This is a genomic window from Pseudoalteromonas sp. ND6B (genome assembly GCF_000764215.1).
GTDB classification, from domain to species: domain Bacteria; phylum Pseudomonadota; class Gammaproteobacteria; order Enterobacterales; family Alteromonadaceae; genus Pseudoalteromonas; species Pseudoalteromonas tetraodonis.
Map to the genome: position 1 here is coordinate 1 of NZ_JQFL01000009.1, position 57671 is coordinate 57671.

The 57671-nt window shown below is 40.3% G+C and carries 51 protein-coding genes, 1 pseudogene and 1 other annotated feature (1 of these 53 running past the window's edge); of the genes and pseudogenes, 24 read left to right on the top strand and 28 right to left on the bottom strand.

Annotated elements, in window-relative coordinates:
* The first annotated feature begins 50 nt into the window (after window positions 1-50).
* Window positions 51-1270, top strand: a protein-coding gene (locus ND6B_RS16505) for an IS3 family transposase (protein WP_089368775.1) whose coding sequence is annotated in 2 segments (ribosomal slippage) — window positions 51-330 and window positions 330-1270 — 1221 coding nt in all. Because the reading frame shifts where the segments join, the coding sequence is not laid out codon by codon here.
* Window positions 329-445 (top strand) — a sequence feature (AL1L pseudoknot). (Overlaps the previous gene by 117 nt.)
* Window position 1271: 1 nt before the next feature.
* On the opposite strand, the gene ND6B_RS16500 is transcribed toward ND6B_RS16505, so the two are convergent.
* From ND6B_RS16500 to ccoN, 14 genes and pseudogenes are all read right to left on the bottom strand, one after another.
* Window positions 1272-1703 (bottom strand): hypothetical protein, encoded by a 432-nt coding sequence (locus ND6B_RS16500; protein WP_033102683.1) that lies wholly within the window; start codon window positions 1701-1703, stop codon window positions 1272-1274.
* Window positions 1700-3361 carry a hypothetical protein gene (locus tag ND6B_RS16495; protein WP_033102684.1) on the bottom strand — a complete coding sequence of 554 codons (1662 nt, stop codon included), beginning with the start codon at window positions 3359-3361 and terminating at the stop codon, window positions 1700-1702. The genes ND6B_RS16500 and ND6B_RS16495 overlap by 4 nt, the downstream gene beginning before the upstream one ends.
* Window positions 3345-4601, bottom strand: coding sequence for a site-specific integrase (locus ND6B_RS16490; RefSeq protein ID WP_033102685.1), 1257 nt, complete (start codon window positions 4599-4601; stop codon window positions 3345-3347). The genes ND6B_RS16495 and ND6B_RS16490 overlap by 17 nt, the downstream gene beginning before the upstream one ends.
* Before the next feature lie 174 nt (window positions 4602-4775).
* Window positions 4776-4919: pseudogene (locus tag ND6B_RS20095) on the bottom strand (tRNA 2-thiocytidine(32) synthetase TtcA); the annotation flags it as partial.
* Window positions 4920-5012: 93 nt separating this feature from the next.
* Entirely contained in the window at window positions 5013-5939 is a 927-nt protein-coding gene (uspE, locus tag ND6B_RS16485) for a universal stress protein UspE (protein ID WP_033102686.1), read from the bottom strand.
* Window positions 5940-6045: 106 nt separating this feature from the next.
* Complete coding sequence (locus ND6B_RS16480) at window positions 6046-6783, bottom strand: FNR family transcription factor (protein ID WP_013464664.1); 738 nt, start codon at window positions 6781-6783, stop codon at window positions 6046-6048.
* Between the two features lie 42 nt (window positions 6784-6825).
* A complete protein-coding gene (locus ND6B_RS16475) occupies window positions 6826-7497 on the bottom strand; it encodes a sulfite exporter TauE/SafE family protein (protein WP_024601376.1) in 672 nt (223 codons plus the stop codon).
* Window positions 7490-7657 (bottom strand): cbb3-type cytochrome oxidase assembly protein CcoS, encoded by a 168-nt coding sequence (ccoS, locus tag ND6B_RS16470; RefSeq protein WP_008109812.1) that lies wholly within the window; start codon window positions 7655-7657, stop codon window positions 7490-7492. Before ccoS ends, ND6B_RS16475 begins: the two co-directional genes overlap by 8 nt.
* Window positions 7654-10026 carry a heavy metal translocating P-type ATPase gene (locus tag ND6B_RS16465; RefSeq protein WP_033102687.1) on the bottom strand — a complete coding sequence of 791 codons (2373 nt, stop codon included), beginning with the start codon at window positions 10024-10026 and terminating at the stop codon, window positions 7654-7656. The genes ccoS and ND6B_RS16465 overlap by 4 nt, the downstream gene beginning before the upstream one ends.
* 8 nt (window positions 10027-10034) lie before the next feature.
* Entirely contained in the window at window positions 10035-10526 is a 492-nt protein-coding gene (locus ND6B_RS16460) for a FixH family protein (protein ID WP_033102688.1), read from the bottom strand.
* A gap of 149 nt (window positions 10527-10675) precedes the next feature.
* Window positions 10676-11710 carry a cytochrome-c oxidase, cbb3-type subunit III gene (gene ccoP, locus ND6B_RS16455; RefSeq protein ID WP_033102689.1) on the bottom strand — a complete coding sequence of 345 codons (1035 nt, stop codon included), beginning with the start codon at window positions 11708-11710 and terminating at the stop codon, window positions 10676-10678.
* On the bottom strand, window positions 11707-11892 hold the full coding sequence (locus ND6B_RS16450) for a cbb3-type cytochrome oxidase subunit 3 (protein ID WP_010389598.1): 186 nt from the start codon (window positions 11890-11892) through the stop codon (window positions 11707-11709). Before ND6B_RS16450 ends, ccoP begins: the two co-directional genes overlap by 4 nt.
* Before the next feature lie 6 nt (window positions 11893-11898).
* The gene (gene ccoO / locus ND6B_RS16445) at window positions 11899-12573 is read right to left on the bottom strand and encodes a cytochrome-c oxidase, cbb3-type subunit II (protein WP_033102690.1); all 675 of its coding nucleotides are present in this window, start codon (window positions 12571-12573) and stop codon (window positions 11899-11901) included.
* A gap of 12 nt (window positions 12574-12585) precedes the next feature.
* On the bottom strand, window positions 12586-14019 hold the full coding sequence (gene ccoN, locus ND6B_RS16440; protein WP_033102691.1) for a cytochrome-c oxidase, cbb3-type subunit I: 1434 nt from the start codon (window positions 14017-14019) through the stop codon (window positions 12586-12588).
* Between the two features lie 337 nt (window positions 14020-14356).
* Between ccoN and ND6B_RS16435 the strand changes: the two genes are divergently transcribed.
* The 3 genes from ND6B_RS16435 to ND6B_RS16425 all read left to right on the top strand — a co-directional run bounded on the left by ND6B_RS16435 (window position 14357) and on the right by ND6B_RS16425 (window position 19463).
* Complete coding sequence (locus ND6B_RS16435) at window positions 14357-14785, top strand: hypothetical protein (protein ID WP_013464671.1); 429 nt, start codon at window positions 14357-14359, stop codon at window positions 14783-14785.
* Between the two features lie 755 nt (window positions 14786-15540).
* The gene (locus ND6B_RS16430; protein WP_033102692.1) at window positions 15541-17988 is read left to right on the top strand and encodes a TonB-dependent receptor plug domain-containing protein; all 2448 of its coding nucleotides are present in this window, start codon (window positions 15541-15543) and stop codon (window positions 17986-17988) included.
* Between the two features lie 107 nt (window positions 17989-18095).
* Window positions 18096-19463, top strand: coding sequence for a hypothetical protein (locus ND6B_RS16425; RefSeq protein ID WP_033102693.1), 1368 nt, complete (start codon window positions 18096-18098; stop codon window positions 19461-19463).
* 23 nt (window positions 19464-19486) lie between these two features.
* Here ND6B_RS16425 and ND6B_RS16420 read toward each other — a convergent pair whose 3' ends face one another.
* The 6 genes from ND6B_RS16420 to ND6B_RS16395 all read right to left on the bottom strand — a co-directional run bounded on the left by ND6B_RS16420 (window position 19487) and on the right by ND6B_RS16395 (window position 26786).
* Window positions 19487-19741, bottom strand: coding sequence for a hypothetical protein (locus ND6B_RS16420; protein ID WP_013464674.1), 255 nt, complete (start codon window positions 19739-19741; stop codon window positions 19487-19489).
* A 16-nt stretch (window positions 19742-19757) separates the two neighbouring features.
* On the bottom strand, window positions 19758-20594 hold the full coding sequence (locus tag ND6B_RS16415; RefSeq protein ID WP_033102694.1) for a peptidoglycan binding protein CsiV: 837 nt from the start codon (window positions 20592-20594) through the stop codon (window positions 19758-19760).
* The gene (gene mfd / locus ND6B_RS16410; protein ID WP_033102695.1) at window positions 20594-24067 is read right to left on the bottom strand and encodes a transcription-repair coupling factor; all 3474 of its coding nucleotides are present in this window, start codon (window positions 24065-24067) and stop codon (window positions 20594-20596) included. Before mfd ends, ND6B_RS16415 begins: the two co-directional genes overlap by 1 nt.
* 50 nt (window positions 24068-24117) lie before the next feature.
* Window positions 24118-25011: a carbon-nitrogen hydrolase gene (locus ND6B_RS16405; protein ID WP_033102696.1), complete on the bottom strand. Its 894-nt coding sequence runs from the start codon at window positions 25009-25011 to the stop codon at window positions 24118-24120.
* On the bottom strand, window positions 25008-26063 hold the full coding sequence (locus ND6B_RS16400) for an agmatine deiminase family protein (RefSeq protein ID WP_033102697.1): 1056 nt from the start codon (window positions 26061-26063) through the stop codon (window positions 25008-25010). Before ND6B_RS16400 ends, ND6B_RS16405 begins: the two co-directional genes overlap by 4 nt.
* Window positions 26064-26177: 114 nt before the next feature.
* Window positions 26178-26786, bottom strand: a complete 609-nt coding sequence (locus ND6B_RS16395; RefSeq protein WP_024601385.1) for a PilZ domain-containing protein — start codon at window positions 26784-26786, stop codon at window positions 26178-26180.
* Between the two features lie 300 nt (window positions 26787-27086).
* Here ND6B_RS16395 and ND6B_RS16390 point away from each other — a divergent pair, with 300 nt between their 5' ends.
* The 3 genes from ND6B_RS16390 to ND6B_RS16380 are packed head-to-tail and all read left to right on the top strand — an operon-like array spanning window position 27087 to window position 31759.
* Complete coding sequence (locus ND6B_RS16390; protein WP_013464680.1) at window positions 27087-27644, top strand: RNA polymerase sigma factor; 558 nt, start codon at window positions 27087-27089, stop codon at window positions 27642-27644.
* On the top strand, window positions 27641-28717 hold the full coding sequence (locus tag ND6B_RS16385; protein ID WP_024601386.1) for a FecR family protein: 1077 nt from the start codon (window positions 27641-27643) through the stop codon (window positions 28715-28717). The genes ND6B_RS16390 and ND6B_RS16385 overlap by 4 nt, the downstream gene beginning before the upstream one ends.
* A gap of 9 nt (window positions 28718-28726) precedes the next feature.
* The gene (locus ND6B_RS16380; RefSeq protein ID WP_033102698.1) at window positions 28727-31759 is read left to right on the top strand and encodes a TonB-dependent receptor plug domain-containing protein; all 3033 of its coding nucleotides are present in this window, start codon (window positions 28727-28729) and stop codon (window positions 31757-31759) included.
* 65 nt (window positions 31760-31824) lie between these two features.
* Here ND6B_RS16380 and ND6B_RS16375 read toward each other — a convergent pair whose 3' ends face one another.
* The 6 genes from ND6B_RS16375 to ND6B_RS16350 all read right to left on the bottom strand — a co-directional run bounded on the left by ND6B_RS16375 (window position 31825) and on the right by ND6B_RS16350 (window position 37812).
* Entirely contained in the window at window positions 31825-32268 is a 444-nt protein-coding gene (locus ND6B_RS16375) for a ferritin-like domain-containing protein (RefSeq protein WP_024601388.1), read from the bottom strand.
* Between the two features lie 172 nt (window positions 32269-32440).
* Entirely contained in the window at window positions 32441-33379 is a 939-nt protein-coding gene (locus ND6B_RS16370) for a LysR family transcriptional regulator (protein ID WP_028835763.1), read from the bottom strand.
* Between the two features lie 16 nt (window positions 33380-33395).
* Entirely contained in the window at window positions 33396-35114 is a 1719-nt protein-coding gene (gene aceK / locus ND6B_RS16365; protein WP_013464685.1) for a bifunctional isocitrate dehydrogenase kinase/phosphatase, read from the bottom strand.
* 355 nt (window positions 35115-35469) lie between these two features.
* Window positions 35470-35952: a DUF4124 domain-containing protein gene (locus tag ND6B_RS16360; protein WP_013464686.1), complete on the bottom strand. Its 483-nt coding sequence runs from the start codon at window positions 35950-35952 to the stop codon at window positions 35470-35472.
* A gap of 145 nt (window positions 35953-36097) precedes the next feature.
* Complete coding sequence (locus ND6B_RS16355; protein WP_033102699.1) at window positions 36098-37594, bottom strand: DUF3413 domain-containing protein; 1497 nt, start codon at window positions 37592-37594, stop codon at window positions 36098-36100.
* 5 nt (window positions 37595-37599) lie between these two features.
* Window positions 37600-37812: a DUF1414 domain-containing protein gene (locus ND6B_RS16350; protein ID WP_008109847.1), complete on the bottom strand. Its 213-nt coding sequence runs from the start codon at window positions 37810-37812 to the stop codon at window positions 37600-37602.
* A 63-nt stretch (window positions 37813-37875) separates the two neighbouring features.
* Between ND6B_RS16350 and yejK the strand changes: the two genes are divergently transcribed.
* Window positions 37876-38892 (top strand): nucleoid-associated protein YejK, encoded by a 1017-nt coding sequence (yejK, locus tag ND6B_RS16345; protein ID WP_033102700.1) that lies wholly within the window; start codon window positions 37876-37878, stop codon window positions 38890-38892.
* A 663-nt stretch (window positions 38893-39555) separates the two neighbouring features.
* On the opposite strand, the gene rne is transcribed toward yejK, so the two are convergent.
* Entirely contained in the window at window positions 39556-42735 is a 3180-nt protein-coding gene (rne, locus tag ND6B_RS16340; protein WP_033102701.1) for a ribonuclease E, read from the bottom strand.
* A 769-nt stretch (window positions 42736-43504) separates the two neighbouring features.
* Between rne and rluC the strand changes: the two genes are divergently transcribed.
* Both rluC and ND6B_RS16330 read left to right on the top strand, forming a co-directional pair.
* Entirely contained in the window at window positions 43505-44464 is a 960-nt protein-coding gene (rluC, locus tag ND6B_RS16335) for a 23S rRNA pseudouridine(955/2504/2580) synthase RluC (RefSeq protein ID WP_033102702.1), read from the top strand.
* A gap of 11 nt (window positions 44465-44475) precedes the next feature.
* A complete protein-coding gene (locus ND6B_RS16330; protein WP_033102703.1) occupies window positions 44476-45120 on the top strand; it encodes an HAD-IA family hydrolase in 645 nt (214 codons plus the stop codon).
* On the opposite strand, the gene ND6B_RS16325 is transcribed toward ND6B_RS16330, so the two are convergent.
* Window positions 45113-45709 (bottom strand): Maf family protein, encoded by a 597-nt coding sequence (locus ND6B_RS16325; protein ID WP_033102704.1) that lies wholly within the window; start codon window positions 45707-45709, stop codon window positions 45113-45115. The genes ND6B_RS16330 and ND6B_RS16325 overlap by 8 nt on opposite strands.
* Before the next feature lie 131 nt (window positions 45710-45840).
* Between ND6B_RS16325 and yceD the strand changes: the two genes are divergently transcribed.
* The 14 genes from yceD to ND6B_RS16255 form a co-directional block, all read left to right on the top strand.
* Window positions 45841-46365 carry a 23S rRNA accumulation protein YceD gene (gene yceD / locus ND6B_RS16320; protein ID WP_013464694.1) on the top strand — a complete coding sequence of 175 codons (525 nt, stop codon included), beginning with the start codon at window positions 45841-45843 and terminating at the stop codon, window positions 46363-46365.
* Window positions 46366-46374: 9 nt separating this feature from the next.
* The gene (gene rpmF, locus ND6B_RS16315; RefSeq protein WP_008109865.1) at window positions 46375-46545 is read left to right on the top strand and encodes a 50S ribosomal protein L32; all 171 of its coding nucleotides are present in this window, start codon (window positions 46375-46377) and stop codon (window positions 46543-46545) included.
* Between the two features lie 12 nt (window positions 46546-46557).
* Complete coding sequence (plsX, locus tag ND6B_RS16310) at window positions 46558-47598, top strand: phosphate acyltransferase PlsX (protein WP_013464695.1); 1041 nt, start codon at window positions 46558-46560, stop codon at window positions 47596-47598.
* A 53-nt stretch (window positions 47599-47651) separates the two neighbouring features.
* Entirely contained in the window at window positions 47652-48578 is a 927-nt protein-coding gene (gene fabD, locus ND6B_RS16305) for an ACP S-malonyltransferase (RefSeq protein ID WP_033102705.1), read from the top strand.
* Window positions 48579-48589: 11 nt separating this feature from the next.
* On the top strand, window positions 48590-49336 hold the full coding sequence (gene fabG / locus ND6B_RS16300) for a 3-oxoacyl-ACP reductase FabG (RefSeq protein WP_013464697.1): 747 nt from the start codon (window positions 48590-48592) through the stop codon (window positions 49334-49336).
* A 250-nt stretch (window positions 49337-49586) separates the two neighbouring features.
* Window positions 49587-49823 (top strand): acyl carrier protein, encoded by a 237-nt coding sequence (gene acpP / locus ND6B_RS16295; RefSeq protein WP_008109873.1) that lies wholly within the window; start codon window positions 49587-49589, stop codon window positions 49821-49823.
* Window positions 49824-50092: 269 nt separating this feature from the next.
* A complete protein-coding gene (gene fabF / locus ND6B_RS16290) occupies window positions 50093-51331 on the top strand; it encodes a beta-ketoacyl-ACP synthase II (RefSeq protein WP_008109876.1) in 1239 nt (412 codons plus the stop codon).
* A 68-nt stretch (window positions 51332-51399) separates the two neighbouring features.
* Complete coding sequence (pabC, locus tag ND6B_RS16285) at window positions 51400-52191, top strand: aminodeoxychorismate lyase (protein WP_033102706.1); 792 nt, start codon at window positions 51400-51402, stop codon at window positions 52189-52191.
* Window positions 52191-53177 carry an endolytic transglycosylase MltG gene (gene mltG, locus ND6B_RS16280; RefSeq protein ID WP_033102707.1) on the top strand — a complete coding sequence of 329 codons (987 nt, stop codon included), beginning with the start codon at window positions 52191-52193 and terminating at the stop codon, window positions 53175-53177. Before pabC ends, mltG begins: the two co-directional genes overlap by 1 nt.
* A 5-nt stretch (window positions 53178-53182) precedes the next feature.
* A complete protein-coding gene (tmk, locus tag ND6B_RS16275) occupies window positions 53183-53809 on the top strand; it encodes a dTMP kinase (RefSeq protein WP_013464700.1) in 627 nt (208 codons plus the stop codon).
* A gap of 1 nt (window position 53810) precedes the next feature.
* Window positions 53811-54725: a DNA polymerase III subunit gene (locus ND6B_RS16270; protein WP_033102708.1), complete on the top strand. Its 915-nt coding sequence runs from the start codon at window positions 53811-53813 to the stop codon at window positions 54723-54725.
* Between the two features lie 12 nt (window positions 54726-54737).
* Window positions 54738-55064 (top strand): PilZ domain-containing protein, encoded by a 327-nt coding sequence (locus tag ND6B_RS16265; protein ID WP_008109887.1) that lies wholly within the window; start codon window positions 54738-54740, stop codon window positions 55062-55064.
* Between the two features lie 17 nt (window positions 55065-55081).
* A complete protein-coding gene (locus tag ND6B_RS16260; protein WP_013464702.1) occupies window positions 55082-55861 on the top strand; it encodes a TatD family hydrolase in 780 nt (259 codons plus the stop codon).
* 4 nt (window positions 55862-55865) lie between these two features.
* Window positions 55866-57671: the 5' portion of an alkaline phosphatase D family protein gene (locus ND6B_RS16255; RefSeq protein WP_033102709.1), read on the top strand. Its footprint extends 54 nt past the window's final position; only the first 1806 of its 1860 coding nucleotides appear in the window; it begins with the start codon at window positions 55866-55868; its stop codon lies off the right edge, out of view.

Consider the following 57671-nt stretch of genomic DNA (forward strand, 5'->3'; position numbering starts at 1 on the left):
TGAATCGCCCCGTGTTTGCCAGAGACTCAATAACTTGAGAAACTGGAACTATGAAAAAATCAAATCGCTATACATCAGAATTTCGTGAACGTGCAATTAGGCTTGTTACCACACAACAGCATGAATACCCTTCTCTTTGGGCTGCGCTAGTATCGATTTCAGATAAACTGGGATGTACCCCAGAAACACTTAGAGCATGGGTCAAGAAATCTCAAGCTCAACCGTCTAAACCCTCTTCTAATACGCAATCAACTGAAGAACGCCTTGCCGTCTTAGAGCGCGAGAATAAAGAGCTCAAGCGAACGAATGATATCCTGAGGCAAGCTGCCGCTTTTTTCGCCCAAGCGGAGCTCGACCGCAAACAGAAGTAATAGTGGATTTTATTGATGCTTGCAGAGAGCATTACGGTGTCGAGTCAATTTGCAAGGAATTGCCGATTGCACCATCAACGTATTATTCTCATAAACAGATACAAAGAGAGCCTGAGCGACTGTCTAACCGCAAAAAGCGTGATGCTGAGCTGATAATACTCATTCGCGAAGTGTGGGAGGATAATATGTCAGTTTATGGTGCAAGAAAAATATGGAAGCAGCTACAGCTTGACGACCATCAAGTCGCCCGCTGTACAGTCGAACGATTGATGCGAGTTATGGGAATTCAAGGTGTTCGTCGGGGTAAAGCACATAAGACAACGATACCTGACGAGCAACAAGATAAGCCACTTGATTTAGTTAATCGTCAATTTACTGCTGAGCAGCCAAATCAACTTTGGGTAGCTGACATCACCTATGTTGCCACATGGAGTGGGTTTGTTTATGTCGCTTTCGTGATAGATGTTTTTTCACGATACATTGTAGGTTGGCGTGTATCAACGACAATGCACACAGAGCTTATTCTTGATGCGTTAGAGCAAGCTATTTGGCATCGTGGCAACCCCGAAGGGTTAATTCACCACAGCGACAGAGGCAGCCAATATTTGTCTATACGATACACTGAGCGACTTGCTGAAGCTGGAATTCAAGCGTCTGTAGGCAGTGTGGGTGACTCTTATGACAATGCATTGGCTGAAACAATAAATGGATTATTTAAAACAGAGATTATTCGCAGAAATGGCCCGTGGAAGAATGTTGATGCTGTTGAATACGCAACGTTAGAGTGGGTCAATTGGTTTAATAATCAACGCTTATTATCTTCAATTGGGTATATTTCACCAGCTCAATATGAAACAGACTACTATGATAATTTAAACGAGTCAGGTAAAGTGGCCTGACTTAAACAAACTGGTCTCCGATGAACTCGGGGCGATTCAGTAAGTCATTTAGATTTCGATATTTTTCACTTTCTGTTAAAATCTGTGACGCTACAGTAATTCTTAATTGCTTGCTATTATTAACGACCTTTTGCTGTTGTACATCCAGCGCATAAACCTTTAGGAGCAATCCGTAATTTTTTGTAAGTAAGTCTGACTGGTAATTTTTTAATTTTCTAAAGTATGAATCATTCTTAGAGCGCCTTCGTCCTTTAATTGCTTTAGTAAATAAGTAACGATGACGAACTCCTGTATCAACATCTAGAATATACCAAACAGGATCACCCCATGTTGGTTTTGAATTATCTATAGAAGAAATATTTTTAGGTATTTCATTAGAGTATGATTGGAGTAAATCTTGAAGGGCGAGGTGGTATTTATTGAATATATTCATTTGTTCAACTTTGCATTATGAAGTTTCATTTCAATACAAAATGCTATTGTTAGTTTTATATTGGCTATAATCTTATCTAACTTCTCTGTCGAACCAGAATTGGTGTAATTACTACTAAATGTTTTTATAAATTCACGTTTTGCAATCGCTTGTTCTAAAATTGCATCATGATTTGCGTCTAATAGGGGTCTAAAGTTAGGGCACCCATAACATGGTAATGGTCTTGTTAAGTTAGACTTATGCTCGCATGCATTGCAGTTAGAAGGTTCCTTCTCTACTCCAAATATATCAATTTCATTTTCTACTGTTATATCTTCATCAGTTATTGATACCTTTGGGTTAAAAGCATCTCGCAGTAACTGATTAGCGGCGTAGTTAGTATCAATATACTGTCTCTCTTTTAAACTTAATTGCAAATAAGCTCTTGCGCCAGGTTCAGTTACATTAGTTATTTTACAAATTTCAGAGATAGGGTAACCATTTAGAGCTGCATTACAGAGCCAAGTGTGCCTAAGCCTGTTATTTGTTCCAACGACTCTCCCAGTGCGTTCAGATAAACCTTTGCCATAACTATTCTCTGCATTTTTAAAAATACTCTCTGATGCATGAAACAATTGTGATCTTTCGTATAAAATTGAATCAATAAGTTCACTATCAGAGAAATCAGCTGTAAAAATTTTAATATCTGGAATTATTGGGCAATGATTTATTAAAGTTTCATATTGAGCAGTACTTAATTGTGCCCCACACTCATTAATAGCTAAGCTTAGGCCTTTACAATAAATCTCCCTGTACTTTAATAATAACGCCGAGAATGACTCCGTTAGAGGTATTGACCATTTTTCAGGGAAAAGACGAAAGTTAAAATCTTGATTGCTTTGTTTGATTTTATAACATCTAACATGAAGTGTTTTAACCCCCGTATTTATTGGCTCACCATTCAAATTTTTATCATTGAATGATATTCCAACAGGTAAAATATCTGACCACTTTAGCATAACTATTTGTCTTGGGCGTCTTGCTAACTGTATAAGTAAACGATAAGCAACCATACTTTTCAGGTTTATGAAATTATTGTTCTTTTCACTTACTTTAGTGTAGTAATGAAGGTCTTCTGGAGGCTGATTTGGAATACTTCTGCACTTTATCCTAAGGTTCTCAAGTATAGAGTCATATTCGTAATCTGTTAGTCTACCTTTTGTCGGATGTAAACCATTAAAGCTTTGTTTATAACTATATTTACAAGCTAGCCTATAGTGCTTATCAAGTAACGTGTGATTCAATTTTAATGATGAGTTTAAAAAACCACTTATAGTTTTTTTTGTCGAGCCTCTTAGTACATGCCATATATTCTCAAATTCAGATATGTCACTACAATCGTTTGGAAAAGCCTGTCTCAAAGAAGCAGTAATCGTAGTGACAGTTGCAGCAGATTTTGTTTCTGCGTAGTAAATCAGAGTATCGAGTAAAATATATTTTAGCTTTGAAGTCCTAGGAAAAGATTGAAGCCATGCAATATTAGTTTTACGTCCTTTACCTAAATGTGTTAACTCCCAAGTATTACTAAATGTTTCAACTTTAATACCCGCTTGCGAAATAAACTTCTCTGGTAATTCAGGGATATTAGCCGGTAGCTTGGGTTCACTTTTTGGTTCCATCTATTTTTTCCTGATGTTCTTTCATTAGCTCAATTGCCGACAGTTGCTCATGTTTATCATTATAAACCCGGCCCATCTTCGAGTCAGGTTGCCACCCCATAGCACTTCTTCGCATATCCTCTATGAATTCTGAATCAAGACCTTTATTCATTCCTTTTATACTTAGTTTCTCATTCCACTTATGCCTTAAAGTGTGTGGGTGAATTTTATATCCAAGTTTAGAAGAAACTTTGCACAAAATATAATTAACCATTTCCCTAGTAATTGGAAGCCCCGCCGTTTTGTGAGTATTCTTTTCTGATACAAATAGAAAATCATGTAGAGTAGCTTTTTCAAATTTTATTCTTACATGGTGAATATAAAAATGAATTTCTTTCATTAACGTTACACTAATCCCAGCGAAATGTGCTCTCCCACACTTTTTATCAGGTTTATTTAATCTAGTATCAGTAGGATCATCTGGGCTTGAATAAATCTTTATCTTGTTATAATCACCATAAAATTGGCAATCAGAAATTTTTAACTTACAGACTTCACTTCTTCTAATACCAGTTTGTCTCAATATTGATAGAATTAAATAATTGCGTAACTTACATTTTTTAAAAGGATTATCTTTTGAACTAGGTAAAACTATTTCTTTAAATGAATGATAAATTTCATCAGGTATTACAGTTTCAACTAACTCTACACTTGAAACTTTGTTAGTTTCTTGAGTATAGCTTTCTCGTAATTTTAACTTTGAAATAACCCTATTATATGAATCCTTTAAATTGGGCGGTGCTTGTCGATCACCATGATAGTGTTCATGGATATATACTAAATATTTTCTAAGAGTTCTTATTCTACCTGTTGTTGTTTCTGTTGATACTTTATTTTTATTAAATGATGATGCAGAAATTGCATTCCTGATATATTTACTTTCACTATTATCAGGTACTGAAAATAGATTTTTTTGTGAAAACGAATCTTTTTTTAGGCGCATCTCCCCATAGAAATGACTTAATTCATTCGGACTTATATACAAACCAGAACTAACTCTAAGCTCTAGATCAATTGCTTCTGCGTCAAAATAATTAAGTACGGTTTTGAGTTCATACGCTACACGGAGTTTGGTTGAATATGATGTGTTTAAAAATACATCATATAGAAACGCATTTGCTAGAGGTAAAATAGGAATATCATTTAAGCCAATAAAGGCAATAAAGCGCTTAGATCCAACTTTATATTGACTAACATTCATACTTTACAAAACTAATCATTACTATAAGTGGATTTGTAAAATATAGCGTACTTTACAAAAAGAGCAAAAAATATCTAAATATTATTGAGTGACTTTAATTTTTTCTGGAAGAATAATAGGTTGGAGGAAACAAAAAATAAATATTAATAATTACAAAAAAGATATTTAATATAATTTGCCACCCGATAAGCACACCATAATACGGTCACCTTCTTCAATCATGTTAAAGTCCATGACAGCTTGACCTGTGAGGCGGCGTAAACGCTTTTGAAGCTTATTTAAGTTGTGTTGAGCTTTGGCTTGAGCAGAATGAGACACTATGCCCCCTTATAAAATAGTACGGCAAAATTAATTGCTAAAAATAAAGGGGCGTATTATATGCCATATGCAATATCACAGCTACAGCAAACGTTAACTTTCTGCGAGTGGACTTACATAGCCGTCAGGTTTCAATGCAAGTACATCACAATCGAGGCTGTCAATAACATGCTCAGCGGTGTTACCCACTAATGCAGCACTTAAGCCGGTACGTCCCACAGTGCCAATAACCACTAACTCACTATTTAAACGATTTGCAACATCCGGTATCACATCTTCTGGCAATCCCTCTTCAATAAAGCATTGATCAGAGGTTAGGTTAAACTCGTTAGCTAGTTCATTGGTTGATTCAATATGATGTTTTTTAACTGATTCATTGTAAAGCCCAGGGTTAAATTCTGGGATTTCTATCGCAATATTTACTGGTGTAGCAGGGTAGGCATTGACTAAGTTAAGTTTAGCATTAGCCAGTTCACATAAAAATTGTGCATCTTTAATTATGCGTTTATTAAGTGATAAGTGCTGCTCATTTTCACTGACTGCATTTACTGCAGCTAAAATATTCCCCTGTGCTGGCCATTGCATGTCTTTGACAAATAAAACGGGCGTTGGGCATTTTCTTACTAAATGCCAGTCTGTAGGAGTAAAAATGACCGCTTTAAGCGTACCGTGTTGATGAGTACCTTTGATAACCAAGTCGTATTTATCATTGATAACGGTATTAATTATTGCCTCGTATGGGCGATTATGCCAAATAACTTGAGTATCAATATTAATATTTTGATAAGGAGAGATTAGATCTTTAAGCCATAGCTCGCGATCTTTGAGGACGGCTTGACGCATTGCTTCACGTTCATCGCCTGATAACATAGTGGTCATTTCGTAAGAAAAATCGTAAACCGTCATAAAGGCGGTAATGCTCGCACCCGATTTTTTGGCTAAATCTATTGAACGCGCGAGGGCATTTTGATCGTCTTTAGTTGGGTCAATAACCGCGATAATACGTTTAATCGTTTCCATTGTGCTACTCCATTCACTTAACAGTTATACCTTGAGTGTAACGCAAATACACAACAGTTAAAGGGGTAGCACTAATATTCTTGTTCTATATCAATTTATTGATTTATTAACGTGGCTTTACAATCGCAGCTGTTTTCGCAAGCGCGTCATTATCTAAAATAGTAATAAATTTACCTTCTACTTTAATTAAGTCGGCTTTTTGAAAACGGCTTAATAAACGGCTGATAGTTTCTACTGTTAAACCAAGGTAGTTGCCAATTTCGCCGCGAGTCATGGTAAATCTAAATTCTTTACGTGAAAAACCACGCTCACCAAAACGCTCTGATAAGTTATAAATAAAGCTAGCAAGACGTTCTTCTGCTGATTTTTTATTAAGTAATAACAGCATTTCCTGATCGTAGGTTATTTCACTGCTCATTAAACGCATTATTTGTTGGCGCAATTTAGGCAGTTTACCGGCTAGTTCGTCAAGAGTTTCAAAGGGAATTTCACATACCATTGAGGTTTCTAGTGCTTGAGAAAAACTTTGATGTTGCATTTTATTGATGGCGTCAAAGCCAACAAGGTCACCCGCTAAATGAAAGCCTGTAATTTGCTCATCGCCTTGCTCAGACAAAGTATACGATTTAAACGACCCCGAACGAACTGCATAAATTGCATTTAAAGGTGCGCCCGATTCAAATAAGTAGTCACCCTTGTGTAATGGTTTTTTTCGCTCAATGATCTCATCAAGTTTATCCATTTCTTGGCCATTTAAAGAAAATGGTAAACATAGCTGGCTAATACTGCAGTTATTACAGCTAATGGCACAATTACCTTTAGCACGACTTTGAGAAAAATCCATAAGTTCAATCCGTTAAATTTCTATGCACAACATTTACCAATGTTAATGCACTAGCTTGTCTGTTGCAATGATCAGAAGGTAGATACCATACCAAATGATAACACTGCCTAATATTATTCGCGTCCAAGGGTGATTAAAAAGCGTATTGAGCTTTTGTGCAGCCACACCTAAGGTGATCATGGCAGGGAACGTCCCTAGGGCAAATGCCAGCATAACCAAAGCACCATTTATGGCAGTGCCACTGGTCATCGCCCATGTGAGCGCAGAATATACTAAGCCGCACGGTAACCAGCCCCATAGTGCGCCATAACCAAGCGCTTTTAATGGGGAATCAATGGGCATTAAATATTTATTAAGTTTAATTAAGTGCTGCCAAATGAGGGTTTTACCGAGTTTTTCGAGCCATTGTAATGTCGCGGCTAAGCGCATGATATAAACGCCGACCAGTAACATAAACACGCCCGCTAAAAATGATAAAAACAGCGCAAAGGCCGAGTTTTGTGTGGCAAATTGACTACTAATACCGGCGACTAGGGCACCAGCAAGCATATAACTTAGCGCTCTGCCGCTGTTATAAGCTAGAGAATACAACCAAGTTTGGCGCTTGTTACTGGCTAATTGTAATGAGCTGGCAATGCCGCCGCACATAGCAATGCAATGGCCACTGCCAATCAACCCCATTAAAAAAGCGCTAACAAAAATTGGATCAATCATTACTTTTATTATGTTGCTCTTTATCGTCTTCAAACAAAATACTGTGGCCTTGCTTGTTTAAATCAGAGAATTGCTCGCCTTTTACTGCCCAAAAAAACACGCCAATGGCAATTAGTACAAACAAGATAGCGATAGGAACTAAAATATAAATTATGCTCATAACTTTAATAGCCTTAGTGAATTACATATCACAATAATAGAGCTGGCAGACATACCAATTACCGCCATCCAAGGCGCAACTAAACCCATAGCAGCAAGCGGTAATATAGAGCCATTATATAATAAAGAAAGCACTAGGTTTTGCTTAATTATACGCCGTGTTTGCTTAGCAATCGTCAACAAATGATCAATAGAGGCTAAATCACTGTTAAGCAGCACAACATCGGCACTGTTTTTAGAGATATCAGCTCCTGTTTCCATGGCGATTGATAAGTGGGCGCTGGCAAAGACTGGGCTGTCGTTTACGCCATCGCCAACCATAGCAACAACTTCACCTTGAGTTGACCAATGATCAACGGCGTCTTGTTTATCTTTTGGACTACAACTGGCTTGTACTGAATCAAGCTTTAATTTTTTTGCCACCTTGGCACCGGCATCTGAGGCGTCACCTGTTAGCATATGACAACTTAGATTGGCAGCCTTTAACGAGTTAATGAGTTTATCGGCATCTGTTTTTACTTTATCAACAAAGTAAAAGCGTGCAACGGGTTGCTTGTTTATGTAAAGGGTAGCTTGCGCATTGGTTTTTTTGGTATCAAACCAGCCACTTTTACCAATGGCGTAGTGCGTATTATCGTATTGAGCGCTGATCCCAACCCCTGGATGGAGCTGTACATCGTCAAATTTACGCTGACCTTTAAACTCTTTAAAGGCACTAGCAATAGGGTGCTCAGAATAGCTCTCAAGCTGTGCTGCAATATCAAGAATTTGCTCTTTGCTGTAGTTATCATCAAGTATGTCAACAACGTCGAGGCTAAATTTACCTTGCGTAAGCGTACCGGTTTTATCAAAAGCAACTAAAGTAAGCTTTGAGAGTGTTTCGAGCACATGTGCTTGCTTAATTAATATTCCTTTACGAGTTAAAGTAGCCACAGCACACGTTAACGCGGTTGGAATAGCTAAACTCAATGCGCACGGGCAAGTGGCCACTAACACCGATATAGTGATCCAAAAAGCGACATCAGGGTCAATTTGATACCAGCCAATGGCGGTTAGAGAGGCAAATACCAGTAACACGGCAACAAACCACTGCGCTACTTTGTCGGTAATTTCTACTAACCGTGGGCGTTTTGTTAGGGCATTATGTTGCAGGCGAATAATTTGATTAAGCAGGGTATTTTGGCCCAGCTTATTGATTTTTATTTCAATAATACCATCATGATTAACCGTGCCCGCATACACGTTATGATCAATATACTTTCGTACTGGCTGATGTTCACCAGTCATCATAGACTCATCAACACTGGTGCTGCCTTTGACTAAGATGCCATCGGCAGGGATAGTTTCGCCTGCTTTTATTAAAACGATATCGTTAAGCTTGAGCTTTTTAGCGGCAATTATGTGCTCTTTGCCGTTTTCATCGAGTGTACGGGCAGTCAGTGGCAGTAGCTTTTGTAAGTTGGCTGTAAATTCACTGGCCTTTAAGCGCGCTCTAAATTCTAAGTATTTACCTAATAAGAGTAAAAAGGTAAACATACAAATAGATTCAAAGTAAACTTCACCGACTTCCATTACGGTGGCGTAACAGCTTGCGCCATAGGCACCAAAAATCGCCAATGATACCGGTAAATCCATATTCAGTTGTTTTGCTTTTAAGCCGTTAATTGCATTACTTAAAAAGGGCAGGGCGCTGTATAAAATAACGGGCGTTGCAAGGATCAAGCTGATCCATCTAAAGTACTGTTCAAAATTACTGTCCATCCCAGAGAACATGCCAAAGTACATAGCAAAGGCAAACATCATCACTTGCATGGTCATTAAGCCTGCCACGCCGAGGCGGCGAATATAGGCTTTAGCTGTTTGTTGTTTTTGCTGGGCTTCTACATCTGATTGGAATGGATAGGCTTTGTAACCTATTTGAGCCAGTGAGGTGATTAGCTCACTTAAAGAGGTTGCGCTTTTATCCCATTGGATCATAGCGCGATTAGTTGAGGTGTTTACATCAACGCGCTTTACCGATTTAAGGTTAAGTAATTGCTTTTCAATAAGCCAGGCACAGGCGGCGCAGGTAATGCCCTCAACACTGAGAAGCACCTCAGAGTTGTCGTTATGCGTACTGATAAACTCATCTTGAATATCTTCATTGTCATAGCTTTTAATAAAAGCGAGTTGTTCAGGGATGAGTTGCTCTACTTTACCGGCACTAACAGTGCGATATTTGTAGTAGTCGGTCATCCCTTGGTCAATGATATTTTGTGCAACAGCTTGGCAGCCAATGCAACACATTGGCTCAGCGGTATTGTCTATAACAACATGTGCGCTAAATCCAGCAGGCACACTTTCAAGACAATGAAAGCAATTTTTAGACATACTAAATACTACTTATAGTTAGGAGTCACTAAAACGGTGGCGGTGGTTGGTAAACTAACGTTTTCTTTCATTTTCCAACTGTTATCAACGGGTTCAATAAACACCGAATATGCGCCTGGTATATAGCTTTCTAATAATGCAGTGAACTCTTGATTAGCATTTGGGGTGAGAGTGGCCTCAAAATCGTGCGCTTTTATGGTACGGTGAAAAAACGATAATTTTAGCGCGTGGATATTACTGGTATCGCCTTTGGTAAATTTAAAGCTGACACGCTCATCTGATACATTTAGGTCGCCATGTAAATACAACGCTTTTGCTTTATCAAACTTAACGAGTTCTAAGTTGATTGCTTTGCCTTTTTTATAGTAATCATCTACAACCATATCTGGGCCGTTACCAATGGCTGTAATAAATAAACTAATGCAGCCAATAATTGCAGCTAAAGGAAAGAAGATTAAAAACCAAGGCCAAAAATTTTTATACCACGGAGTCGGTTGCATAGTCGCTCTAAAATTAATTAATGTGCGGCTATATTATAATAAATAGAATGAAAAGACTAAAAAAAAGCCTCCGAGTGGAGGCTTTTTTGATCTGAATTAATCTACTGAAATAAAAAGATTAAAACTGAAACGTTTTGTTAACTTTATCGTTATTTATCTTGCGATAAGCTGTAAACGTAAGCAGTTAATAGGTGAATTTTATCTTCGCCTAAAATCTCTTTCCAAGCAGGCATTACACCAGCGCGGCCATGGTTAAGTGTTTCTTCAACTGCACGTTGAGAACCACCGTACAACCAAATGTTATCAGTTAGATTTGGTGCACCAAACGGTAAGTTGTGTGCAACTGAACCTTTACCATCTGCACCATGACATGCTGCACACATAGCAAATTTTGCTTTGCCTGCATCGGCATCTTTTTGGTTAACAGTACGACCAGATAGGCTAAGTACGTAAGCCGTCATTTCTTTAACGCCTTGCTCACCTAATGCATCACCCCAAGGTGGCATTGCTGCAACACGGCCTAAAAGTAATGTTTCTCTGATTTTGTCAGGTGTACCACCGTACAACCAATCGTTGTCAGTGAGGTTAGGGAAGCCAGTACCACCACGAGCATCAGAGCCATGACATTGTGCACAGTTTTGTGAGAACAAACGTTGACCAATTTCAACCGCTAGTTGACCTTGAGTTTGCTCATGTTTAGTGCCGTTTTCTAGCGCAACTTGCTGTGCTGCATCACCAGCAAATTTAGACTCTACTAGATCTAGAACAGGTATTTGAGCCAATTCATTAAAAATTGGGCCAAAACGCTCTTCAGCAGCGCGGTATTCAGCATCTAGCTTTACAAAACGGCCATCTTCTTTCGCTTCAAGGACTGCTTCTTTCGATTCAGTTAAAGAGGTAATACCTTGGTTTGAGCTTGTCCATTTTGCTAAACCTTCCCAATTACCTAAACCTGGGTAGGCTGCTAAGTAATAAACAGACCACACAAACGTTGCGAAGAACATGTAAGTCCACCATTTTGGTAGTGGATTGTTTAATTCTTCAATGCCGTCAAACTCATGTCCACAGCTTTCACCTTCTTTTACGCCTACATAGTTTTTTAAGTTCCAAACTAGTAGACCAAAGATAATGATTAAGCATGCAAGGGTTAATACAATAACCCATATACTCCAAAAGCTAGTCATTTCTCAGACCCCTTTTCCTCGTTAGAGAGTGTATTGTTGTGTTTTTTTTCATCTTCAAATATGACATTAGCAGCGTCTTTAAAACGACTTTTACTACGCTTGCTATATGCCCATCCAACAATCACAATAAATAATACTAAAATTACCAGAGTCAAAATGCCTCTGTATGTCCCGTAGTCCATAATAATCTACTTCAAATGTGTGCCAAGTTGTTGCAAATAAGCGATAAGGGCTTGCATTTCTGTTGCACCTTTACCGTCATTCATTGCGTCAACTTTAGCAATGTCAGCGATTAATTCCTCGTCACTGCCATAACCTAGACCCGGGTGTTTTGGGTTTTCTGGATTGATAGCAAACGTGTCACGGAAAATTTGTAGTTTTTTCAGAGTTAAGCTTGTATCAAGCGTGTTCTCTGCTAACCAAGGGAAACTTGGCATATTAGACTCAGGAACCACGGCACGTGGATCCATTAAGTGCGCATAATGCCAATCATCTGAGTAACGTTTACCTACTCGTGCTAAGTCAGGGCCAGTTCGTTTAGAACCCCAAAGGAAAGGGTGATCCCATACTGACTCGCCTGCTACAGAGTAGTGACCGTAACGCTCAACTTCATCACGAAATGGACGGATCATTTGAGAATGACAGTTAGCACAACCTTCACGTACATAAATGTCGCGACCTTCAAACTCTAGTGCGTTTAACGGGCGTAACCCATCCACTGGCTTGGTTGTATCGTCTTGGAACATTAGCGGCGTAATTTCCACGAGTGCACCAAAGCTGATTGCAAAAACAGTCAAGATGGCCATAAGGCCGATGTTTTTCTCGATTATTTCGTGTTTATTTTGCGAATTTTTATTGCTCATTATCTGACTCCGTTATGCTAACTGCGCTTGTTCATCAAGTTCTAGCGAATTATTTTTCGCTGAAACTGTACGATAAACGTTATAAGCCATAATCAGCATACCTGCGACGATGAAAACACCACCTAAGAAACGCATAACGTAGAAAGGATGAGAGGCTTCTAACGACTGAACAAAGCTGTACATTAATGTACCGTCAGAGTTAACTGCACGCCACATTAGACCTTGCATTACACCTGAAATCCACATTGCAACAATGTATAAAACAACACCCACTGTGTGTAACCAGAAGTGTGTATTGATTAATTTAATGCTGTACATACGACCTTGTGAGAATAACGCCGGAATAAGGTGGTAGATAGCACCGATAGAAATCATTGCAACCCAACCTAATGCGCCTGAGTGTACGTGACCTACAGTCCAATCTGTGTAGTGCGATAACGCATTAACAGATTTAATTGCCATCATCGGGCCTTCAAATGTCGACATACCGTAGAAAGACAATGAAACCACTAAGAAACGTAAAACTGGGTCAGTACGTAGCTTATGCCATGCACCTGAGAGCGTCATAATACCGTTGATCATACCCCCCCAAGACGGTACGAATAAGATAATAGACATCACCATACCTAAGCTTTGCGTCCAATCAGGAAGCGCAGTGTAGTGAAGGTGGTGAGGACCTGCCCAAATGTAAAGCGAGATAAGAGCCCAAAAGTGAACAACCGATAAACGGTATGAGTAAACTGGACGACCCGCTTGCTTTGGTACAAAGTAATACATCATACCTAGGAAGCCCGCAGTTAGAAGGAAACCTACTGCATTGTGTCCGTACCACCACTGAACCATTGCATCAACCGCACCGGCGTAAATTGAGTATGATTTAGTTAGTGAGACAGGAACAGCCATGCTGTTAACAATATGAAGTACTGCAACAGTAATAATGAAACCAGCATAGAACCAGTTAGCTACATAAATATGCGCTACTTTGCGTTTTGCAATAGTGCCCATAAATACAATAGCGTAAGTTACCCAAACAACAGCAATTAAGATATCGATTGGCCACTCAAGTTCTGCATACTCTTTAGAACTTGAAATACCCATAGGTAGAGTAATTGCTGCTAGAACAATAACTAACTGCCAACCCCAAAAGGTAAAGGCGGCTAATTTGTCTGAAAGAAGGCGCGTTTGACATGTACGTTGTACGACGTAATAAGACGTCGCAAAAAGTGCACTTGTACCAAATGCGAAAATTACTGCGTTCGTGTGTAACGGACGAAGTCGAGAGTAAGTTAACCATGGTGTGTCAAAGTTAAGAGCTGGCCAAGCTAATTGGGCAGCTATCAGAACCCCAATACCCATGCCAACGATGCCCCAAATCACTGTCATAATAGCGAATTGGCGTACAACTTTATAATTGTACTCAGTTTGTGATGCTACTGTTTGGCTCATTTTCTGGCTTCCGCTGCAATAAATGCGTTTAGAAATGAATTACCTACTTGTAAAAGTAGGACCTACTATTATTCCAAAGTATACTATCTAAAACCCACAATATGTGGTTGTTAAAGATAATAATCTCAAGAAATACTTGTTTTTTTTGCGGTTGAAATGATAAATTTTTTGGCCTTAAAAAGATAGGTCAATTGCGTAATAATATGACATCAATCAAACTTTATTAACTTGCTGTCTATTTTTTGAGGTGATTTGTACCTTACTTGCCCATTAAAGCCGATAATCAACCAACGTGTCCAAATGTTGGACTAATACATTAGATACTTTGAGAACCTGCATGTATATATATAGAGTATGTTTACTTTCTTTTCTACTATTCTTACTAGGTTGTGACTTTTCTGGATCAACATCAACACCAAAAGTAAATCAATCACAAACAGAGTGTAAAAATAACAACCCGTGTATTTTTCCAAATCAAGTTAAAGTTTGGCTAAGCGAAGAAACCCTATCACCAGAGACACCGTTTTCAATTTACACTCAGTTACCGACTGGTGTAACAATAACTGCAGCTAAATTAGAAGGCGTTAGCATGTATATGGGTTACATTCCCGTACAATTTAAAAATCAGGGCAGCGTTTGGGTTGCTAATACTATGGTAGGGATTTGCTCAGAAAAAAACATGGTGTGGAAGCTGATTCTTACTACTGTCGATACAAACACTGGCATAAGTGAAAATGTTGAATATTTTTTTAACGTTACCTATTAAAGGCTTTCTACTCAGGCGTGGGTTTTAACTGCGCCATTCCCGTAAAATTATAGCGGCAAAGCCAAATGCCTCACATTTAATAGTTATCTGCAATTAAAGTCTATCTGATAAAATAACCATTCTTAATATAGCTTTTACATATCCATTTACCTTCCAAGTTTATAACTTAAGCTCTGCTTGGCTTACTTATTCAATTGTGCTCATACGTGCAATAAAGCACCCATGTCATTAATATGTAGATTTATCTAATGGATCCACTTTGATAGCCGTTTTTAGTTTAATTGGCAGCCCGTCTTAAACCTTCAATACACATAAAATTTGCATGATTAAAACTTATAACAAAAAAATTCAGACTAAATAAACAATCTACTTGCATAAATATGGTTAGTAATTAACACCTAGTTTTACCGTTTTAATAACGAGCTGTGATTAACATGTTAATTTTCCTGTTTAGGGCACATTATTGTAATAATTACATTTGATTACAAACTCTACTTATTTGATTTCAGCTGTGTTTTTTATGTGATTGCTTGGTCTTTAGTTTATGATTTTTAACTGTTTTTATTAATTAACAATGAAACATACTGTAACCTTTGTTCCTTTCGTGGGACGTCTTAATTTTCATTGATTGCATAGTGATCGCTCGTTAAGTTTTCATTCAGTTAAAGGCGCCTAAGTTGCTCTCGCTCACTCAAAATTCTCATAAAAGTGAGCATTACCAATTTAGGTAAATTTTCAACAAGTAGGGTTCATCCATGAAAAAATCAACTCTTGGTTTAGCTGTAATTGCAGCGATCCCAATGTTCTCAAGTGTTCAGGTTTTAGCTGCAGACGAAGCAGCAAAGTCAATTGAAAAAATTCAAGTAACGGGTTCTCGTATTAACCGTACCGATATGGAAACGGCTAGCCCAATCACAGTAATTGGTGATGATTTTATTGCTAAGAGCGGCTACACCTCAGTTGCAGATGTACTTTCAAACCAACCGTCAGCGGCAGGTATGAGCTTAGGTGGGACTAGTAACAATGGTTCTGGTGGTTCTGCTACAGTTAACCTTCGTGGTATGGGCGCACAGCGTACCCTAGTTCTATTAAACGGCCGTCGTATGGTTTCATCAGGCACTGGCGCTGATTCTTCTGTTGATTTAAACACTATTCCTGTTGCCATGATTAAATCAATCGAAATCTTAAAAGATGGCGCATCAGCTGTTTATGGTTCAGATGCTATCGCTGGCGTTGTAAATATCATCACGAAAAAAGATTTTGAAGGTTCTGAAGTCAATGTTGAAGGTAGCCAAACTACCAAAGGTGACGGCACAAACTATGGTGTTAGTTTACTTCATGGTATGCAAGTGGCTGACGGTAACCTAGTATTAGGTGCTCAGTACACAAGCCGTGGCGATATTATTCAGTCAGACCGTAAATTTGTTGAGCCAGGTTGTTCGTCTTACATCCCAGAAGGGACTTTAGGTGGTAAAGCGCCAAATGGTCAAGGTGGATTCAAAGACCGTGATACATGTTATGACTACACACCGTCAAGCTATGCACAAACACCAAGTGACTTATACAGCGTCTTTACTAGCTTTAATAAAGAACTTGATTCAGACACAACATTTAATGTTGATTTAATGTACACACGTCGTGATTCAAGCCAACAGTTAGCACCACAACCTGCAAGCATTGATTTAGACACTTCAAAGCTAAGTAATGCATACACTAATGCATTTATCGATGAAGATGGTGTATTAGCCGATTCATTAGAGTACCGTCGTAGAATGGTTGATGCGGGTCCACGTATCTATGAGCAAAAAACAGATACATACAGAGCGTCTATTGCATTGCAAGGTCTTTTAGATAACGATGCAAGCTGGGACATTAGCGCAACTTACGGTCGTAATGACTCAGAAGATAAGGTTCAAAACTCAATCCATGCGGGTAACATGGAGCAAAGCATTTATGGTGACCAAGCGCTTTGGTTTAGTGGCGATGCAATTAATCGTGACCTATTAGTATCGAGCAACTCTCTTTACACAGAGTCAAACGAAGGTGGTAATGAGCAATTCATCCTATCTGCGGGTTACAGTGCTGTTACAGAGAGTGATATTGGTTACGCAATTGGTGTTGAGAATAGATTCGAAAGTGGTTTTTATACACCAGATTTAATTACTCAAAGAGGCGAAAGCACAGCTTCACAACAAGACCCAACAGACGGTGATTACTCTGTTCAATCTGTATACTTTGAAGCATCTATGCCAGTGCTTGAGTCAGTTACTCTAGAAGGTGCTGCACGTTACGATAACTACTCAACATTTGGTGGTGAAACAACGTGGAAACTTGGTGCTACTTGGAATATAACAGATAGCTTTATGGTTCGCTCTGTACTTGCTACTGGTTTTAGAGCTCCAAATGTTGCTGAATTATTTGGTGGTAATACAGGTTCATTCGATTACCTAGAAGATCCATGGGGTAACGAGCAAGATGCACAAATCGAAGTTAACTACACAAGCGATGATAATCTTCAAGCAGAAGAGAGCAGATCATTCACATTCGGTTTAGTGTGGGAAGTTGCTGACGGTTTATCAACTACATTAGATTACTGGAAGTTTGATATTACTAATGCAATTACGCGTTTAGACGTACAAAACGAAATGCGCAACTGTTTTGCTGGAAATACGCAATCATGTGCAGCAGTAAACATTACAGCTGATGGTGATTTATCTGAATTAAGCTCAGCATTAACAAATGTAGGCGCACAAGATACATCAGGTATTGACTGGAATATCTCTTATACAGCTGATAACTACCGTATCAACCTAGATACGACTTACTTAATTGAATTTGAGCAAGACGAAATTGATTACACAGGCACTATTGATGGAAACATTGGTGGTTACTCTGAAATTAAGTCAAACCTTTCAGTTAACTACGATATTAATGATGATATCAACGTGCTTTACAACGCTCGTTATATCAAAGGTATGGACGGTGAGTACTATGGTGAATTCTTTAGCACAGACGACACTGTTTACCATGATATCTCTATGAGCTATAACTTAAACGACGATGTTCGTTTAACTGGTGGTATGAATAATATCTTTGATAAAGAGCCTGAGTCAGTGCTAGGTGGTAATGATATGGGTACTGTCCCAGAGCTTTACGACGTAATTGGTTCTCGTATCTTTGCAAGCGTAAACGTTAAGTTCTAATTTTAATTCATTAGAACTACTAAAAGGCCTAGTTTTTACTAGGCCTTTTTTGTTGAACAAAATTAAAGAGGCACGTAAACTCAGGTAGATAACCGAAGGAGGCATCATTGTTAAAGCAAGACGAAAATTTATCGTTTGTTATTGAACCGCAACTATCACCGCGTGCAGAGCAACGTCTCGATCTTTATTTTTCTATCCCAAACGAAATGGGTATTAACGCGCAAACACTCAGCGAAGAGTCTTACTTTAATAACCAATTTAAATCTTTTGTAGCCTATAACGCGAATAACATTCATCTTCCATTGGTACGAAGCCGTTTTGTTAGTAAGAACAAAGGTGAGCAGCAAGATTACCGACAAAATTTAAATCTATATTGTTATCAAGTGCGTCTGGCAATTGATGCCGATATTAAAGATGCGTTAAAAATTCAAGAAAGCGATGAGTTTTATCAACGAGCCATGAAGCTCTGTGAACAAAGCCAAAGCCTACTTAGAAAACTCAGACGTTACACCCCAGATAACGAAAAGCTGATCCCGTTTTATACTAATGCTGATAACTACCTAAGCTGGCAAATTGAACAAACTTTTTTAAAGCTACTTGATGAAGGCCCGCGTAGTAGCGATCACGCTAAAGAACGAAATGACTTATTAAACTTTTGTAAGTCAGAGAGTGAGTATCGAGCAGAGCAGCAATATAATTCTGACTCAACGCTTAAAGACGCCAACAGAATTACTAATAAGATGCGTTTACTCCAGCGTTTAATAGAGCATGGAGTGATTTTACAGCGCCAAACACGCTATCTTAATAGCTATTTAAAGCGGTTGGTAAAAGGCTCTGTAACGGCTGTTATAATGGCTTTTGTGATGGTGGTAATACTCAATGCGCGTTCTACCTTTACTGAAATAACCGCTTCATTAATTCTAATTTTAGGGGTTATTTACGGGCTAAGAGAAATATTTAAAGAAGATATTACCCGTATTATTTGGCGTGCTATTGTGCGAGGGCGGCCAAAATGGCGCTTTATTTTTAAAAACAGTATCACAAAAGATAAAGTGGCGAGTCAGTTTATTTGGTTAGAGTACACCCGGTTTAAAAAAATCCCCAAAGAAGTGAGGAAAATTTTTTCTAAGCGTCGTCAGCAAAACAAACAGGCGGCGCAATGGCTGCATTTTGCTAGTGAAACCCGGGTAAGTGCTAAAGAATTTTTGCCAGGCTACGATAGCTTGCAGCAAACGCTGCAATTTAATCTCGCACCGTTTGCACGTTATTTAAAAAAAGGGGAAGGGAAGCTCTATCATTTAGAAAACAATAAAATTTCTAAACAGGGAGTAGAAAGGCGCTATCAGTTAAACATGGTATTGGTTCTAACCGAACCGGATAAAACGCTCTATCAGCGTTACAAAATCACTTTAAACCGCAGTAAAATAGTCAATATAGAGCTTATTTACACCAGCGATGCAAAAAAAGAGGAATAACATACGTTATTCCTTTGTTGTCCTTATTTATCTGTTAGCCCTTTTTTGCTGTAAAGCGTTACTTTGTCTGATACCAGGGTAATTTCGATGTTTTTAGCGTCATCACCCCAAGTACAGCTAGTATGTAATGTTTTTTCTACACAGTTATCAGCACTGCCTAAAAGTGCTTCAACTTCTGTTTTGTCCATACCAATTTTAATTTTTTCGTAATTTTCCATGCTTACTTTTGAACAAGCAGCAAGACTCAGTGCTGCAGCAATTATTAGGAGCTTCTTCATAATTATTTTCCTACTGTTAATGGTTAAATTTTCGAATTTGTACAATCATACCCATACGAGGATGATCAAAGTAATGAATATCTTCGCTGAAAACGCGTCTAAATTGTGAAAAACGGGCTGATTCTAGCTCACCATTATCTTGCTTTTCACTAATATCGAAATCCGCATTAATGTATAAATAATGGCGTAAATGTATTTTCAATAAGCCATCTAACTCCCATTTCATGGTCGGAGACTGTGCTTCATTAAACAATGGCTCAGGAGTATCAAGTAAGCTAATAAAGTCGGAATTGGCGTAACTAAAACCGGTGTTCATATTGTTTTTTAATTGGTTGCCTGCAAATAAGTGCATACTAGGGGAGCGTGATTTACTTGCGCCTTCAAACCGCCAGCCGGTATGTAATATAGGGGTGAGTCCTTTGCGGTCTAAAGCTTGGCGTTGTTGTTCAAACTGCAGTTGTTCAGGAGCGAGCAGGTAAGTTTGCTCCATCGTATCTTGTACTGGTGCTTGAGGGGTTACTGGCAGCACATCGTAACTTTTTACATAATCAATGCTGTCATTACACGCTGCAGACTGTGGGTTTGAATTAACCAAAGTGTCAGCAAATGTACGTGTTTGAAAGCGTGGGTCACCGTTTATACACGCGTCCATTGCTTGGTTTTTATAAGCAGAGGCCAATAAATCTAAGGTGTTTTTATCTTCAATGGCGTCATGCTTTAAGCTAAAGTCTTCTTGTAAGTAAGGAGCAGGGTGCTGTTTAAATATTAACACCTCTACTTCAAACCAGCGCTCTGCAAATGCAGTACTGCTAAATAAGCAGCATAAAATAACCAGCGATTTTTTCAGCAACATTAATGGCTAACCTTTTTTTCGAAATCTGCAATCATAGCAGTGATCATTTTTAAGCGTTCACGGGCATTCGCCTCGCTAATGGCAAAGCGTAATTTATTTGCGCCATCCATTTTATAAATGTGTGGCGCACTTTGTATCAAACCAATAATGAAGCTAGGATTAACCTTGGTATTTTGACTAAACTCAAAGTAGCCTCCTTTCGGGTTAGCTTCTATTTTGGTTATGCCCAAATTGCTCGCCTGCATTTTTAGTTGTTGTAAACTAAATAGGTTTTTAGCTGCATCAGGTAATAAACCAAAGCGGTCTATCAATTCTACTTGCAGTTCATCAATATCAGCAAGGTTAGCACAACTTGCTACACGCTTGTACATACCTAAACGCGCGTTAACATCATGAATATAATCATCAGGTAACAAGGCAGGTAGCTTTAAATCAACTTCGGTTTGTTTTTGTAATAGATTTTCAAGGGTTGGCTCTTGACCATTTTTAAGCGCGTTAACAGCCTGTTCAAGCATTTCCATGTATAAATTAAAGCCAATGGTTTGCATTTGTCCAGATTGATCGTCTCCTAATAGCTCACCGGCACCACGAATTTCTAAATCGTGGGTTGCTAAGGCAAAGCCTGCGCCTAAATCTTCTAATGAGGCAATGGCATCTAAACGCTTTTTCGCATCTTTAGAGAGCGCTTTAGGGTTACCTGTGAGTAAATAAGCATAGGCTTGGTGATGACTTCTACCAACACGTCCGCGTAATTGATGCAGCTGAGCAAGACCGAGTTTATCGGCTCTGTCCATAATAATGGTATTTGCTGTGGGTACATCAATGCCGGTTTCAATAATCGTAGTACATACCAGTACATTGTATTTTTGGTGATAAAAATCGGTCATGATCTGCTCAAGCTCTTGCTCTCGCATTTGCCCGTGGGCTGAGGTAACTGTTGCCTCAGGCACCCATTCGCTAATTTCTTGAGCAACACGCTCAATGGTTTCTACATTGTTGTGTAAAAAGTACACCTGGCCGCCGCGTTTAATTTCACGCAGTACCGCTTCGCGAATAAGCTCTTCGTCGCGTTGGCGCACAAAAGTTTTAACGGCTAAGCGTTTAGCCGGTGGGGTAGCAATAATAGATAAATCGCGCATACCACTCATGGCCATGTTTAAAGTACGGGGGATAGGGGTTGCGGTCAGGGTGAGTATGTCAACATCAGCTCTCAGGGCTTTAATTTTTTCTTTTTGGCGCACCCCAAATCGGTGTTCTTCATCAACAATTAACAGGCCTAAGTCTTTAAAATTGATGTCTTGTTGAATTAGTTTGTGCGTGCCAATAACCACATCAAGCTTGCCATTACTCATTTTTTCAAGGGTTTCTTTTTGCTCTTTAGTTGAGTTAAACCGAGACAATACACCCACTTCAATTGGAAAATCAGCAAAGCGGTCTTTAAAGTTATCGTAGTGTTGTTGAGCAAGTAGGGTGGTAGGGACTAAAATAGCCACCTGCTTATTATCGTTAACCGCAACAAACGCTGCACGCATTGCTACTTCGGTTTTACCAAAGCCTACATCACCACAGACTAAGCGATCCATGGCTTGTTTTGATTGCATATCACCCAGTACAGCTTCAATAGCGTTACGTTGATCATCCGTTTCTTCAAACGGGAAGCTATCACTAAATTGACGATAAGCTTGGCCATCCAGCGTAAATTTATTACCCGGCTTTGCTTGGCGCTGAGCGTAGATATCGAGCAATTCAGCAGCGACATCGCGTACTTTTTCAGCGGCGCGTTTTTTTGCCTTATCCCACGCATCAGAGCCGAGCTTATGCAGTGGGGCACTGGCTTCTTCACCGCCAGAGTAACGGCTAAGCATATGAAGCGCTGATACCGGCACATAGAGCTTTGCTTCACCGGCATAAATAATGGTTACAAATTCAGTAACCACACCGGCAGCATCAATTGTTTGCAGTCCTTGATAACGGCCAACACCATGGTCAAGGTGCACAACCGGTTGGCCTTCTTTTAACTCTGCTAAGTTACGAATTAGCGCATCTTGGCTTGCTTCATACCTGTGCTTACGGCGTCTGCGTTGTGATACTTTAATTCCAAGCAATTCTTGCTCAGTAATAATGCTCAGGCTAGGTTTTGTGCTAAGCACGACACTTTGTTCAAGTGGGCTTACAATTAAACCAACGTCACTACTGCTGTTGGTAAATTGCTCAAAAGTATCAAACTCTTTGAATTTTAAGCCGCTGGGTTTTAATATACTCAGTAATGATTCACGTCGACCATCCGACTCAACACTAATGACAACTCGGCCTTTTTTCTTTTTTTGCTCTGCCACATAGTTAATGAATGCGTTGTAAGGTTCATGTTGTTTATGATCAATGCGGACATTGGGTAATTCATTAACGGCAAGGTTTTTATTGCCCGCTTTAGTACCTAATTTTGCTTGTGATAAACGAATACGGCCATAATTGCCCAGGTTTGAAAATAGCTCATTGATAGGCTGATACAATTCATCCGGCGGTAAAAGTGGGCGCAAGGGGTCCACACGGCGGTTTTCATAGCGTACATTAACATCGTGCCAAAAGTTATCCGCCGCATGTTCTAAATCGCCTAATTGCATCACGGTCGTTGATTCTGGCAAATAGTCAAAAATAGTCGCCAAGCCATCAAAAAATAATGGCATGTAGTATTCAATACCTCCAGGCCAATTACCTTTACTTACTTGCATATAAACAGAGTCTTGCTCTGCGCTTGCGCCAAACTTTTCACGATAGTTTATTCTAAAGCGTTCAATATCCGTGTCGTTAGTGGGGAATTCATGGGCAGGAAGTAACTCAATTTTTTCAACTTTTTCATCTGAGCGTTGTGTTTCCACATCAAATAAGCGAATGGTATCAAGCTCGTCATCAAAAAAATCGAGCCTAAATGGGTGTTTACTGCCCATCGGATATAAATCAACAATAGAGCCACGTATTGCATATTCGCCATGCTCCATAACTTGTTGCACGTGCATGTAACCCGCTTGCTCTAAGTTTTCACGCAAAGCGTGGGTGTCTAATCTATCGCCCACTTTAAAATTAAGCGTTGAACCGTATATAAACGAAGCTGGGGCCGTGCGCAGCATCAGCGTTGATACAGGCATAATGAGCACGCTTTGTTGCTCGTTTTTCAGGGTATTAAGCGTTGCTAAGCGCGCTGAAATAATATCTTGATGGGGAGAGAAATGATCATAAGGCAATGTCTCCCAATCCGGAAATATCATTACCGGATTATCAGGAAGCAAATACTCTAATTCGGTTTCAAGGCGCAAAGCACTTGGTGTATCTGGCGTAACTATTAACACTAAGTTATCTTGTTGTTTTACACCTTGTGCAATGGCAATGCTCAAGCCACTGCCTAAAAGCTCGCCCCATTGAATTTTATCTTTTTGAGATTTTACCCAAGGCAAGGCTGCCCATTGCTCAAACGCCATTAATTACTCCATTAAATTAGGCTCTTAGCTGCTAAGAGCCATACTATTATTTAGTCGCGATAGATTTTTGTTAAATCTTGATAATGATCAATTCTGCGGTCGCGTAAATACGGCCAGATACGTCTTACGTTCTCGCTGCGTTTTTGATCAAGTTCAACCATTAATATTTGTTCACTTTGATTATCGGCCTCTGCCAATATTTCGCCTTGGGGACCTGCAATAAACGAGTTACCCCAAAATTGAATGCCGTCACTTTGTCCACTCGGGTCGCGCTCAAGACCAACACGATTACAGCTAATCACCGGAACGCCATTGGCTACCGCATGGGCTCGTTGGCTAATAACCCAAGCATCTTTTTGACGGGTTTGCTCGTCTTTATCATCGCGTGGATCCCAGCCAATGGCTGTTGGATAAATTAAAAGCTCTGCACCTGCCATCGCCATTAAACGCGCCGCTTCAGGAAACCACTGATCCCAACACACCAGTACGCCAAGTTTGCCCACTGAGGTTTGAATAGGCTCAAAGCCTAAGTCGCCTGGGGTAAAGTAAAACTTTTCATAAAAGCCAGGGTCATCCGGTATATGCATTTTACGGTATTTACCGGCAATACTGCCGTCTTTTTCGAGCACCACTGCGGTATTGTGGTAAAGGCCTGTAGCGCGCTTTTCAAATAAAGACGCCACAATCACAATACCAAGCTCTTTAGCAAGTTCACCTAACGTATTACTACTCGGCCCAGGTATTGTTTCGGCTAAGTCAAAGACGTCGACATCTTCGGTTTGGCAAAAGTATAAACTACGGTGTAACTCTTGTAGCACAACAAGTTGTGCACCTTGACTGGCTGCATCGCGAATGCCAGCAATTGATTTTTCAATATTGTGTTCAACGTTGTCACTGTTGCTTTGTTGCACTAAGGCAACTGATAAATTTGCAGGGCTTGTCATTGTGCTGCTCCAGCTAAAAATCCACGAGGTAATTGCATTGTAATGCAGTGAAGACTGCCAAATTGCTCAATAATAGGTAAACAATTTACCCCAATAATTGTGTGATCTGGGTATGCTTTTTGAACCTGTGCTAAGGCGCGTTGGTCGTTTACATCGTTATAAGTAGGCACTAATACCGCATTGTTAATAATTAAGTAATTTGCATAGGTTGCGGGTAAGCGCGTGTTTTCATCATCGTACACGGCTTTTGGCCATGGCAACTCAATTAGCTTATATGGGGTGCGATTGGCAGTTTTAAAGCTTTGTAGTTGCTTTTGCATGGCATTAAGCGCGCTGAAGTGCTCATCGCTTTTATCGTCACATTGCACATACACAAGGGTATTATTTGGTGCAAAGCGCACTAAGGTATCAATGTGGCTGTCCGTGTCGTCACCCGCTAAATAGCCATGATCAACCCATAAAAAATCTGTTGCGCCCAAGTGCGCTTTTAAAAGCGCTTCTATGTCACTTGGGTTTAAATTTGGATTACGGTTTTTATTAAGCAAACATTCGCTGGTTGTTAGCAACACACCATGCTCGTTTATTTCAATACCGCCACCTTCAAGTACCATATCGAGCGCTTGATAGTGGTTTTTTTTGCTACTTAACTCTTTTACCAAAGTACGATTAATTTGATTATCTAATGCGCTTTCAAATTTATTGCCCCAACCATTGAAAGTAAAATCATATACTTTTAGTTGCTCAGGTGAGTCAATAGCGCTACAAGTAAGCGGGCCATGATCGCGAGCCCACGTATCGTTGGTAGGGGTTACTACAAAATGAACACGATTCAAAGGGATGTTAGCGCTATTTAGCAATGCTGTAATATGCATTTTTAAGGCGCTATTATGCGCCACAATCACAAGCTTTTGCTGCGTTGTTATATGCTTAGCAAGCTCAATATATACAGGTTCTACACGGGCTAAATTATCAGCCCAATCTGTGTCTTTATGCGGCCATGTAAGCATAACAGCGTCTTGCTCGGCCCATTCAGGTAAAAGTCTAAAGTTCATGGATTTTTAATACAAATAAAGATGGGGCTAGTTTAGCAGTTCAATTACTGCTAAGTCACTTCTAAATGAGCGTTTGGCTCACAATTTTAAAGCGATTTGAGAAGTAAATAAACGCTAGCTTTTATCGTTTGTACTCTCTTTGGCTTTTTCAAGTTGCTGGCGCTTTTTAAGCTGGCGAGTTTGCGCATGTAAGCTGGCTCTTACAACCAGCTCTTGGTCGCTGTCTCTTATTGATACAAATAACAGAGTATATTGGTAGTGCTCATTATCTTGTTTTTCAATGGCAACCACTTCGCTATAGCAATACACCGCAGAGGCCTCGTGTTGTAAAAAAAGTTTAGTACGAAACTTTTGCCCTAATGTATACAAATGTTCACTGGTAAACTTAATGCCGCCACCGCCGTAACTGTCGCAATAGATAGAGTTATCTTCTGGTTGTTCAGAGGCTAAAATATGACTCATGATCAAATCTATTTTGCGCGACTGAGCTTGTAAAAAAGTAGTTAGTTCTTGGGCAATATCACCTAAGTTACGCAAAGGGCCTAAGGCGCTTTGCTCTAAACTGCTTACTTCGTTAGCAAGTTTAAATAAAGGCGGAATATCAGCCTCAAGTTCAGCTAAGCTTTTTGGCACAGCCGAATCATCTACGGCAAACAGATTGACGCGATTACTTTCATCAATTTGAAAATAAAGCTCAAAATCTGATAATTTTTGATTATTCATATGTAACTCCTATCCGTTAATAGTAGCGTTGCGACTACTAAATTACTACACAACACGCCAATAAAATTAAGCTAAATATCTGTTTGCCCTCATTATAAAAAGCCAAATCAACTAAAATTGCGCTAACTTTCAATATTTACCAAACAGGCATAATGATTAAAAAAGTTTTAAAAGGTAATACGTTTACATTGCACTATGTATGTTAGCAACTAATAAATAACCAATAATTAACAAAACTCCTTGTAATTAGCCCTAAAACTCGTAATCTTACGGTAATAATAATAACAAGGGACTACCCACGTGGCTCGAGGACTTAAATTAGCCAGTACATTCTCAGACATATCCACGCAACTGCGGCGTTTCGTGTCTAAAATTGTGTTGCCTGACGATGTTGATGATATTGTTCAAGAAACCTTTGTTAAAAGTTATGAAGCCGAATTAAAGCAAGATATTCAATACACCCGTAGTTACATGTTAAAAACAGCTAAACACCTAGCACTTAATCATATAGCTAAATGGGATAATAAATTTAGCACCCCTTTAAATCACGAAACTGAACTCCCCAAATTGCTTAAATCAATGCAATTAGAAGACGAATACACCTCTAAAGAGCGTTTTTTATTATTTTGTCGGGCGACTGAGCAATTAAGTCCTGTTGTAAGAAAGTGCTTTATTTTAAAAAAAGTCTATGGAATGAGCCAAAAAGAGATCGCACAGCAAATGCAGCTAAGTCAAAGTACGGTAGAAAAACATATTGCCAAAGGGTTATTAAATACCATGCTATATATGCGCGAACAGTCACACGATGAGAGCGACCATTGCCAACAAAGTGCGGACATAATGAGGGCAGCAAAATGAATAACATCCATCAATTTACCTCAAAAGAATTAATATTAGAAAAAGCATCGCAATGGATCAGTGCTATTGACCGTGGCTTAACAAAAGAAGAGCAAGAACAATTTAAACTGTGGATGCTACAAAGTACTGCTCATCAAAATGCGGTGTATGAATTAGCTCAGCTTTGGGATGACCTGAGTGTACTTAACGAACTCAGCGTATTATTTCCAAATAAACAACCGGCTAATAGCAAAACAAAGCCTGCGTATGTATTTGGCATGGCAGCAAGTATTGTTGCTGCATTAATGATGTGCAGCTATTTATTGCTAAATATAGATAGCAATTTCAACAAAAATTTAGCCAAGGTAAATTATACAAAAATTTATAAAACAAAAGTTGGCGAGCAAGCAACCTATGTTTTACCAGATGGCACAATTGTACAACTTAATACCAATAGCTCATTGGAAGTCGCTTATAGCCAAGGCCGTAGGCAATTGTTACTAAGTCGTGGCGAGGGCCGTTTTAATGTTGCTAAAGATGCATCACGCCCATTCAGCGTGATGGCCGGTGATAAAAGCTTTACCGCTCTCGGCACTGTATTTAATGTGCAGCGCAATACTTCGTCAGATCTCGAGCTGGTTGTTACTGAGGGTAAAGTGATGATCACCGATCCTAGCGTTGCTGTTAATGCTGATGATTTTAAAGCGTATCAACAAGCTGATAATAACAATCATGAAATTCGTCAAATTAATGCCAATATTGTGATTTCCGGTGAAAAAGCCATTATTGAACAAAGCGTTACCAAACCAATCACACAGTTATCGGTTGATGATGTACAGCGTGACTTAGCTTGGCAAAATGGCATGTTGATATTTAATGGTGAGCAACTGGTTGATGCCTTAAACGAAGTCAGCCGTTATACCGCTACGCGGTTTGAACTATCATCTGATGAGTTAGCCCGTATAAAAGTGGCCGGTGTTTTTAAAGCGGGTGATGTGGCAGGGCTGTTAGAGAGCTTACAAAATAATTTTTCGATTGAACATGAACGTTTAGGCGAGCATGTTGTTAGCCTAAAATATCAAAAAAAATCATAGGTAATCGTAATGAAAATCACACCATTGCTAATCAATGTTGCTCATAAGGGTGTAAAAAGTAATTTAAAGATTAAAAAAATGATAAAAAACTATAGAGGATTTTTGTTTGCTAACTGTTTATATAAGTTGCGCAGTAACCATACGTGCCATTTAACTCAATTTGGCCTTGTTGCACCGCTGTTTTTAAGTATCAGTGTGTATGCAAGTCAAACCGAGGGGCAAATGATGCAATTTGATATAAAAGCGCAACGAGCAGACAAAGCCTTAATAGAATTTGCTAAGCAAACAGAACAAACTGTGGTTTTTTCGTATGAACTTGCCAAGCAATACGAAGCAAATTCGTTGTATGGATTTTATTCTCAACTTGATGCACTAAAAGCATTACTGGCTGAGACACAGCTCGATGCGGTTGTTGATCAAAATGGTTTACTGAGTATTAAACTCAAACAAATCAATAGGAAAGATAACAACATGATGAAGCTTTCAGGAGTTAGTGCAGCTGTATTACCTGCTTTACTTGCAGTTAATTCACAAGGAATCAATGCCGCTGAACAAAGCGCAGAACAAAACATCGAAAAAATTGCTATTGTAGGTAGTCGTGTGGCAGGGCGCTCAGTTGAAGACTTACCTGTCCCCGTTGATATTTTAAGTGCAGAAGCACTCGAAAATACCGGCCAAACAGAAGTTGGCCGCATGCTTCAAGCTATTGCACCTTCTTTTAACTTTTCAAGTTCATCTATCAGTGATGGTACTGACGCATTAAGACCAGCAACGCTACGTGGCCTAGGGCCAGATCAAACGTTGGTATTGATCAATGGTAAGCGTCGTCACCAAGCCAGTATTATTCACATTAATACTTCGGTGGGGCGTGGTACGGCGGGTACCGATATGAACGCTATTCCAGCCTCAGCAATTAAACGTATTGAAGTACTGCGTGATGGCGCTGCGGCTCAATATGGTTCTGATGCAATTGCCGGTGTTATAAATATTGTGCTCAAAGATGGCAGCGAAGGTGGTAAAGCCGCTATTAACTACGGTGAGTATTCAGAAGGTGATGGCGAAACTGTTAACATCGACTTTAATAAAGGCTTTGCTTTAGGTGACAATGGTTATTTAAATACAACTATAAACTACCGTGACCGCGCACCAACTAACCGTGCAGGGCTTCATGGTTCATGTCAATTTTATGGTTGTACTGAGCTCAGTGACGGCACGTTACTGGCAGGCGACCCGCGTGAACTAACCGCGCCACGCGATACATTTAGAATTGGCGATGCCGACTCTCAACAATTTGGTTTAACGGTTAACACCGGCTACGAATTAGGAGCGGGTGAACTATACGGTTTTATTACCTATTCAACGCGTGATAACGAATCAGCAGCATTTTTCCGTCATAATGCCAATGCCGGTGGTAACCCAGTATTACAAGATGGTGATGCGACAGTTCCGGCTGGCTTTTTACCAAAAATAAACACTACGATTGACGATATTTCATATAACTTTGGTTATAAAACGCAGTTTGATAACGACTCAAGCTTAGACTTATCGTACACCTATGGTGAAAACAGCATTGATTACACCACTAGCGATACGATTAATGCCTCTTATGCCAACTTCTTACGTTACGACCAAGGCTTAAGCGCTGCAGATATTCGCGCCACTATTCCACGTGAAGGTTACGCGTATGGTATGGAGTTATCACTGCAAACGATTAATCTTGATTTTACTCAAAATTTTGATGATTACTCATTAGCAATGGGCGCAGAAATACGCACCGATGAGTACCGTATTTTAGAGGGCAGCGAATACGCATACCGCGATTACGATACCAACAATGGTGTTAATATTTATGATGGACTAAGCGGTGGTATTGGTAGCGAAAATGCATCAGGTGGCACACAAGGCTTTGGTGGTTCATCGCCAGCATCGTCGGTTGATGAGTCGCGCGATGTGATCTCGTTTTACTTAGACGCTGAAGCTTACGTTATTGAGGATGTGATTATCTCAGGGGCGTTACGTTACGATAATTACAAAGGATTTGGCGATACAGTTAACTTTAAACTCGCGGGTAACTGGTCACTAACCGAAGATATTTCACTTCGTGGTGCATTAAGCTCAGGATTTAGAGCGCCTTCAATGCAGCAGTTGTACTTTAACAATATCAGCACGCAGTTTGTTGTTGGTCCTAATGGCAATTTAGTGGCTGAAGAAGTGGGCACGTTTAGAAACGATTCAACACTGGCGCAAAGTTTAGGTATTCCTAAGTTAACAGAAGAGAAATCTCAAAACCGCAGTTTAGGTATTGTTTATAATGTAAGCGATAATATTAATGTAACGCTTGATTACTACTCAATCGATATTGACGACCGTATTGTAATTAGTAATCGCTTAGGCAAAGGTTTATCAAACAGTCTTGATGCCGCGTTATTGAGCTCGGGTGCTGGTGCAGGACAGTTTTTCTTAAATGGGGCTGACACAGAAACGCAAGGTATCGACTTTGTGGCTACATGGAATACAGAAGGCCTAGGCGGCACACTTGATTTTACATTAGCGGCCAACTTTACCGAAACCGATGTGGTGTCGTTATTTACACCTGCAGGTTCTGGTCTTGAAACCGTGCCAGTCGATGATGTGTTTTCTGATCAAGAAATTTCTATCATTGAAGAATGGCAACCAGAAGATCGCATTAACTTAAGTGCGCTTTATCGCCGTGACGATTGGACTGTTAATTTATCACTTAATCGTTTTGGTGAGTATACAGTTGAAGATGGCGGCCGCCAGACTTACGGTGCTGAAATTTTAACTGACATTAAAGTTAATTACTTTGTAACTGATAATTTATCGGTAAATATTGGCGCAAATAACTTATTTGATGTTTATCCAGATGAAAACACCATAGGTAATTCACGTTCAGGCACTATTGTAGATGCTCAAGGTAATACCATTGTCAGCAGTGATGGGGTATTTAAGTACTCTCGTCGTTCAGCGCCATTTGGTTTTAACGGTGCTTACTACTACGTAGGTGCAGAATACCGCTTTTAATTAATAACTCTCCTATTGTTATTTAACAACCAAAGGGCCGCAAGGCCCTTTTATAGTTTTTAAACTTAATGTTTTTGCATTTTACTCATTTCAGCATGACAGCTTTGCATGGTAAGCAATACCTTTGACAGCGCCGCTTCACAATCATGTGATTGAGGCTTTTTTAACGCTGTTTTGATTTCTTCTAAGGTTTTATCTTCTACTTCTTCAAGCTCTTTAATGTAGGTTTGGTCGTTATCGCTAGTGAATGTACTGAGTAAAGCGGTAAATGCTCTGCGTGCTTCTACCGCGAACGAAGAGCCATCTTCACGTGCACCTTGTTGATTAATTGCATAGGGTTGTAAGCTTTCAACACTTACTTTGCGGGCGTCGATCATGCGCTGAAATAATGCACTTACGCTAGGATCTTGTACTTTATCTTGTGCTTTTTCGTAAAAGTCGATACCGCTATTCATTACTTGGATAATGTCGGTGATATGATTTATCTCTTGTCCTTGATGGGTGCTCATAATAATGACCTCTGTTAATTTAAAATACGTAGATAACTAAGCAAGCGGCATTCCAACGCGGTTTTATTTTTTAACTAATTGTTTTTCATGGTTTTATTATTATGGGGAGGTCTAGGTAAGCTTGCTAACATGCTGCTAGCAAGCAAAATTTACATAAAAGCATGTAAGAAGGTTATTTAAGCTCTTCAGCTACTTCGGCCACTTTTTGACGTAACCAAATATGGCTAGCATCTCTGTGTAACAAAGGGCTCCATATCATATCAAGTTCAAATGGTGGAATTGGAAAGGGTGGTTCAAGTATTTTAAGCCCCGGATCGTCTACATAAATATTGGCCGCTTTTGAAGGTAAAGTCGCCACGAGGTTTTTTTCTTTCGCTAAATGAATCGCAACATGGTAGTTACGAGTAAACGTGGCAATATTTCGATGCTTCCCAAAATGTGCGAGCGCTTCGTCAACCCAACCCAGCTTTTGCACATCTTTTGGATCCATGCCAACCCCAACACCAAAGCCTGTTTTACTTACCCAAATATGACGGGCTTTTAAATAGCTATCTAGGCTAAAGTTTTCAATAATAGGGTTGTCGGATCTTACTAAACAGCAAAAGCTATCTTTCCAAATTCGCTTATGATGAAACGATTGCGGTAAGTTCTCGAAGCGGTTAATTGCCATGTCTACTTTACCGTTTTCTACATCATGAAAAGTTACATCGCTGGGCGTTAAAATATCTAATGTGGTGTCTGGGGCTTCTTCATGTAATTTCCCTAATAAACGCGGTGCCATGGTACTGGCTGCATAGTCACTGGCCATAATTCTAAACACGCGTTTACTTTGTTTAGCTTCAAATTCGCGATTAGGTGCTAGCGTTTCTTCAAGCGTCATCAAAATACCGCGAATAACAGGCTGTAACTCAATAGCGCGCTCGGTCGGCACCATACCATCGCTGGTACGCACTAAAATAGGATCGTTAAAAAGGTTACGTAGGCGTTTAAGTCCATTACTCATTGCCGGTTGAGTAATACTAAGCTGGTTAGCAGCACGAGTAACGTTACATTCGCGCAGTAATGTATCGAGGTAAACCAGTAAATTTAAATCTATTTTACTTATATTCATTGTGTGTCCTTAACGTTTACCAGTAATGGATAAAACGCTGTGCTGTAGGATAGGGATAAATATGACTCACCTTTCCATTTTTTATATTTTGTTGTGCTTGTTTCCAAAAGCTCACATCAAGTAGTTCTGGGTGCGTACTGGTTAAAAATTGTTTATATGTTGGGTTAGGCATTACAAAGGTACATAATTGCTCTGGAAATACATCTTGCGGAGCAACCGAGTAACTTTGTTCATCCATCAAATAATCATCATAACTTTTTGCTTTGGGTAGTGCTCTAAAGTTCATGTCTGTTAAATATTGCACTTCATCGTAATCATAAAAAATAATACGTTTGTGCTTACTTACACCAAAGTTCTTTAACAGCATATCGCCAGGGAAAATATTCACGGCAATCATTTCTTTAAGCGCCTGGCCATACTCTTCAATAGCATCGGCGGCACTTTTTTCGTCTGCATTTTCTAAAAACAAATTAAGCGGTGTCATTCGCCGTTCAATGTATAAATGTTTTATGATTAACCAGTCACCCTCAATCACCATCGATGAGCCAATGGTTTTGTGCAACTGCGCTAACAAGTTACTATCAAATCGTGCCAAAGGAAATACGACGTTTGAATACTCTATAGTGTCAGCCATTCGGCCAACACGGTCATGACTTTTAACCAGTTGATAGCGTTTTAATACCGTATCGCGACCAAACGGCTTACTTTCGCCAAATTTATCTTTAATAACTTTAAATACATAACCAAACGAGGGTAGGGTAAATACCATCATCACCATACCCGGTGTACCGGGAGCAATGGTAAATTCGTCATTAGAATGGGTTAAATGATTCAAAAACTCGCGATAAAACTCGGTTTTACCTTGTTTATGAAAGCCTATGGCGTTGTAAAGCTCTGCGAGGGTTTTATTAGGCATAAGTTGATTTAAAAACCGCACTAACGCTGAAGGAGCATGAGTTTCTACCATAAAATAGGCACGCGCAAAGCCAAAAATAACGCGCATTTGCGACGACTTTGTAAGTAAGGCATCTAAATAAAGGCCTTTATCTTCATGGTGTAACACGGCAATAATAAAAGGCTGAACGCCACTTTGCGATACAACGCGCCCCACAATGTAAGCGGCTTTATTACGATAAAACGGGGTATGTAATATATCAAAACGCATTTGCCAATGTTGGTGGTGTGTATCGGGTGCTTGTTTATAAAAGGCTTTAACTAATAAACGAATATCGCGTTCTAGATTGACAAAGTCGGCTTTAAAATCAAAGTGATTAATAATGCGCTTAATGGTGGGCTTTAAACCATCTACAACAGGAAAATAACTACGGTATTCAGCTTCAACGGGCACAGAAGGCGCATCTTTGAGCGTGGCTTCTACAAAAATAAAGTCATTGTGAAAATAGCGACGGTGGTACAGGCGGCAGAATACTGAATTATAAAATGTTTCAGCAAGTTCTGCTTGCGGATGAAAACATAAAAAGTGTTGGTAAAGCTTTTTCACTTCAAGCCATAAGCTCTCGTTTAGCGCGTCTGTTTGCTGGCGTTCTCTTAGTGTTTTTGTTGTTTCGTTTACCCGATCATCGTAATAGCTTATACGCAGGCGACTTATATCATTAATGGCTTGCCAGTCTCTTTTAGCAAAAGCGTAGGGAGCCTTGGCTGTTGTTCTTTGAAACAGCAAATAATGCTTTTTAAAACCGGTTAAAATTAATTCAGCAATTTGGCGTGGTTGCATCAGTACTCCTTAATAGACGCCTTTAGGTGTTTAGGATAATGCCGGTGGTTATACCAATTTTATTAAAAACATGATCATTCTAGCGTATTAAATAATCCGCTAGCTGCGTTAAAAATTATTTATATAGAACAACTATATATCATAATTTTCGCCTTGTTATCGACTTATTTCTTTGTCGCTATAATAGATCACTAATTTAATGCAATTGGTATTAGTATTAAATCCGAAAAAGGTGGTCAAAGGAAATTACACCACTAAACACACAATAGAGTTTATGCTCTATAGATGTTAAGGGTATGTTATTTTATATTTAAAACCAAGCTAATTAAGATGATATTTATTGAAGTTAGTCTGATTAAGGTTGATAGGCATCAATCTTTTTTTGTAACTTTTTAATACGCTTTTCAATCAATGCTTTATCTTTTTTATATTGCTTATCTAATTTTTTCTGTGTGTTTCTAATATCTTTGCTAATACGCTTTTTATCATCTGCGCTCAATATATGATTTAAACGCTGCTGTTGTTTAAAATCAGCCCTGTCTTTTTCTCGTAAAAGTATTGCTAACTTATGCTGATTACTGCGCAGCTCTGCTTCTAGGTTGGAAATAATCGTATCTCGTTCCAGCTCGTTTAACTGTTTGGTATAGTTTATTTCTTTACCGGTTTGCTTAGGCTCAGTGGCGGTTATTGTGTGTGAGGTAGCATTATCACTACAGGGAAATTGAGAGAAAGTGGTGCCTTTGGGAGTGACGCACTTGAAATAGGTGGTTTGAGCTAATGCAAGAGAGCTAAAACATAAAATACAGACAGTAATGATCAGATTAATAACGCTGAACATAATGATTATCCTTTGTATATTCTGATCGAGTTAATAATTTTTAATGATAAAAACTATAACCTAGCTTGGGGGGATAGCAAGTGCAAAGGAGTAATAACAGAAACTAAGCGAGTCAGTTTTAATGACTCGCTCGTATTATGAGGTGCTATTGAGAAAATGTTTTAAGCTTTTTAATACCATGCACTAAGAATGGAATATCAAGCCCTTGTTCAATTGAAAACCCTTCAGCGGCAGAGATATTTCTAAAATTTCCATCACGATCAATAAGCGTGATTCTATCTTTTTTGTAAGCAATCACCACGCCTTGCGAATAATTAACCCCAATATTATTACTTTTACTGTACAAGTTTTCGCCCAGCATAGTTTGCTGCGCAATCGCATTACAGTTTAAGTATTGGCCAAGGCTCGTAGCGATAATATCGCTGGGCTGAATCAAACCGTTCACCTTAGAAATAAATTTATCGGAGCTATACAATGTTGACGTGGTTACAATTTCATTGCTATTTTGCGAGATACTAAAAGCAAAAAATTCAGTAGCGTCATCACGTACAGTGGCGTTTTCAGCCCCTTTGACAATTCTTATTGCACTGTCTTTGTGTACTTGCTCGTTAATAAAGCTCAGCTCATCAATACCGGCCACTTCCACACTACGGCGTTGGCTTTGCCAAACGGGTAAAGTTTGCTGCTCAATAATGTTCGTTTTGTAAAATGCTGGCAAGCCGTACACAAGCCCAAATAACATATCACTATGATCGGTGGGTTGTAAAAATTGCGTGTTTTTATAAATACTTTGTTGGCTGGCGACAAATTTTGCTAGCTGCTCGTCATTATCAAACACCAATATATCAACTTTTGCTGCGCTGTAATCTTCACATTTTTCTAATGGAGCAGGTGCTTGATAATTAATACCTTGGTTATTAATTTTAACGTTGTGCGCTTGCTCGTAGCTTTCAACATCCAGCAAATCGTTTTTAGCGAGTAAGCTTTTTGCCGTAGTCGGGTACGAAAGTGGTAGTACATTATCTTGTTTAGTGATATCAAATTTTAAATTTGCATCAGCCCAAATATGAATGCTGTGGCTTAGCGCAAAACAAATCACTAAAAATGAACCAGCATAACGGGCAAATTTAAACTGTTTTAAACGCCCTAAATGATGCCAAGTAAAATTACTAACAGTCAATTGAAACGCTAATATTGCTAACACTATGCTGCCTGCAAGCAAGGTGGTAAGTGCGGGTGAGTTTGTTACACGATGCCACAACAGTGAAATAATTTCAGGCAGTGCAGAGGCATTTAAGTGATAACCTAAGTTAAAGTAGACGTAAGCGTCTAAAGTCAGTATTGAGGCCCCGACAGTTGCAATCACTGCTGCCATACCGCGTATATGCCGTGGGTAGGGGAATACTAAACTCAAAGGGAAAACCGTCAGCACAAACGCTAAAAATGCAATAAAGCTAGTGTGGCTTAGCCAAGTAACCATCATATAGGTTATACCCATATAAGTGGTCGGTGGCGAATCGGCAAATAAATAGCTTAAGCTAATTAAAAGCGCTAAGCCAATATTGGCAAATGTAAACCAATGACCCCAACTTAATAATTGACTCGCTTTCGATGAAAACTGGTTGTGCTGCGATAAATTCATAGAGTTTACTTAACCGACTGCGCGAGTGCTTTTGCAAAGTTCTCGGTAACGGCTTGTCTTTTCCCTGTTGGTACATGCTCTTTTAAGATATGCGTGATAGAATTTCCTAAACACATAAGACTTAAATCAACCGGCGCATTATGTTTTGATAAAACATCAATAAGCTGATCGACGATTTGTTCTACTTCTTCATTAGAGTATTTTGATAAGATTGGCATCAGTTGGTTCAATAAAAAGAGTTATATTCCCGTATTTTAACACCAGAGGCGTGAAAAACAAAGATGGCAATAGATGTTAAAAAATTAGTCGTTCACTATGTAGACAAAAAAGACGACGACACTCAAATTCACCTTCGTAACGACGAAATGACTATCAACGATAAAGTGGCTGTATTCATTGAGCAATTACACCATGCCTACAATGGCAAGCCAGGTAAAGGGTTCTGTGCATTCAGTGGCGAAAAAAACAGTATTGTTGCCTCTACCATGCAAAGCTATCGCAATAATGAGTTTGGCTTTTGGCATATGACCGAGCAAGCATCAACGGTATTAAAAGAAGAGTTAGATAAATACGCCTTTAACGAAACGGGATATTTAGTATTTTGTCACTATCAGTACGTGGCGACTGATTATATGTTGATTGCTATGATCAATATTAAAGAGCATTACTCAATGACCTCTGAGCTTGATTTAGCCGCATCGCGTCATTTAGATATTTCGCGTATGCAATTGGCTGCTCGTATTGACTTAACCGCATGGGATACCCAGGCAGACGACAATCGTTATATTTCATTTATTAAAGGTCGTGCAGGGCGTAAAGTCGCTGACTTTTTCTTAGACTTTTTAGGTTGTGAAGAGGGCATTGATCCTAAGCAGCAAAGTCAAGTGATGCTCAATGCGGTAGAAGACTACTTATCAGAGCAAGAGTTTGATAAATCTGAAAAAGACGAGTTACGTAAGCAAGTATTCGATTACTGTAACGACTGTGTTACCACGGGTGAAGACGCTAATGTGAGTGAACTTTCAGCAACGCTTACCAAAGGCGACGACAACCCGTTTGAAAGTTTTTGTAAAGAGCAAAGCTATGACTTAGAAGAGTCATTCCCGGTTGATAAAAAAACGGTAACCAGCATGGTTAAATTTTCAGGCTTAGGCGGGGGAGTCAGTATCAGTTTTGAGCGTAAGCATTTAGGCGAGCGTGTAACTTATAATGAATCCACTGATACGTTAGTGATCAAGGGCATTCCACCAAACCTAAAAGATCAGCTACAGCGATTTATGGAACAACAGCAAGATTAAACTCACAACGGGCTGCGAGCTACGGGTTTCGGGATCAGGCTCGTAATCCGCACCTTTTAGCCCGCTAACTTTTTTGACTCTAATCTTTGGTTTTTTAATCACAGAGAACACCGAGGCGCTGCGCGCTGCACCGAGAATACAAAACAAAACCAATACCCTGTACTTTTTAATTTCATAACATTTGTATTTAATCATTTCCTCTTTTTTCTTCTACCCTCTGTGGTAAATAAATCACTAAAATCTTATTGTCATGCTTACGGCAAGTTGCGAGCTAAGGGGTTAGGGATCAGGCTCGAAGCCCGCTCCCCGCAACCCGTTAACTTTCGATTGTAACTTTACCCTCTAAAAGCGCAGCGTCTCTTAGCCCTCTTTGTGAATAATTTTCTTAAATATCTAATTGCACTGAGAGAAAAGAATGAGGAGTAAATGAGAAGATAAAACAGGTATTAGCAGATAACTGGTAGACATAGAGCTTGATCTCGTGTGAAGCGAAGCTTCGAATGTTTTAACCTTTAACCTTTAACCTTTAACCTCCAGTCTTTACTCCTTACCCGATCCTCGCAGCCCGAACCCCGTTTGCCAGTTACATAAATGCCAGGCATTAAAAAACCGCGTTAAAATCAATTAACGCGGCTTTTTTATGCTTTGAGCTAAACTCAGTGCTTATTCAGCACTCAGCGTTTTAGTCATTGCTGAGCTTGCACGACCGGCAGGTTTTACCGAGCCAGGGCGAAGGCCGCTGTCAGGGATTAACTCACGTTTGTCATGTGCCATTGCAACCGATGTATGCTTGGTTTCGCTATCGGCTACAGGCGCAGGCTGTGCCATTGGCGCACTTGCATGTCCTGCTGTAATCACTGTTTTAGCGTTTACATTAGCTGAACTCGTTTGCGAAACTGCCTTAGGTTTATTTTCAACCACAGGTGCTTCTTTCGCTTCTACAGGTGTTTCAGTAGCACTAGCCGGTGCAGTTTCTGCTTCAACAGCGACTTCTTCCGCTGGTACTGATTCTTCAGTTTTCACTGGTTCTTCAGTTTTCACTGGTTCTTCAGTTTTAACTGGCTCTTCAGCTTTCACTGGTTCTTCAGCTTTTACTGGCTCTTCAGTTTGCACTGGTTCTTCAGTTTGCACTGGTTCTTCAGTTTGCACTGGTTCTTCAGCTTGCACTGGTTCTTCAGCTTTTACTGGTTCTTCAGCTTTCACTGGTTCTTCAGTTTTTACTGGTTCTTCAGCTTTTACTGGTTCTTCAGCTTTTACTGGTTCTTCAGCTTTTACAGGCTCTTCAACTTTCGCTAATTCTTCTTCAACAATGTTTTGTTCAACTGCATCAGAGGCATCAACGGCCGTTGTATGTGCTTTTGCTTTTAGCTCTGCTTCGTATTCAGCAGCGGCTTGATCCGCAACTGGAATGAAAGCAGGCGCTTCATCAGAAGACTTTTCTTGCGCGTTTTCACCTTCAGGGCGACGACGACGTTGGCCAGATGCACGAAGATGACGCGGTGAACGACGTGAGCGAGTACGTGTTTGCTCTTGCTCTTCATCTTGTGTTGCCACGTTATCGTTTGCATCAACAACAGCCTCAGCTTGTTCTTTAGCAGGTACAGGTGCTTTTTCATCAGATACCGGCGCTTGCTTTTCAACAACAGGAGCTTGCTCTTTCACTTGTGGCTTGTCTTCTTTAACCACTGGTTGCTCAACAGCTTGCTCAGTTGTTTGAACTTGCTCTGTGCTTTCGTCTTGTACGCGAACTTTTTTACGTAAATTACGACGTTGACGACGTACCTTAGGCTTTTGCTCTTTTGGCTCAGCATTCTTATCAGATTTAACTGCAGTATCCGCTTTTTGAGTTGCTTCTGCTTTTACTTGCGTTTTATCTTCTGTTTTATGCTCAGGACGTTTACGCGTATTTGAATTACGACGGCGCTTATTGCGATTCTCATTCTTTTCTTGCGTATCGCTTACAGGTGCTGACTCATTTTTAGTTTCAGAATCTGTATTACGTTCGTTGCGTGGTTTATTACGTGGGTTATTATTGCGACGACGTTGGTTGTTACGACGACGATTATCATTGCCACGGTTGTTATTGGTACGCTCTTGAGATTTCTTCTCAGAAGACTCTTGTGTTGTTTGCTCATTTTCATTTGCAAATAACGACTTAATCCATTTACCTAATGCGGCAAATAAACCAATTTCAGCTTTTGCTTCTACTACCGGCGCAGCTTTTGCTGCCGCTTGTGGAGCAGGCGTTGAAGGCATAACGACGCCTTTAAGCTTCGGCTCTTCACGAACAGGTGCCGCTGGCGATTTAGACATTTCAAATGCTTCAGGCTCAGGCGCAACAACTTGCTCGTAACTTACAGTTTCAAGCGTTTCATCTTTACGTAAACGCATTACTTCGTAGTGAGGTGTTTCCATGTGTTGATTAGGAATAATCACTACATCACATTTATGATGCTTTTCAATACGGTGAACGCTACGACGTTGCTCATTCAATAAATAAGCGGCAACAGCAACAGGCACTTGAGCATTAACTTGAGCGGTGTTGTCTTTAATCGCTTCTTCTTCAATTAAACGAAGAATAGACAATGCGATTGATTCGTTAGAACGAATTGTACCTTGACCACTACAACGTGGACAAACACCTTGGCTTGCTTCGCCTAGTGAAGGGCGTAGGCGTTGGCGCGACATTTCAAGTAAGCCAAAGCGAGAAATTTTACCAATTTGTACGCGCGCACGATCTGGGCGAGCAGCATCTTTTAAGCGGTTTTCTACTTCACGTTGATGACGTGGAGGTGTCATATCAATAAAGTCGATAACAATTAAGCCACCTAAATCACGTAAACGAAGTTGACGTGCAATTTCATCTGCCGCTTCTAGGTTGGTGTTAAGCGCTGTTTCTTCAATATCGCCGCCTTTTGTTGCTTTAGACGAGTTGATATCGATAGAGGTAAGTGCTTCAGTAGGGTCAATTACAATAGAACCACCTGAAGGTAAGCGCACTTCACGTTGGAACGCAGACTCAATTTGGCTTTCAATTTGGTAATGTGTAAATAACGGTGTATCACCTTGATAAAGCTTAACGCGACTCATGAAATCAGGACGAAAACGCTCTATGTGCGCTTTAGCTTCTTCAAAAACACGAGGCTTATCAATTAAAATTTCGCCAATGTCACGACGTAAATAATCGCGAATTGCACGGAAAATCACGTTACTTTCTTGGTGAATTAAAAATGGTGCTTTTGCACTGTCTGCCGCTTGTTGAATGGCTTCCCAGTGGACTAATAATGCTTTTAAATCGTAGTTTAGTTCTTCAAACGACTTACCAACACCCGCGGTACGAACAATTAAGCCCATACCTTTTGGAAGTTCTAAGCGGCTTAGCGACTCTTTAAGTTCAGTACGCTCATCACCCTCAATACGACGAGAAATACCGCCAGCGCGAGGGTTGTTAGGCATAAGTACTAAATAACTACCTGCCACGCTGATAAAGGTAGTCAGTGCTGCCCCTTTTTGGCCGCGCTCTTCTTTATCAACTTGTACAATAACTTCTTGACCTTCTTTGATCACGTCGCGAATATTCGGACGACCATGAAAGGTGTAACCTTGCGGGAAGTAAGTACGGGCAATTTCTTTTAAAGGAAGGAAACCATGACGATCAGCACCGTAATCAACAAATGCTGCTTCTAAAGATGGTTCAATACGTGTGATTTTACCTTTGTAAATATTGGCTTTTTTCTGTTCATGACCTGGGCTTTCTATATCTAAATCATATAGGCGCTGGCCGTCAACCAGTGCTACGCGCATTTCTTCTTGCTGCGTTGCATTGATTAGCATACGTTTCATAATGTTACTCTACTAGTTTGTGTCGCTGACATGACGATGTTTTCTCGCCTGTTCAGGTGTTCCTATTTTTAGAATGTGCAGTCTCACGACTGGGTCTTTAACGGAACGGCTCTGTATTTAGTAAGCAGTATTTTAAATGCCGGCAAACAATAGGGTGTAATCACGCTATTAAATTCTAAGAGGATACAAACGTGTCGGCTGTTTAGCTCAATACTCGTTTTATCCAGAAGTTGGCCTGTCATAACAATCTTATTAAATGCATTCATATTAGGTACGTAGGGCTCTTTAGCTTCAAACCATAGTTTTGTTTTAAAACTACCGTTATCGTTTTTATGAGCAAAAATCGCTACCGATGTTAATGAACGCTTATTTATTAGATTTTTTTAGTTCTAAATAAGCTGCTGTACGGTACTACAATATTTGAGCGAATTCTGAACGGCGTTTTTTTACGCCGCCACTATCAGACAAATTATCTGTTCATTGCTTTTGTTATCACTTTAAAAATCAATTCATGTTCAAACTTAAGCAGCAATATATTACGCGCATTGCCGTTAGTTGTGCGCACGTGTTAACTGGGTATGTATAAAAGCTTTGGAAAACTTAACTCGGATCTGTATGATCGGTTACCCAGAATGTGCATCACGAATGTTTTAATGTGTTAAAAAGCACCGTTGTTATTTGCAAATACGAAATATTTGCGCTGCTGATTATCCCACTATTATAACTGTGTTAGCAACTAAATTATTTTACTTAAATCAGTGATTAGGCAATGTCAGAAAAAACCGGCTTACAAGTAACTTTTGTCACTATCAACGAAGACCACCTAGGTCAGCGTATTGATAACTTTCTTATTACCCATTTAAAAGGGGTGCCTAAAAGCGCAGTTTACAAAATTCTTCGTAAAGGTGAGGTGCGTGTAAACAAAAAACGCATTAAACCTGTGTATAAATTGCAGCTAGACGACGTTATTCGTATACCACCAATCAGAGTGTCAGAGCGTGAAGAGTTTGTCCCTTCGAAACTCGATAAAGTAACGCGCCTTGAAGACGATATTCTATTTGAAGACAAATACCTGATGGTTATTAACAAGCTATCGGGTATGGCTGTGCATGGCGGCAGTGGCCTAAGCTATGGCCTTATTGAAGCATTACGTGTTTTACGCCCAGAAGAGCGTAGCCTTGAGCTTGTGCATCGTTTAGACCGTGATACCTCAGGTTGTTTACTCATTGCTAAGCGCCGCTCTGTGCTGACAGCCTTGCATGAGCAATTACGCGAAAAAACCATGGAAAAAAATTATTGGGCACTTGTTGAGGGGCAGTGGGACTCTAAAACAAAAAATGTGACTGAAGGCTTGCGCAAAAACACCCTAAAATCGGGTGAGCGCGTAGTACGTGTTGATAACACTGAGGGCAAACCGTCGCATACCCGCTTTAAAGTGCTTGAGCGTTTTAACGATTGCTCATTAGTACAAGCATCCCCTGTAACCGGTCGTACTCACCAAATTCGTGTGCATACTCAGTGTCAAGGTCATGCTATTGCTTGTGATGACAAATATGGCGATCAAGGGTTTGACGAGTCAATGCGTAAACGTGGTTTAAACCGCTTATTTTTACACGCCCATGATTTAAGTTTTTACCACCCTAAAAACGAAACCACCATGCGAGTAGAAGCACCACTAGACAAAGCACTATCAAGTTGTTTAGTTAAACTTAGAGCAGCAAAAGCGTGATCTCACCCACCATGAAAAACTATAAGCTGGTGATTTTTGATTGGGACGGCACCATTATGGATTCAATTAGCAAAATAGTTAATTGTATCCGCAAAAGTGCACAGTTACTCAATATTGAACCGCCGAGCGATACGGCCAGTAAAAATATTATTGGTTTGTCGCTTGAAAACGCAATAGCGACCTTGTTTCCTGATTACAGTGAGCATCACGAAGCGCTTATTGCAGGTTATAAACAGCAGTATGCGCTTGATACCACCCCAACACCGGTGTTTGATCACGTTGCACAGGTACTCACTGCGTTAAAAAATCAAGGCGTAATATTGGCGGTTGCCACAGGTAAAAGTCGGGTAGGGTTGGAGCGTTTATTGGATGAAAGCAAGTTGCGTCACTTTTTTAGTGCCACGCGTACCAGCGACGACGCTAAATCAAAACCCGCTCCCGATATGCTCTATCAACTTCTTGAAGAGCTGGCTATAAGCGCCGACGAAGCATTGATGATAGGCGACACGCAAATCGACATGGCAATGGCAAAAGCTGCAGGTATGGATAGACTAGGGGTAACCATGGGCGTGCACAACGCTGCGCAATTAAACGAGTTTACGCCTATTGCAACCGCTGACAACTATCAGCAGTTGCAACAACTTTTACTTAGTTAGTTTGAGCGCTTAATACATCTAAGCCAAACTCAGCCAATAACTGGCTGAGTTTAATGAGTGGTAAACCAATTAAACTATTTGGGTCATCACCACTGAGCTTTTCAAATAAACAAATACCCAAGCCTTCACTTTTAAAACTTCCTGCACAATTATAAGGTTGCTCTGCATCGCAATAAGCACTTATTTGCGCCGTTGTTAACGTTTTAAAGGTTACATTAAAGGGCTCAACAAGGGTTTTGCTTTGCTTAGTGTGTATATCGTACACACACAAGCCAGTTAAAAAAGTGATCGTTTGCCCACTAAATAAGCTGAGTTGTTTCATGGCGTTTTCTTTATTGTGTGGTTTACCTAATATTTGGTCATTAAATACAGCAACCTGATCGGAGCCAATCGCTAAGCCTTGGTCAAAATGCTCGACCGCAGCTGCGGCTTTTAGTTCGCTTAAACGCTTAACAAGATCGTTAGGTGTTTCGTTGCTGTGAGGCGTTTCGTCAACATCGGGCGAAAACGTTTCAAAAGGCAGATTAAATTTTTGTAATAAAGACTGCCTAAAAGGCGAGCTTGAGGCTAATATAAGAGAGTGCTTCATGGCATGTTTTCCTAGCGTAAATCAGATTGAGTTAGGATAAATCAGATCCGTGAGTAAAACACGTGAAAAACAACGTAAAATTGGTTTTTTACTTTGACTAACCCACTAACTATCTATATGATGCAGCCCCTATGCAAAAGGTGAAAATTCCCATCACCCTTCATCCGGGCAAAGCAGCGCAACACCGTTTAAAGTATGACGGCATTGTACCGCTTGAGAAACTTCCTCGTTTACGAGGGGTTATCCAGGAAGAAGTAGGTGAAATAGCGGTAAAAATTCATTGCAAAAATGATGAGCAAGGTTTAGTTGTGATTAGTGGCAATTTGTCCACACACGTAACTGTCACTTGTCAACGTTGTAATGGTGATTTAGGGTTGGATTTGGATCAAGACTTTGTGTATTCGCCAGTCGGTTTGGATGCAGAGTCAGATGATCTTCCAGAAAGCTACGACGAAGTAGCACTTGATGAAAATGGTGAAATAGACGTGTTTGAGTTAATCGAAGACGAGCTTATTTTAGCAGTGCCATTAGTGCCTACCCACAACGAAGCTTCATGCAGTTATACAGCAGAGCCTGCCAGCTTTGGTGTTTTAAAGGCGGAAGATGATAAACCAAATCCATTTGATATTTTGAAACAACTTAAGAAAGATTCTTAGGAGAAGACTATGGCTGTACAAAAAAGCAAAAAGTCTCGTGCAAGACGCGGCATGCGCCGTTCACACGATGCGATCAGTGGTCCAACTTTAACTGTAGACCAAACATCTGGTGAGACTCATCGTCGTCACCATGTGACTGCAGATGGTTACTACAAAGGCGTTCAAGTAATTTCTAACTAAGAGATTGCTTATATGCTGACCAATCTAACCATAGCGTTAGATATGATGGGGGGCGATTATGGCCCCCGTTCATCTATCCCCGCAGCCGTTTCCGCGGTAAATGCTAATGCCAACTTAAAACTCATTTTATGTGGCAACGAGCAAGTAATAGCTAAACAATTAGAATCACTCGATTCACTTTCTCATCCCAGATTAATAATTCGCCATTGTAATGACGTTGTCACCAATGCCTGCGAACCCGCTGTTGCTATACGCTCAAAAAAAGATTCCTCAATGCGTGTTGCCCTTGATTTAGTTAAATCGGGTGAAGCGCAAGCCTGTGTTAGCTCTGGCAATACAGGGGCGCTATTTTTTATGGCGCATTACGTATTAAAAATGCTTCCAGGAGTGAAACGTCCCGCACTCATATCGGCTGTACCGACTGAACGAAAAAATCCTGTTTACTTACTCGATTTAGGTGCCAATGTGCACTGTGATGCGCAAATGCTGTATCAATTTGGCATTATGGGTTCGGTAGTGGCAGGACAAGCACTCGGGTGTGATAACCCAAAAGTCAGTTTATTAAATATTGGCGCCGAAGACATCAAAGGTCACGACGAAATTAAGCAAGCCGCGCAGTTAATGCAGCAAAGCGAGCTGATTAATTATATTGGGTATAGCGAAGGTAGCGATATTTTTTCTGGCAAAGCCGATGTTATCGTCTGTGAAGGGTTTGTCGGTAACGTAGCACTTAAAACCTGCGAAGGCATTGCCAAACTTATCATGAAAAAATTCACTCGCGCTCTCGAAAAACACGTTGTTTATAAGTGCATGGCGTTTATGTTGGCGCCAATCATAAAAAAACTCTATAAAAGAGTGAACCCCGACCAGTATAACGGCGCTTCTCTGGTAGGATTGCGCGGTATTGTTGTTAAAAGCCATGGAAATGCCTCAGCTAAAGCATTTCATGCCGCAATCGACGAAGCAGTGAAAGAAGTAGAACGTCAACTTCCGGATAAAATTGCTGCTATCTTCGAAAAAACACATTCTAAAGACACGGTGGCCAATCAGTAAATTGATGTGCCGTGTTATACATTATTTATTTTGTTTAATTAAAAGAGCAAACTATGGCACAAAAAATTGCACTTCTTTTTCCAGGTCAAGGCTCGCAAACTGTGGGTATGTTAAACGAGCTACTTGAAAGCTCAGACATAGTAAAAGCCACATTTGCAGAAGCATCAACCGCACTAGGATACGACCTAGCAGATCTCGTTCTTAACGGTCCAGAAGAAAAACTAAATCAAACTCACCGTACTCAACCTGCTTTATTAACAGCAAGCGTTGCTATTTACCGTCATTGGTTAGCAGCAAATCCAGATGCAGACGTTGTCATGGCAGGGCATAGCTTAGGCGAATACTCAGCACTAGTATGTAGCGATGTGATCAGCCTAAGTGAAGCCGTAAAACTGGTTGAAAACCGTGGTTTATACATGCAAGAAGCCGTCCCTGCGGGTGTGGGTTCTATGGCCGCTATTATTGGTTTAGGTGATGACGAAATTAAAGCGGCATGTGAAGCGTCTGCACAAGGTGAGGTTGTTTCACCGGTTAATTACAACTCGCCAGGCCAAGTGGTTATTGCCGGTCATAAAGATGCAGTAGATAGAGCATCAGTAGCTTGTAAAGAAGCCGGCGCAAAACGTGCGCTACCATTATCGGTCAGCGTACCGTCGCATTGTGAACTTATGAAACCTGCGGCTGAAAAATTAGCCGCCGATTTAGCGGCTTTAATATTTAATTCACCTAAGTGTGATGTAATTAATAATGTTGATGTAAAAGCTGAAGGTTCAGCCGATGCAATTAAAGACGCATTAGTACGTCAGTTATACAGCCCAGTTCGTTGGACTGAAACAGTGCAAGCATTAGTTGCACAAGGCGTAACGCAAAGTTATGAATTTGGTCCTGGTAAAGTATTAACAGGACTTGCAAAACGCATTGATAAAGCGATGGTGTGTGGCTCAGTTAACGACCTTGCATCAATCGATACAGCTAAATAAGAGTATATAATATGAGTAATTTATTTTCTTTAGAGGGCAAAGTTGTCCTGATCACCGGCGCTAGCCGTGGTATTGGTAAAGCGATTGCAAACACCTTAGTGGCACAAGGCGCAAAGGTAGCGGGCACAGCGACAAGCGAGTCAGGTGCGGCTAAAATTAGCGAATACTTAGGTGATAACGGTAAGGGTTATGCGCTTAACGTCACCGATCCTGCGTCAATTGAGGCAACATTAGCGGCAATTAAAGCCGATTTAGGTGATATTGATGTTTTAGTGAATAATGCCGGTATTACGCGCGATAATTTATTAATGCGCATGAAAGAGAGTGAGTGGGACGATATTATCGACACCAACTTAAGCTCTATTTTCCGTTTATCTAAAGCGGTACTTCGCCCAATGATGAAGAAAAAGAACGGCCGTATTATCAATATTGGCTCAGTAGTGGGCACTATGGGTAACGCTGGCCAAGCGAACTACGCGGCAGCTAAAGCGGGTGTTATCGGTTTTTCTAAATCATTAGCGCGTGAAGTTGCCTCTCGTGGTATTACTGTTAACGTGGTTGCACCGGGATTCATCCAAACAGACATGACGGATGATTTGACAGATGAGCAAAAAGCAGCAACGCTTGCAAACGTACCTGCGGGTCGTTTAGGCCAGCCAGATGAGATTGCAGCAGCTGTGTGTTATTTAGCATCTGACGCCGCTGCGTACGTATCAGGTGAAACTTTGCATGTAAATGGTGCGATGTACATGGTTTAGCTTCGCAATGCGAAATAGTTAAACCACAAATTACCAATGAGTTTGCTAAAAAATATTGAATTTTTCGCAAACTTGCTTTAAACATACTTGAAATCGCTGTGAAAATAAGCGATAAAAGATAAAATAAACACTCAAGAGGTTTGACCAGCAAATTATTTATGGTCAAAAGATTGAATCAGAGAATTATCGGACGTAAACTACGCCGCAATCTGAAAATAACGCATTGGCGTTTTTAATAAAGGAAAGAAGAATGAGCGATATCCAAGAACGCGTAAAGAAAATTATCATCGAACAGCTAGGTGTTAAAGAAGAAGAAGTTAAAAACGAAGCTTCATTCGTTGATGACCTAGGTGCAGACTCTCTTGATACTGTTGAATTAGTAATGGCTCTTGAAGAAGAGTTCGACACTGAGATCCCAGATGAAGAAGCTGAAAAGATCACTACAGTACAATCTGCAATCGATTACGTTACAGCTCACGCTGAGTAATTAATCGCAAATTAAGGGCAGCATCCGCTGCCTTTAATCTTTATATCCAAACCACCTCAAAGTACATGATTCAATTCCAAACTCTCACCTATCATCAGCAATTAAGTTGTTATTGCTCAGCGTTGGTTATTGGTTTGAGACTCGCACTTTGAGGTAGCTTGGGTATGATCATCCCCAATACTAATAACATAACTAGCAACAGCGTTAACGCTGAAATAAACTGAGCTAAGTTAATTGGTATAATAATAATTCCTTATTGGAGGCAAACCGTGGCTAAACGTCGTGTCGTCGTAACTGGCTTAGGAATGTTGACGCCGCTAGGCAATGATGTGCAATCAACCTGGCAAGGCTTATTAGATGGTAAAAGTGGTATTCAAAATATTACCCACTTTGATACATCAAAATTTGGTACTCACTTCGCTGGTTTAATCAATGATTTTGATGCATCGGCTTATATGTCGCCAAAAGATGCTAAAAAAATGGATTTATTTATCCAGTATGGCATTGCAGCGGGTGTTCAAGCTTTTCAAGATTCAGGCCTCGAAGTCACTGAGCAAAACGCAACCCGTATTGGTGTAGCGGTAGGTTCAGGCATTGGTGGCTTAACCCTAATCGAAGAAAACCACATTAAATTACTAAACAGCGGTCCACGAAAGTTATCGCCGTTTTATGTACCGTCTACCATTATTAATATGATCTCGGGTCACTTATCAATAATGCACGGTTTGCGTGGTCCTAATATTTCAATTGTGACGGCATGTACCACAGGCCTGCACAACATTGGCCATGCAGCACGTATGATTGCCTACGGCGATGCTGATGCAATGGTTGCCGGTGGCGCAGAAAAAGCGTGTACGCCAATTGGTATGGGTGGCTTTAATGCCGCGCGTGCGCTTTCAACGCGTAACGACGACCCACAAGCAGCGTCTCGTCCGTGGGATAAAGACCGTGATGGCTTTGTGCTTTCTGATGGCGCTGGTGTAGTAGTTGTTGAAGAATACGAACACGCTAAAGCTCGTGGTGCTAAAATTTATGCAGAGCTTGTTGGCTTTGGCATGAGTGGCGATGCCTACCACATGACCTCGCCACCAGAAGACGGCGCAGGTGCAGCACTGGCTATGGAAAACGCATTAAACGATGCGCAAGTAAATGCAGAGCAAGTTGGCTACATTAACGCACACGGTACGTCTACTCACGCGGGTGACAAAGCCGAAACCTCAGCGGTTAAAACCATTTTTGGTGATTCAGCGAAAGATGTGATGGTAAGCTCATCTAAATCGATGATGGGTCATTTACTAGGTGCAGCGGGCTCTGTTGAGTCGATAGTGTCTATCTTATCGTTGACCGAGCAAAAAGTAACACCCACGATTAACCTAGACAACCCAGATGAAGGGTGTGATTTAGATTACGTTCCGCACACAGCGCGAGACGCCAAACTTGATTACGCTTTATGTAACTCATTTGGTTTTGGTGGTACTAATGGCTCGTTACTGTTTAAAAAGGTATAATCTTTTTTAACAACGAACGACAATAAGAACCCAGTTGTTTAACTGGGTTTTTTTATGTGTAAAAAAATATGCAAACAATAATAACAGCAAGTGAAACCAGTACCATAAGTACCCGCGATAGGGGCTTAAACTATGGCGATGGTTTTTTTACAACCGCAATTATTACTCATGGACAGGTTGAGCATTGGGCTTATCATAAAGCGCGCTTAATTGAATGTGCGCAGCGTTTAGGGTTTCCAGCGCTTGAGTTTAAAGCACTTGAGTCGCACATTACTCAGCAAATAGCATCACAGGTTCAAGCGGTTCTTAAAATAGTGGTAACACGTGGCGAGGGCGGGCGAGGCTATGCGCCACCAAACGAATGTAATTTAAACATTATTGTGAGTGTTTTACCTTATCCAGCGCATTATCACAGCTTACACGAGACAGGAATTAGTTTAGCTATTAGCCCAATTAAACTGGCTTTACAACCGCACTTAGCAGGGCTTAAAACCTTAAATAGGCTTGAGCAAGTATTGATTAAAAATGCCCTACAAGCCGAGCAAAGTGATGATGCACTTGTACTTGACTACAACAACAATGTAATTGAAACCTCAGCGGCTAATATTTTTGCAATAAAAAATAATAAAGTAATTAGCCCCAGGCTTGATGAGTGCGGCATTAAAGGTGTTTTTCTGCAATCTTTATGTGATAAATTAGCAATTGAATTTAAAACTATCAGCGTTGATGAGCTTACCCAAGCAGACGCGGTATTTGTATGTAATAGTTTAATGAAAATTGTGCCGGTAAAAAGCATAGGCGAGCATTGTTTTGATATTGCTCACAGTCAGTCATTACTAACAGTAGCCAAGGAGGCTTAGTGTTAAAAGTTATAGTATCAGTATTATTGCTGGCTTTTTTTAGCTCAGTGATTGGCTATCAGCAATTACAGGCAACAATTCAAACGCCATTACAGATAGCCGATAACACCCAATTTGAAGTTAAAAAAGGCACCGGCTTTAATAAATTGTGTCGTCAGTGGCAGCAGCAACAGTGGGTAGAAGACTGTTGGCGTTTTCAAATATTAGCTAAGCTCGACCCAACCTTGACCGATTTAAAAGCAGGTTTGTACGAATTAAGCTCAGATAGCGTGCTTAATAACATCAAAAAAATTAACCAAGGTCAGCAAATTAGCTTTAGCTTTACCATTATTGAAGGCCAAGCACTTAGAGATGTTTTAAATACTCTGAGTACTTCTACACACTTACAAAACGATTTAAAACTTGAGCAACTTGGCGAGCAAATAATAGGTAAGCAAACCCATCTAGAAGGTTGGTTATTCCCCGATACCTATCATTACCATAGCAATGATACTGCCAGCAGTTTATTAAAACGAGCAGCGCAAAAAATGCAGCAAACGTTGGCTGATGCTTGGCAGCAACGGGCAAGTGATTTACCTTACGATACCCCCTATGAAGCACTGATCATGGCCTCTATTATCGAAAAAGAAACCGCGCTTGCCAGCGAGCGTCCGTTAATTGCATCGGCATTTATAAATAGATTAAATACCAATATGCGCTTACAAACCGATCCAACCGTAATATATGGGCTAGGCGAAGATTTTGACGGTGATATTAAACGTAAAGACTTGAGAAATTACACACCGTATAATACTTATCGTATTAACGGATTACCGCCCACACCCATTGCCATGCCATCCAAAGAAGCGATTTTAGCCGCGGTAAACCCGCCTAAAAGCGAGTATGTTTACTTTGTAGCAAAAGGCGATGGCAGCCATCAGTTTTCAACCACATTAAAGCAACATAATGCGGCGGTTAACCGGTATATTTTAAATAAAAAGAATTAGTGTTTATGAAACCAAAATTTATAGTGATAGAAGGCCTAGAGGGCGCAGGTAAATCAACCGCTATTGCCTTGTGCCAAGACTTTTTAAACCATCATCATATTGATTTTATTAATGTTCGTGAACCCGGTGGTACGCCATTGGCTGAATCGTTACGTACCTTAGTAAAAGCAGAGCATCAAGAAGAAATTGCCTTTGAAACTGAGCTACTTATTATGTACGCAGCTCGCTCACAGCTAATGCACAATGTAATAAACCCTGCACTTGAGCAAGGGCAATGGGTATTAGCTGATCGTCACGACTTATCGTCACAGGCGTATCAAGGCGGTGGACGCGGAATTAGTGCAAACACGTTAGCGTCGTTATCCTCTATGGTGTTAAAAGGATTAAAACCCGATTTAACCATTTACCTTGATATTGACCCTGTTATTGGTCTTGAACGTGCAAAAGGGCGGGGTGAACTCGATAGAATTGAACAAGAAGCCATTGAGTTTTTTCAGCGCACTCGTATGCGTTACATTGAGCTTGCAAACGATGACGACAGCATTAAAACCGTTGATGCTAACCAAAGTATTGATAAAGTACACCGTGATATTACTAATGTACTGCGCACATTTTTTTCAGGATTAAAATAATATGGCATTGCCATGGCTTAACGATGTAGAGCAACGCTTAGCTCAAAGCTATAAAGCGCAGCGCTTTCATCACGCGCAGCTATTTTGCGGGCCTATTGGAGTAGGTAAGTTTGAGCTAAGCGATCAATTAGCTAACAGTTTGTTATGTCACAATACACAATCACAGTTGAGTGCACCTAATAGCGTGCTAACGCCGTGTGGGCAGTGTAAAAGCTGCTCGTTAAACCTAGCTGGGACGCACCCAGATAAACGCGTTACTCAAGTAGAAGGGCAAAGCATAGGTGTAGACGACATACGCGGCATAAGCGATTTTATGCACCAGTCGGCGGCGCAAAATGGCAACAAAGTGGCGATTATTGAAAACTGCGAAAAAATGACAACGGCAGCAGCAAATGCATTATTAAAAACCTTAGAAGAGCCCAGTAACAGCCGGTTTTTAATTCTCACAACCAGCCAAGCGGCGCAATTACCAGCGACTATTTTAAGCCGCTGTGCTAAAACTGAGGTCAAAGTAACCAACAGCCAGCTAGCAAAGCAGTGGCTAAGTTCTTTAGACGTGCCTAACTACCCATGGTTATCATTGTTTTACAGTCAACCCCTGCAAGTAAAGCAGTGGCAACAGCAAAATCAGCTAGAAAGTATTGATACACTCTATAAATTTGCAACTGAGTTTAAACAAAGCCATAATTTCAATGCGTTAGTCGATATAATAAATAAACAGCCTGAGCTTGTTCGTATTTTTACCTTATTTTTAAGTGAGCAGCTAAAACAGCAGCTTTTAAACGGCATGAGTTTTGAAGCCTACCAAGTTGCACAGCAAGCCTTGAATGATTTTTTACAAAATAACATACAAATTCTTGGGCTAAACTTACCGCTTGCGGTATCACGACTAGCGTATACATTACGCAACCAATAAAAAGGATTAGATATGCAAGAGCTATTAGTTGATATAGATGACCTTGACGAACTATATCGCTGCTACATGCCTTTTTTAAAAAAAGGGGGGCTATTTGTACGCACCAATATGCGTTATGAGCCTGGGTATTCACTCGCTTTACGAGTAACCTTACCTGATGCCTTAGAAGACGATGTGGTCACCGGTAAAGTCACGTGGATCACTCCGCAAGGTGCACAAAGCTCAAACCCTCCGGGGATCGGCATTAGCTTTTTAGATGATAAAACAAACCTAAACGCGAAGATCGAAAAACTGCTGGGGACTATGTTAAACTCCGGCAATCCAACTTATACCATGTAGTAAAAACAGGCCTTATTTTGATTGTAGATTCTCATTGCCATTTAGACCGTCTTGATTTTGATAAACTCGATTTAAACCTAGACCAAGTACTTGATAACGCACGCGCAAAAAAAGTAGAACACTTTTTATGTGTGAGCGTCACACTTGATCAGTTCCCTAACATGCTAGAGCAAATTAAGCATTACGACGACGTATCAGCGTCATGTGGTGTGCACCCGCTTGATCAAAAAGACGCGCTCAACAAACAGCAATTAATTGATTTAGCCTCGCACCACAAAGTAGTGGCCATTGGCGAAACCGGGCTTGACTACTATTATGCGAAAGACACTCACGCAGTGCAGCAAGCAAGCTTTGTTGGCCATATTGAAGTAGCCAACGAATTACAAAAGCCACTTATTATTCATACCCGCGACGCTCGTGCCGACACCATTAATTTAATGCGTGAACACAAAGCAGAAAACTGCGGTGGGGTATTACATTGCTTTACCGAAGATTGGGATATGGCCAAAAAAGCCATTGATATGGGTTTTTATATTTCTATTTCAGGTATTGTAACCTTTAAAAATGCGGTAGAACTTAAAGAAGTGGTAAAACAAATCCCACTTGATCGACTGCTTATTGAAACCGACTCGCCGTATTTAGCCCCAGTACCGTACCGTGGTAAAACTAATCAGCCAGCGTATGTGGAAGACGTTGCTTACTATATTAGTGAACTAAAAGGTATTAGCTTTAACGAGTTGGCAAAGGCCACTACCGATAATTTTTATTCTTTATTTAAATTAGCAGCTAAAGGCTAACCTCATGACGACTCTCTCGGTGCAACACCCGCTGTTACTTATGGGGCCTATGGTGCGCCGAGCAGAAAAAACCACAGTTTGTATTCAGTTTGCTACCTCAAAGCAGGTAAACGGCCGTATAGAGCTAATGGGCTACGAATGCTATAGCGAACAAAACAGCGTTAGACTGGGTGAACATTTATTTTTACAGTTCATAGTTATTAAACCCATAAACAGTCAGTTCCCGCGCGACATATTACTACAATATCAGTTATTTTTTGATGACAGCCCCGTTGATTTATCAGCGTTTAGTTTTAATGATGGCGCGTTACCTGCGTTTGTGATCCCCAAAAGACTGACGCAAATATTGCATGGCTCGTGTCGTAATGCACATCATCCCGCAAAAGACAGCCTAGTTAGTTCAAGTCAGTGGCAAGCTACTCAACGCAGTAATAATCAACAAGGGGCGCAGTTGCTATTGCTCTCGGGCGATCAGGTATATGCTGACGATGTAGCAGGGCCTATGTTATTAGCTATCCATAAACTCATCGAGCAATTAGGCATTTACAAAGAGCAAGCGCTTGCGCTGGATTTACCCGACGATATTAGCCAACAGCTTTATGGCCGCCATCATTTACTACCCACCACCTCGTGGAAAAAGCGCTCTAAATTAGGTATAGGTTACTGGTTAAAAAAAGACGAGCCGCATTTTTCTAGCGTAAAAGCGTATAACCACCTTATTCATTTTGAAGAGTTTGTAGCGCTGTATTTACTCAATTTTAGTAGTACCGCGTGGCAATATGTTGACTTATCAAAGCTAAATTACTCAGGCGGTAACGAAAAAAGCCAAGCATTGTTTAGCACAGAAAAAGCCACACTCATTGATTACGCTAAAGGCTTAGCTGAGGTAGAGCGATTATGTGCCAATGTGTCTACCTTAATGATGTTTGACGATCACGATGTAACTGATGATTGGAACCTCACCGCCGGGTGGGAGCAAGCCATTAATCAAAACCCCAGTAGCAAGCGTATTGTAAATAATGGCTTAGCAAGCTATTGGCTGTTTCAGGGAATGGGTAACGACGCACTACAAAAAACCGGTGCGCTACTTACTCCATTTATAACAAGTCTAGCGGGGGATCAGCACTGGCAATTTAAAGCATTTGATAAACATCTAAACGATTTTAACCATTGGCATTATGAGCTAACGACTATTCCTAAAGTGGTGGTGCTTGATACCCGAACACACCGCTGGCGTAACGAGCAGAACTTTAATGAACCCTCAGGCTTGTTAGATTGGGAGCGTCTCACTGAGCTTGAGGAAAGCCTACTCAGCCATGACCAGGTCATTATTGTATCGCCCGCACCGGTGTTTGGGGTTAAATCAATAGAGGCAATTCAAGCGGTGTTTAACATGTGTGGGCAACCGCTTATGGTTGATGTAGAAAACTGGATGGCGCACGAAGGTTCAGCTAAAAAATTGCTCGACACATTTAGACGTACCGACACCCCAAATGAAACGCTGATTTTATCAGGCGACGTGCATTATTCGTTTTGTTTTTCAGTGCAAAAGCGTTTTGGCGATCACCCCAACAGAATTTGGCAGCTCACAGCCAGTGGCATTAAAAACGAGTTCCCGCGTAAGCTAATAAATGTGCTTGATAAGCTCGACTCCATTTTATATGGCCCTAAAAGTCCGCTTAACTTTTTTACCAAACGCTGGCACATGGAAGTCGACAAACACCAAACTAAAGGCACAGGCCAAAAGTACCTAGTAAGCGATTCAGCGATTAGTTTGGTTACCCTTAAAGGCGGTAATTTAGACCGTTAC

Bases quoted from the DNA above. Each gene is read 5' to 3' on its own strand.
- ND6B_RS16500 (WP_033102683.1), bottom strand. From the start codon at position 1,703: ATGAATATATTCAATAAATACCACCTCGCCCTTCAAGATTTACTCCAA.
- ND6B_RS16495 (WP_033102684.1), bottom strand. From the start codon at position 3,361: ATGGAACCAAAAAGTGAACCCAAGCTACCGGCTAATATCCCTGAATTA.
- ND6B_RS16490 (WP_033102685.1), bottom strand. From the start codon at position 4,601: ATGAATGTTAGTCAATATAAAGTTGGATCTAAGCGCTTTATTGCCTTT.
- uspE (WP_033102686.1), bottom strand. From the start codon at position 5,939: ATGGAAACGATTAAACGTATTATCGCGGTTATTGACCCAACTAAAGAC.
- ND6B_RS16480 (WP_013464664.1), bottom strand. From the start codon at position 6,783: ATGGATTTTTCTCAAAGTCGTGCTAAAGGTAATTGTGCCATTAGCTGT.
- ND6B_RS16475 (WP_024601376.1), bottom strand. From the start codon at position 7,497: ATGATTGATCCAATTTTTGTTAGCGCTTTTTTAATGGGGTTGATTGGC.
- ccoS (WP_008109812.1), bottom strand. From the start codon at position 7,657: ATGAGCATAATTTATATTTTAGTTCCTATCGCTATCTTGTTTGTACTA.
- ND6B_RS16465 (WP_033102687.1), bottom strand. From the start codon at position 10,026: ATGTCTAAAAATTGCTTTCATTGTCTTGAAAGTGTGCCTGCTGGATTT.
- ND6B_RS16460 (WP_033102688.1), bottom strand. From the start codon at position 10,526: ATGCAACCGACTCCGTGGTATAAAAATTTTTGGCCTTGGTTTTTAATC.
- ccoP (WP_033102689.1), bottom strand. From the start codon at position 11,710: ATGACTAGCTTTTGGAGTATATGGGTTATTGTATTAACCCTTGCATGC.
- ND6B_RS16450 (WP_010389598.1), bottom strand. From the start codon at position 11,892: ATGGACTACGGGACATACAGAGGCATTTTGACTCTGGTAATTTTAGTA.
- ccoO (WP_033102690.1), bottom strand. From the start codon at position 12,573: ATGAGCAATAAAAATTCGCAAAATAAACACGAAATAATCGAGAAAAAC.
- ccoN (WP_033102691.1), bottom strand. From the start codon at position 14,019: ATGAGCCAAACAGTAGCATCACAAACTGAGTACAATTATAAAGTTGTA.
- ND6B_RS16435 (WP_013464671.1), top strand. From the start codon at position 14,357: ATGTATATATATAGAGTATGTTTACTTTCTTTTCTACTATTCTTACTA.
- ND6B_RS16430 (WP_033102692.1), top strand. From the start codon at position 15,541: ATGAAAAAATCAACTCTTGGTTTAGCTGTAATTGCAGCGATCCCAATG.
- ND6B_RS16420 (WP_013464674.1), bottom strand. From the start codon at position 19,741: ATGAAGAAGCTCCTAATAATTGCTGCAGCACTGAGTCTTGCTGCTTGT.
- ND6B_RS16415 (WP_033102694.1), bottom strand. From the start codon at position 20,594: ATGTTGCTGAAAAAATCGCTGGTTATTTTATGCTGCTTATTTAGCAGT.
- mfd (WP_033102695.1), bottom strand. From the start codon at position 24,067: ATGGCGTTTGAGCAATGGGCAGCCTTGCCTTGGGTAAAATCTCAAAAA.
- ND6B_RS16405 (WP_033102696.1), bottom strand. From the start codon at position 25,011: ATGACAAGCCCTGCAAATTTATCAGTTGCCTTAGTGCAACAAAGCAAC.
- ND6B_RS16400 (WP_033102697.1), bottom strand. From the start codon at position 26,063: ATGAACTTTAGACTTTTACCTGAATGGGCCGAGCAAGACGCTGTTATG.
- ND6B_RS16395 (WP_024601385.1), bottom strand. From the start codon at position 26,786: ATGAATAATCAAAAATTATCAGATTTTGAGCTTTATTTTCAAATTGAT.
- ND6B_RS16385 (WP_024601386.1), top strand. From the start codon at position 27,641: ATGAATAACATCCATCAATTTACCTCAAAAGAATTAATATTAGAAAAA.
- ND6B_RS16380 (WP_033102698.1), top strand. From the start codon at position 28,727: ATGAAAATCACACCATTGCTAATCAATGTTGCTCATAAGGGTGTAAAA.
- ND6B_RS16375 (WP_024601388.1), bottom strand. From the start codon at position 32,268: ATGAGCACCCATCAAGGACAAGAGATAAATCATATCACCGACATTATC.
- ND6B_RS16370 (WP_028835763.1), bottom strand. From the start codon at position 33,379: ATGAATATAAGTAAAATAGATTTAAATTTACTGGTTTACCTCGATACA.
- aceK (WP_013464685.1), bottom strand. From the start codon at position 35,114: ATGCAACCACGCCAAATTGCTGAATTAATTTTAACCGGTTTTAAAAAG.
- ND6B_RS16360 (WP_013464686.1), bottom strand. From the start codon at position 35,952: ATGTTCAGCGTTATTAATCTGATCATTACTGTCTGTATTTTATGTTTT.
- ND6B_RS16355 (WP_033102699.1), bottom strand. From the start codon at position 37,594: ATGAATTTATCGCAGCACAACCAGTTTTCATCGAAAGCGAGTCAATTA.
- ND6B_RS16350 (WP_008109847.1), bottom strand. From the start codon at position 37,812: ATGCCAATCTTATCAAAATACTCTAATGAAGAAGTAGAACAAATCGTC.
- yejK (WP_033102700.1), top strand. From the start codon at position 37,876: ATGGCAATAGATGTTAAAAAATTAGTCGTTCACTATGTAGACAAAAAA.
- rne (WP_033102701.1), bottom strand. From the start codon at position 42,735: ATGAAACGTATGCTAATCAATGCAACGCAGCAAGAAGAAATGCGCGTA.
- rluC (WP_033102702.1), top strand. From the start codon at position 43,505: ATGTCAGAAAAAACCGGCTTACAAGTAACTTTTGTCACTATCAACGAA.
- ND6B_RS16330 (WP_033102703.1), top strand. From the start codon at position 44,476: ATGAAAAACTATAAGCTGGTGATTTTTGATTGGGACGGCACCATTATG.
- ND6B_RS16325 (WP_033102704.1), bottom strand. From the start codon at position 45,709: ATGAAGCACTCTCTTATATTAGCCTCAAGCTCGCCTTTTAGGCAGTCT.
- yceD (WP_013464694.1), top strand. From the start codon at position 45,841: ATGCAAAAGGTGAAAATTCCCATCACCCTTCATCCGGGCAAAGCAGCG.
- rpmF (WP_008109865.1), top strand. From the start codon at position 46,375: ATGGCTGTACAAAAAAGCAAAAAGTCTCGTGCAAGACGCGGCATGCGC.
- plsX (WP_013464695.1), top strand. From the start codon at position 46,558: ATGCTGACCAATCTAACCATAGCGTTAGATATGATGGGGGGCGATTAT.
- fabD (WP_033102705.1), top strand. From the start codon at position 47,652: ATGGCACAAAAAATTGCACTTCTTTTTCCAGGTCAAGGCTCGCAAACT.
- fabG (WP_013464697.1), top strand. From the start codon at position 48,590: ATGAGTAATTTATTTTCTTTAGAGGGCAAAGTTGTCCTGATCACCGGC.
- acpP (WP_008109873.1), top strand. From the start codon at position 49,587: ATGAGCGATATCCAAGAACGCGTAAAGAAAATTATCATCGAACAGCTA.
- pabC (WP_033102706.1), top strand. From the start codon at position 51,400: ATGCAAACAATAATAACAGCAAGTGAAACCAGTACCATAAGTACCCGC.
- tmk (WP_013464700.1), top strand. From the start codon at position 53,183: ATGAAACCAAAATTTATAGTGATAGAAGGCCTAGAGGGCGCAGGTAAA.
- ND6B_RS16270 (WP_033102708.1), top strand. From the start codon at position 53,811: ATGGCATTGCCATGGCTTAACGATGTAGAGCAACGCTTAGCTCAAAGC.
- ND6B_RS16265 (WP_008109887.1), top strand. From the start codon at position 54,738: ATGCAAGAGCTATTAGTTGATATAGATGACCTTGACGAACTATATCGC.